The sequence below is a fragment of the Pseudomonas sp. P39-UII1 genome (assembly GCF_039672635.1).
Classification (GTDB): Bacteria; Pseudomonadota; Gammaproteobacteria; order Pseudomonadales; family Pseudomonadaceae; genus Aquipseudomonas.
The window spans coordinates 281762-336198 of record NZ_JBDFPP010000003.1; the positions used below are offsets into that span (position 1 = coordinate 281762).

57 protein-coding genes (2 of these 57 running past the window's edge) are annotated in these 54437 nt (G+C 63.0%); 31 read left to right on the forward strand and 26 right to left on the reverse strand.

The annotated features are described in order from the left end of the window. The 3 genes in view from ABEH27_RS06475 to ABEH27_RS06485 are tightly spaced (at most 38 nt apart) and all read left to right on the forward strand, a layout consistent with a single transcriptional unit that may run on beyond the window. Nucleotides 1-335: the final stretch of an MBL fold metallo-hydrolase gene (locus ABEH27_RS06475; RefSeq protein ID WP_346612751.1), read on the forward strand. Its footprint begins 550 nt before the window's first position; the window shows 335 of its 885 coding nt (coding positions 551-885); the start codon falls outside the window, past its left edge; its stop codon occupies nucleotides 333-335. A gap of 38 nt (nucleotides 336-373) precedes the next feature. Continuing rightward, entirely contained in the window at nucleotides 374-1645 is a 1272-nt protein-coding gene (locus ABEH27_RS06480; RefSeq protein WP_346612752.1) for an FAD/NAD(P)-binding oxidoreductase, read from the forward strand. After that, entirely contained in the window at nucleotides 1642-2460 is an 819-nt protein-coding gene (locus ABEH27_RS06485) for a sulfite exporter TauE/SafE family protein (RefSeq protein ID WP_346612753.1), read from the forward strand. The genes ABEH27_RS06480 and ABEH27_RS06485 overlap by 4 nt, the downstream gene beginning before the upstream one ends. Here the strand turns inward: ABEH27_RS06485 and ABEH27_RS06490 are convergent. Beyond that, nucleotides 2449-3336 (reverse strand): LysR family transcriptional regulator, encoded by an 888-nt coding sequence (locus tag ABEH27_RS06490; protein ID WP_346612754.1) that lies wholly within the window; start codon nucleotides 3334-3336, stop codon nucleotides 2449-2451. The two genes, ABEH27_RS06485 and ABEH27_RS06490, sit on opposite strands and share 12 nt — an antisense overlap. Nucleotides 3337-3462: 126 nt before the next feature. On the opposite strand from ABEH27_RS06490, the gene ABEH27_RS06495 reads away from it, so the two are divergent. Together ABEH27_RS06495 and ABEH27_RS06500 are read left to right on the forward strand one after the other, a co-directional pair. Continuing rightward, entirely contained in the window at nucleotides 3463-5109 is a 1647-nt protein-coding gene (locus ABEH27_RS06495; protein WP_346612755.1) for a GMC family oxidoreductase N-terminal domain-containing protein, read from the forward strand. A 96-nt stretch (nucleotides 5110-5205) separates the two neighbouring features. Then, on the forward strand, nucleotides 5206-6825 hold the full coding sequence (locus ABEH27_RS06500) for an MFS transporter (RefSeq protein WP_346612756.1): 1620 nt from the start codon (nucleotides 5206-5208) through the stop codon (nucleotides 6823-6825). A gap of 170 nt (nucleotides 6826-6995) precedes the next feature. On the opposite strand, the gene ABEH27_RS06505 is transcribed toward ABEH27_RS06500, so the two are convergent. The 4 genes from ABEH27_RS06505 to glyQ are packed head-to-tail and all read right to left on the reverse strand — an operon-like array spanning nucleotide 6996 to nucleotide 11354. Next, nucleotides 6996-7781, reverse strand: coding sequence for a lysophospholipid acyltransferase family protein (locus ABEH27_RS06505; RefSeq protein WP_346612757.1), 786 nt, complete (start codon nucleotides 7779-7781; stop codon nucleotides 6996-6998). A gap of 46 nt (nucleotides 7782-7827) precedes the next feature. Next, nucleotides 7828-8355, reverse strand: coding sequence for a D-glycero-beta-D-manno-heptose 1,7-bisphosphate 7-phosphatase (gene gmhB, locus ABEH27_RS06510; protein ID WP_346612758.1), 528 nt, complete (start codon nucleotides 8353-8355; stop codon nucleotides 7828-7830). Nucleotides 8356-8358: 3 nt separating this feature from the next. Then, nucleotides 8359-10410, reverse strand: coding sequence for a glycine--tRNA ligase subunit beta (gene glyS / locus ABEH27_RS06515; protein WP_346612759.1), 2052 nt, complete (start codon nucleotides 10408-10410; stop codon nucleotides 8359-8361). Next, nucleotides 10407-11354, reverse strand: a complete 948-nt coding sequence (gene glyQ / locus ABEH27_RS06520) for a glycine--tRNA ligase subunit alpha (protein ID WP_012312032.1) — start codon at nucleotides 11352-11354, stop codon at nucleotides 10407-10409. The genes glyS and glyQ overlap by 4 nt, the downstream gene beginning before the upstream one ends. A gap of 83 nt (nucleotides 11355-11437) precedes the next feature. Here glyQ and ABEH27_RS06525 point away from each other — a divergent pair, with 83 nt between their 5' ends. Both ABEH27_RS06525 and ABEH27_RS06530 read left to right on the forward strand, forming a co-directional pair. Continuing rightward, nucleotides 11438-11989 (forward strand): DNA-3-methyladenine glycosylase I, encoded by a 552-nt coding sequence (locus ABEH27_RS06525; protein ID WP_346612760.1) that lies wholly within the window; start codon nucleotides 11438-11440, stop codon nucleotides 11987-11989. A 41-nt stretch (nucleotides 11990-12030) separates the two neighbouring features. Beyond that, a complete protein-coding gene (locus tag ABEH27_RS06530; protein WP_346612761.1) occupies nucleotides 12031-12918 on the forward strand; it encodes a lysophospholipid acyltransferase in 888 nt (295 codons plus the stop codon). A gap of 179 nt (nucleotides 12919-13097) precedes the next feature. Here ABEH27_RS06530 and ABEH27_RS06535 read toward each other — a convergent pair whose 3' ends face one another. From ABEH27_RS06535 to def, 5 genes are read right to left on the reverse strand one after another with little or no spacing between them, the layout of a single operon-like run. Beyond that, complete coding sequence (locus tag ABEH27_RS06535) at nucleotides 13098-13406, reverse strand: tetratricopeptide repeat protein (protein WP_346612762.1); 309 nt, start codon at nucleotides 13404-13406, stop codon at nucleotides 13098-13100. Between the two features lie 11 nt (nucleotides 13407-13417). Next, nucleotides 13418-14791, reverse strand: a complete 1374-nt coding sequence (gene trkA, locus ABEH27_RS06540) for a Trk system potassium transporter TrkA (RefSeq protein ID WP_346612763.1) — start codon at nucleotides 14789-14791, stop codon at nucleotides 13418-13420. A gap of 23 nt (nucleotides 14792-14814) precedes the next feature. Next, nucleotides 14815-16125, reverse strand: a complete 1311-nt coding sequence (gene rsmB, locus ABEH27_RS06545; protein WP_346612764.1) for a 16S rRNA (cytosine(967)-C(5))-methyltransferase RsmB — start codon at nucleotides 16123-16125, stop codon at nucleotides 14815-14817. Beyond that, entirely contained in the window at nucleotides 16122-17054 is a 933-nt protein-coding gene (fmt, locus tag ABEH27_RS06550; protein WP_346612765.1) for a methionyl-tRNA formyltransferase, read from the reverse strand. The genes rsmB and fmt overlap by 4 nt, the downstream gene beginning before the upstream one ends. 60 nt (nucleotides 17055-17114) lie before the next feature. Then, nucleotides 17115-17621: a peptide deformylase gene (gene def, locus ABEH27_RS06555; protein WP_346612766.1), complete on the reverse strand. Its 507-nt coding sequence runs from the start codon at nucleotides 17619-17621 to the stop codon at nucleotides 17115-17117. Between the two features lie 206 nt (nucleotides 17622-17827). Here def and dprA point away from each other — a divergent pair, with 206 nt between their 5' ends. The 3 genes from dprA to ABEH27_RS06570 all read left to right on the forward strand — a co-directional run bounded on the left by dprA (nucleotide 17828) and on the right by ABEH27_RS06570 (nucleotide 20270). Beyond that, nucleotides 17828-18925, forward strand: coding sequence for a DNA-processing protein DprA (gene dprA / locus ABEH27_RS06560; RefSeq protein ID WP_346612767.1), 1098 nt, complete (start codon nucleotides 17828-17830; stop codon nucleotides 18923-18925). A 37-nt stretch (nucleotides 18926-18962) separates the two neighbouring features. Then, the gene (locus ABEH27_RS06565) at nucleotides 18963-19520 is read left to right on the forward strand and encodes an L-threonylcarbamoyladenylate synthase (RefSeq protein WP_346612768.1); all 558 of its coding nucleotides are present in this window, start codon (nucleotides 18963-18965) and stop codon (nucleotides 19518-19520) included. Nucleotides 19521-19952: 432 nt separating this feature from the next. Then, entirely contained in the window at nucleotides 19953-20270 is a 318-nt protein-coding gene (locus ABEH27_RS06570; protein WP_346612769.1) for a DUF3077 domain-containing protein, read from the forward strand. 127 nt (nucleotides 20271-20397) lie between these two features. Here the strand turns inward: ABEH27_RS06570 and ABEH27_RS06575 are convergent, their stop codons facing one another. Continuing rightward, on the reverse strand, nucleotides 20398-21375 hold the full coding sequence (locus tag ABEH27_RS06575; RefSeq protein WP_346612770.1) for an NADPH:quinone reductase: 978 nt from the start codon (nucleotides 21373-21375) through the stop codon (nucleotides 20398-20400). A 134-nt stretch (nucleotides 21376-21509) separates the two neighbouring features. On the opposite strand from ABEH27_RS06575, the gene hemF reads away from it, so the two are divergent. Together hemF and aroE are read left to right on the forward strand one after the other, a co-directional pair. Next, a complete protein-coding gene (hemF, locus tag ABEH27_RS06580; RefSeq protein WP_346612771.1) occupies nucleotides 21510-22421 on the forward strand; it encodes an oxygen-dependent coproporphyrinogen oxidase in 912 nt (303 codons plus the stop codon). A 25-nt stretch (nucleotides 22422-22446) separates the two neighbouring features. Next, the gene (gene aroE, locus ABEH27_RS06585; protein WP_346612772.1) at nucleotides 22447-23271 is read left to right on the forward strand and encodes a shikimate dehydrogenase; all 825 of its coding nucleotides are present in this window, start codon (nucleotides 22447-22449) and stop codon (nucleotides 23269-23271) included. A 130-nt stretch (nucleotides 23272-23401) separates the two neighbouring features. On the opposite strand, the gene ABEH27_RS06590 is transcribed toward aroE, so the two are convergent. From ABEH27_RS06590 to betC, 3 genes are read right to left on the reverse strand one after another with little or no spacing between them, the layout of a single operon-like run. Beyond that, nucleotides 23402-24967: a SulP family inorganic anion transporter gene (locus ABEH27_RS06590; RefSeq protein ID WP_346612773.1), complete on the reverse strand. Its 1566-nt coding sequence runs from the start codon at nucleotides 24965-24967 to the stop codon at nucleotides 23402-23404. Between the two features lie 19 nt (nucleotides 24968-24986). Beyond that, a complete protein-coding gene (gene choX, locus ABEH27_RS06595; RefSeq protein ID WP_346612774.1) occupies nucleotides 24987-25910 on the reverse strand; it encodes a choline ABC transporter substrate-binding protein in 924 nt (307 codons plus the stop codon). Between the two features lie 15 nt (nucleotides 25911-25925). Next, nucleotides 25926-27446, reverse strand: a complete 1521-nt coding sequence (gene betC, locus ABEH27_RS06600; RefSeq protein ID WP_346612861.1) for a choline-sulfatase — start codon at nucleotides 27444-27446, stop codon at nucleotides 25926-25928. 106 nt (nucleotides 27447-27552) lie between these two features. Here betC and ABEH27_RS06605 point away from each other — a divergent pair, with 106 nt between their 5' ends. Continuing rightward, complete coding sequence (locus tag ABEH27_RS06605; RefSeq protein ID WP_346612775.1) at nucleotides 27553-28452, forward strand: LysR family transcriptional regulator; 900 nt, start codon at nucleotides 27553-27555, stop codon at nucleotides 28450-28452. Nucleotides 28453-28578: 126 nt separating this feature from the next. Here ABEH27_RS06605 and ABEH27_RS06610 read toward each other — a convergent pair whose 3' ends face one another. Continuing rightward, nucleotides 28579-29127 (reverse strand): NAD(P)H-binding protein, encoded by a 549-nt coding sequence (locus ABEH27_RS06610; RefSeq protein ID WP_346612776.1) that lies wholly within the window; start codon nucleotides 29125-29127, stop codon nucleotides 28579-28581. 53 nt (nucleotides 29128-29180) lie between these two features. Here ABEH27_RS06610 and ABEH27_RS06615 point away from each other — a divergent pair, with 53 nt between their 5' ends. Next, complete coding sequence (locus ABEH27_RS06615; RefSeq protein ID WP_346612777.1) at nucleotides 29181-29513, forward strand: DOPA 4,5-dioxygenase family protein; 333 nt, start codon at nucleotides 29181-29183, stop codon at nucleotides 29511-29513. A 51-nt stretch (nucleotides 29514-29564) separates the two neighbouring features. On the opposite strand, the gene trpA is transcribed toward ABEH27_RS06615, so the two are convergent. Beyond that, nucleotides 29565-30374, reverse strand: a complete 810-nt coding sequence (trpA, locus tag ABEH27_RS06620; RefSeq protein WP_346612778.1) for a tryptophan synthase subunit alpha — start codon at nucleotides 30372-30374, stop codon at nucleotides 29565-29567. Continuing rightward, nucleotides 30371-31588, reverse strand: a complete 1218-nt coding sequence (gene trpB / locus ABEH27_RS06625; protein WP_346612779.1) for a tryptophan synthase subunit beta — start codon at nucleotides 31586-31588, stop codon at nucleotides 30371-30373. Before trpB ends, trpA begins: the two co-directional genes overlap by 4 nt. 110 nt (nucleotides 31589-31698) lie before the next feature. Between trpB and ABEH27_RS06630 the strand changes: the two genes are divergently transcribed. Further along, complete coding sequence (locus ABEH27_RS06630) at nucleotides 31699-32595, forward strand: LysR family transcriptional regulator (RefSeq protein WP_346612780.1); 897 nt, start codon at nucleotides 31699-31701, stop codon at nucleotides 32593-32595. On the opposite strand, the gene ABEH27_RS06635 is transcribed toward ABEH27_RS06630, so the two are convergent. Beyond that, the gene (locus tag ABEH27_RS06635; RefSeq protein WP_346612781.1) at nucleotides 32592-32915 is read right to left on the reverse strand and encodes a DUF883 family protein; all 324 of its coding nucleotides are present in this window, start codon (nucleotides 32913-32915) and stop codon (nucleotides 32592-32594) included. The two genes, ABEH27_RS06630 and ABEH27_RS06635, sit on opposite strands and share 4 nt — an antisense overlap. 150 nt (nucleotides 32916-33065) lie before the next feature. On the opposite strand from ABEH27_RS06635, the gene ABEH27_RS06640 reads away from it, so the two are divergent. Together ABEH27_RS06640 and ABEH27_RS06645 are read left to right on the forward strand one after the other, a co-directional pair. Beyond that, the gene (locus ABEH27_RS06640) at nucleotides 33066-33281 is read left to right on the forward strand and encodes a dodecin (RefSeq protein WP_346612782.1); all 216 of its coding nucleotides are present in this window, start codon (nucleotides 33066-33068) and stop codon (nucleotides 33279-33281) included. Nucleotides 33282-33383: 102 nt separating this feature from the next. Beyond that, nucleotides 33384-33605 carry a DUF1161 domain-containing protein gene (locus tag ABEH27_RS06645; RefSeq protein WP_346612783.1) on the forward strand — a complete coding sequence of 74 codons (222 nt, stop codon included), beginning with the start codon at nucleotides 33384-33386 and terminating at the stop codon, nucleotides 33603-33605. Nucleotides 33606-33668: 63 nt separating this feature from the next. Here ABEH27_RS06645 and ABEH27_RS06650 read toward each other — a convergent pair whose 3' ends face one another. Further along, nucleotides 33669-34673, reverse strand: a complete 1005-nt coding sequence (locus ABEH27_RS06650) for an LLM class flavin-dependent oxidoreductase (RefSeq protein ID WP_346612784.1) — start codon at nucleotides 34671-34673, stop codon at nucleotides 33669-33671. Nucleotides 34674-34827: 154 nt separating this feature from the next. Here ABEH27_RS06650 and ABEH27_RS06655 point away from each other — a divergent pair, with 154 nt between their 5' ends. Both ABEH27_RS06655 and ABEH27_RS06660 read left to right on the forward strand, forming a co-directional pair. Next, complete coding sequence (locus ABEH27_RS06655) at nucleotides 34828-35253, forward strand: OsmC family protein (protein WP_346612785.1); 426 nt, start codon at nucleotides 34828-34830, stop codon at nucleotides 35251-35253. Between the two features lie 73 nt (nucleotides 35254-35326). Next, on the forward strand, nucleotides 35327-35560 hold the full coding sequence (locus ABEH27_RS06660; RefSeq protein WP_346612786.1) for a DUF1161 domain-containing protein: 234 nt from the start codon (nucleotides 35327-35329) through the stop codon (nucleotides 35558-35560). A gap of 31 nt (nucleotides 35561-35591) precedes the next feature. Here the strand turns inward: ABEH27_RS06660 and ABEH27_RS06665 are convergent, their stop codons facing one another. Together ABEH27_RS06665 and ABEH27_RS06670 are read right to left on the reverse strand one after the other, a co-directional pair. After that, nucleotides 35592-36005, reverse strand: a complete 414-nt coding sequence (locus ABEH27_RS06665) for a hypothetical protein (protein ID WP_346612787.1) — start codon at nucleotides 36003-36005, stop codon at nucleotides 35592-35594. A gap of 55 nt (nucleotides 36006-36060) precedes the next feature. Then, nucleotides 36061-36474 (reverse strand): hypothetical protein, encoded by a 414-nt coding sequence (locus ABEH27_RS06670; protein WP_346612788.1) that lies wholly within the window; start codon nucleotides 36472-36474, stop codon nucleotides 36061-36063. An 85-nt stretch (nucleotides 36475-36559) separates the two neighbouring features. On the opposite strand from ABEH27_RS06670, the gene ABEH27_RS06675 reads away from it, so the two are divergent. Continuing rightward, complete coding sequence (locus tag ABEH27_RS06675; protein ID WP_346612789.1) at nucleotides 36560-37633, forward strand: aminopeptidase; 1074 nt, start codon at nucleotides 36560-36562, stop codon at nucleotides 37631-37633. A gap of 63 nt (nucleotides 37634-37696) precedes the next feature. On the opposite strand, the gene ABEH27_RS06680 is transcribed toward ABEH27_RS06675, so the two are convergent. Continuing rightward, on the reverse strand, nucleotides 37697-38347 hold the full coding sequence (locus tag ABEH27_RS06680) for an HAD family hydrolase (RefSeq protein ID WP_346612862.1): 651 nt from the start codon (nucleotides 38345-38347) through the stop codon (nucleotides 37697-37699). A gap of 20 nt (nucleotides 38348-38367) precedes the next feature. Further along, nucleotides 38368-38916: a gamma carbonic anhydrase family protein gene (locus ABEH27_RS06685; protein ID WP_346612790.1), complete on the reverse strand. Its 549-nt coding sequence runs from the start codon at nucleotides 38914-38916 to the stop codon at nucleotides 38368-38370. A 66-nt stretch (nucleotides 38917-38982) separates the two neighbouring features. Here ABEH27_RS06685 and prlC point away from each other — a divergent pair, with 66 nt between their 5' ends. The 6 genes from prlC (at nucleotide 38983) to ABEH27_RS06715 (ending at nucleotide 47312) form a co-directional block, all read left to right on the forward strand. Further along, a complete protein-coding gene (prlC, locus tag ABEH27_RS06690) occupies nucleotides 38983-41070 on the forward strand; it encodes an oligopeptidase A (protein WP_346612791.1) in 2088 nt (695 codons plus the stop codon). Then, entirely contained in the window at nucleotides 41067-41348 is a 282-nt protein-coding gene (locus ABEH27_RS06695) for a YheV family putative zinc ribbon protein (RefSeq protein WP_046786820.1), read from the forward strand. Before prlC ends, ABEH27_RS06695 begins: the two co-directional genes overlap by 4 nt. A 137-nt stretch (nucleotides 41349-41485) precedes the next feature. Next, a complete protein-coding gene (locus ABEH27_RS06700) occupies nucleotides 41486-43480 on the forward strand; it encodes a M3 family metallopeptidase (RefSeq protein WP_346612792.1) in 1995 nt (664 codons plus the stop codon). 65 nt (nucleotides 43481-43545) lie between these two features. Then, on the forward strand, nucleotides 43546-44604 hold the full coding sequence (locus ABEH27_RS06705) for a PA0069 family radical SAM protein (protein WP_346612793.1): 1059 nt from the start codon (nucleotides 43546-43548) through the stop codon (nucleotides 44602-44604). 271 nt (nucleotides 44605-44875) lie between these two features. Further along, nucleotides 44876-45595: a carbonic anhydrase gene (locus ABEH27_RS06710; RefSeq protein ID WP_346612794.1), complete on the forward strand. Its 720-nt coding sequence runs from the start codon at nucleotides 44876-44878 to the stop codon at nucleotides 45593-45595. 190 nt (nucleotides 45596-45785) lie between these two features. Then, the gene (locus ABEH27_RS06715) at nucleotides 45786-47312 is read left to right on the forward strand and encodes a SulP family inorganic anion transporter (protein WP_346612795.1); all 1527 of its coding nucleotides are present in this window, start codon (nucleotides 45786-45788) and stop codon (nucleotides 47310-47312) included. Here ABEH27_RS06715 and ABEH27_RS06720 read toward each other — a convergent pair. Together ABEH27_RS06720 and ABEH27_RS06725 are read right to left on the reverse strand one after the other, a co-directional pair. Further along, nucleotides 47309-48403, reverse strand: coding sequence for a hypothetical protein (locus tag ABEH27_RS06720; RefSeq protein ID WP_346612796.1), 1095 nt, complete (start codon nucleotides 48401-48403; stop codon nucleotides 47309-47311). The genes ABEH27_RS06715 and ABEH27_RS06720 overlap by 4 nt on opposite strands. A gap of 116 nt (nucleotides 48404-48519) precedes the next feature. Further along, nucleotides 48520-49161, reverse strand: coding sequence for a hypothetical protein (locus ABEH27_RS06725; RefSeq protein ID WP_346612797.1), 642 nt, complete (start codon nucleotides 49159-49161; stop codon nucleotides 48520-48522). A gap of 369 nt (nucleotides 49162-49530) precedes the next feature. Here ABEH27_RS06725 and coxB point away from each other — a divergent pair, with 369 nt between their 5' ends. From coxB to ABEH27_RS06745, 4 genes are read left to right on the forward strand one after another with little or no spacing between them, the layout of a single operon-like run. Then, entirely contained in the window at nucleotides 49531-50658 is a 1128-nt protein-coding gene (gene coxB, locus ABEH27_RS06730; protein ID WP_274097810.1) for a cytochrome c oxidase subunit II, read from the forward strand. Between the two features lie 43 nt (nucleotides 50659-50701). After that, entirely contained in the window at nucleotides 50702-52291 is a 1590-nt protein-coding gene (ctaD, locus tag ABEH27_RS06735) for a cytochrome c oxidase subunit I (protein WP_346612798.1), read from the forward strand. 10 nt (nucleotides 52292-52301) lie between these two features. After that, a complete protein-coding gene (locus ABEH27_RS06740; RefSeq protein WP_346612799.1) occupies nucleotides 52302-52868 on the forward strand; it encodes a cytochrome c oxidase assembly protein in 567 nt (188 codons plus the stop codon). Between the two features lie 16 nt (nucleotides 52869-52884). After that, nucleotides 52885-53772 (forward strand): cytochrome c oxidase subunit 3, encoded by an 888-nt coding sequence (locus ABEH27_RS06745; protein WP_346612800.1) that lies wholly within the window; start codon nucleotides 52885-52887, stop codon nucleotides 53770-53772. 85 nt (nucleotides 53773-53857) lie between these two features. Here ABEH27_RS06745 and ABEH27_RS06750 read toward each other — a convergent pair whose 3' ends face one another. Beyond that, on the reverse strand, nucleotides 53858-54061 hold the full coding sequence (locus ABEH27_RS06750) for a twin transmembrane helix small protein (protein WP_346612801.1): 204 nt from the start codon (nucleotides 54059-54061) through the stop codon (nucleotides 53858-53860). Nucleotides 54062-54112: 51 nt separating this feature from the next. On the opposite strand from ABEH27_RS06750, the gene ABEH27_RS06755 reads away from it, so the two are divergent. Then, a protein-coding gene (locus tag ABEH27_RS06755) for an SURF1 family protein (RefSeq protein ID WP_346612802.1) crosses the window boundary here: on the forward strand, nucleotides 54113-54437 show its 5' portion. 416 nt of this gene lie beyond the right edge of the window; only the first 325 of its 741 coding nucleotides appear in the window; its start codon is at nucleotides 54113-54115; its stop codon lies beyond the right edge, outside the window.

Here is a 54437-nt window from a genome sequence, read left to right on the forward strand (position 1 = left end):
TCCCGGGTGCCGACGCGCGTACCTTGTACAAGTCGATCCGGCGCCTGCTGGCCTTCCCGGACCAGACCAAGCTGTTCATGTGCCACGACTACCTGCCAGGCGGGCGCGACATGCAGTACGTCACCACTGTGGCTGAGCAGCGCGCCAACAATATCCACATCCATCAGGGGATCGACGAGGACAGCTTCGTGACCATGCGTGAAGCCCGCGACAAGACCCTGGAGATGCCGGTACTGATTCTGCCGTCGGTACAGGTCAACATGCGCAGCGGTCATTTCCCTGAGCCTGAAGACAACGGGGTGAGCTACCTGAAGATTCCGCTGAACAAGCTCTGAATGCCCTGCCCATAACCAGATTTCCAGGATTTACCGCCATGCCTGCCTTGTTGTCCCCTGCCACTTCCGACCACCACAAGGTGGTGATCGTTGGTGCCGGCGCTGCCGGAATCGCCACGGCTTCCAGCCTCATCAACCGCGACCCCTCACTGGACATTGCAGTGATCGACCCCGCGGACGTGCATTACTACCAACCTGGCTGGACCATGGTCGGCGCTGGCGTGTTCAACGCGCCAAGCACTGCTCGTACCATGGCTTCGACCATTCCCCGGGGTGTGCACTGGGTCAAGGCGCACGTTCAAGGTTTCGACCCATTGCGCCAGTTGGTCCTGCTGGATGACGGCCGTTCCATCAGTTACGAACAATTAGTGGTTTGCCCTGGCCTTACGCTCGATTGGGCAGCCATCGACGGGCTCAGCGAAACCCTTGGCCGTAACGGCGTGACCTCCAATTACCGCTACGACCTGGCACCTTATACCTGGGAGCTGGTGCAAAACCTCAAGCAAGGCCGCGCCCTGTTCACCCAGCCGCCCATGCCGATCAAATGCGCGGGTGCGCCGCAGAAGGCGTTGTACCTGTCCTGCGACCATTGGTTGCGCCACGGTCAGCTGGGCGATGTAAAAGCCAGCTTCTTCAATGCCGGCACCGTGCTGTTCGGTGTGCCCGACTATGTGCCTGCGCTGATGGCCTACATCGACAAGTACGGCGTCGACCTCAACTACAGCCAGCGCCTTGTGGCGGTAGATGGCCCCAACAAACGCGCCACGTTCGTGCGTACCCTGGCCGATGGCAGCAGCGAAAGCCGCACCGAGGCCTTCGACATGTTGCACGTGGTACCGCCGCAGGTTGCCCCGGACTTCATCCGCCAGAGCCTGTTGGCCGATGCTGCCGGCTGGGTCGATGTGGACCCGCATACCCTGCGCCATCGTCAATTCGCCAATATCCATGCCTTGGGTGATGTGGCCAGCACCAGCAATGCCAAGACCGCCGCCGCCGCGCGCAAGCAAGCGCCGGTGGTGGCCAACAACGTGCTGGTGGCGCTGGGTCGGCTGCCTACGCTCGCCCAGTACGATGGCTATGGCTCCTGCCCGCTGACCGTCGAGCGCGGCAAGATCGTCCTCGCCGAATTCACCTACGGTGGCAAGGTCGCGCCGAGCTTCCCTCGCTGGTTGCTCGATGGCCGCAAGCCCACGCGCCTGGCTTGGCTGCTCAAGGCGCGGGTGCTGCCACCGCTGTACTGGCAAGGCATGCTCAAGGGGCGGGAGTGGATGGCCCGGCCCCAGCCGCTGGTAGCCGAGGCGGCGCAGTGATCGATCATCAATTGCTCGGTGCCATGTTGGGCGCGATCATCGGCGCGGTGCTGGCGCTGACCGGCGCAGGCGGTGGCATCCTGGCGGTGCCGCTGCTGGTGTTCGGCCTTGGCCTGTCGATGGTCGAGGCTGCGCCGATCGGCCTGCTTGCCGTAGGCCTTGCTGCTGCTGTCGGGGCGATACTTGGTTTGCGCCAAGGGCTGGTGCGATATCGCGCGGCTGTGTTTATCGCCCTGATCGGCATAGCAGCAGCGCCACTCGGCCTGATGCTCGCCCACCGCTTGCCTGATACACCGTTGGCGCTGGTGTTCGCCGGGGTGCTGGTCAATGCCTGCCTACGCATCTGGCGCAAGGCGGCCAGGGAGCTGCGTGGCGAAACCAACGACGCACACCGCTTTATCGAACCCTGCGTGCTCAACCCGTTGCAGGGCCGGCTGCGTTGGACGCTGCCCTGCGCCAGGGCACTGGCCATGACTGGCGCAGCTTCTGGGCTGTTGTCCGGCTTGCTGGGTGTGGGCGGCGGCTTCGTGATCATCCCAGCCCTGAACCGCTACACCAACCTGCGCATGAAAAGCATCGTCTCGACCTCGCTGGCGGTGATCGCACTGGTGTCCACCGGCAGCGTGGTCAGCGCCAGCGTGGCCGGTGTGATGCACTGGCGGGTCGGTGCACCGTTTGCCGTCGGCGCAGTGCTCGGTTTGCTGCTGGCGCGGCCATTGGCAAGCAAGCTGGCCGGGCCACGCCTGCAGCAGCTGTTCGCGGTGGTTGGCGTTGGCGCTGCGCTGCTGCTGGCCGGCAAGGCATTACTCGGCTAGCAGCTCGTCCTGCTCGGCCGCGCACAGCGCCAGCAGGTAGTCCCAGACCACCCGCAGGCGCACCGACTTGTGCAACTCGCGGCGGGTGCAGATCCAGTAGCTGCGCTGGATGGTTTCGCTGGGCAGCACGCGCACCAGGCTTGGGTCGTGGCGGGCCATGTAGTTGGGCAGCACGGCGATGCCCAACCCTGCGCGGGCAGCGGTTTGCTGGGCGATCACGCTGGTGCTGCGAAAGGCCACGCTGGGTGCCCGGCAGAAGCTGTTGAGGAACAGCAGTTCCTGGCTGAACAGCAGGTCGTCGACGTAACCAATCCAGCTATGCCGGGCGAGGTCTTCACGGTTGCGCAGGGGCGGCGCGCGGTCGAGATACGCCTGGCTGGCATACAACGCCAGGCGGTAGTCGGTGAGTTTGCGGGTGATCAGCAGGTCGGCGTTGGGCCGCTCGAGGTGAATGCTGATTTCCGCCTCGCGGTTGAGGATGCTGACAAACCGAGGCACTGCCACCAGTTCCACCTCAAGGCCCGGGTAACGCTCGAACAGCGGGTTCATGCGCGGGGTGAAGAACATGATGCCGATGCCTTCGGTCACCCCCAGGCGCACTTTGCCCAGCGGCGTGATGGCCTGGGTGATTTCTTCCTGCGCCAGCAGCGCGACGTTCTCCATGGCTTCGGCGTGCTTGAGCAATGCCTGGCCCGAAGGCGTCAGTTCGTAGCCTTGGGCGTGTTGCACGAACAGGGCAGTGCCCAGGCTCTTCTCGATGCTTTCGATGTGCCGGGCGACAGTGCTGTGGGTAGTGTTGAGGCGTTTGGCGGCGCTCAGCAAGCGGCCGCTGCGCTGCAACTCGAGGAAAAACCGCAGATCATTCCAGTCGAACATGCATCCTTTCCCTGTTTGTCGCTGTGCTAAAACGCACAACGGCTGCGCGAAATCACGTGTTCCCTCAGCGAAATTAATCAATAAGATGTGGGACGACAAGAATAAAAATCAGGCGCGAGGTTGCACATGCCATCAGCCGATTCTGTCTTCGATTACGTGGTCGTCGGTGCCGGGCCCGCCGGGTGCCTGCTGGCCAATCGTTTGTCTGCCGACCCTTCCTGCCGCGTGCTGCTGCTCGAAGCGGGCGGCCGCGATAACTATCCCTGGATTCATATCCCCGTCGGTTACCTCTACTGCATCGGCAACCCCCGCACCGACTGGTGCTTCAAGACGCAAGCGCAAGCCGGCCTGGGTGGCCGTAGCCTGGGTTATCCACGGGGCAAGGTGCTCGGTGGCTGTTCTTCGATCAACGGCATGATCTACATGCGTGGCCAAGCCGCCGATTACGACGCCTGGGCCGCCCAAGGCAACGACGGTTGGGCCTGGAATGACGTGCTGCCGCTGTTCAAGGCCAGCGAAAACCACTTTGCCGGCGCCAGCGAGCATCACGGTGGCGCTGGAGAATGGCGTGTAGAGCGCCAGCGTTACAGCTGGCCGATCCTCGATGCCTTCCGGGACGCTGCCGAGCAGAGCGGTATCGGCAAGGTCGACGATTTCAACACGGGTGACAACCTGGGCTGTGGATACTTTCAGGTGAACCAGCGCAGTGGTGTGCGCTGGAACGCATCCAAGGCTTTCCTGCGGCCTGTGCATAACCGCACCAACCTGACGGTGCTGACGGGTGTGCAGGTTGACCAGGTGTTGCTGAACAATACCCGCGCCCGCGCCGTGAAAGCGTTCTGGCAAGGCGCCTGGCATGAGTTCGCGGCGCGCCGCGAGATTATCCTTTGCGCTGGCGCCGTGGGCTCGCCCGGCATCCTGCAGCGCTCCGGTATCGGCCCGCGCCCACTGCTGGAAACCTTGGGCATAGGCGTACGCCACGATATGCCAGGTGTCGGCGGCAACCTGCAGGACCACCTGCAGTTGCGCCTGATCTACCAGATCCGCAACACCCGCACCCTCAACCAGATGGCCAACAGTATGTGGGGCAAGATGGGCATGGGCCTGCGCTACCTCTACGACCGTAGCGGTCCGCTGGCCATGGCGCCGAGCCAATTGGGCGCGTTTGTGCGCTCCAGCCCGGAGCAGGCCACCGCCAACTTGCAGTATCACGTGCAACCCTTGTCGCTGGAGCGCTTCGGTGAGCCGTTGCATCGCTTCCCGGCTTTCACGGCGTCGGTGTGTAACTTGCGCCCGGTGAGCCGAGGGCGTATCGACATCTGCAGCGCGGACATGAACAGCGCACCGTCGATCGACCCCAATTACCTGAGCGACCCGCAAGACCTGCGCGTTGCCGCCGACGCCATCCGCCTCACCCGGCGGATTGTCCAGGCCCCTGCCCTTGCGGCCTTCGACCCGCAGGAATACCTGCCCGGCGCTGCCCTGCAGAGCGAAGAGGACCTGTTCGAAGCCGCCGGCAAGATCGGCACGACCATTTTCCACCCAGTGGGTACCTGCCGTATGGGCAATGGCCCGCTCGACGTTGTGGATAACCAGCTGCGCGTGCACGGCATCCCTGGCTTGCGCGTGGCGGATGCTTCGATCATGCCGCAGATCACCTCCGGCAATACCTGTTCACCCACGCTGATGATCGCCGAGAAGGCGGCACAACTCATTCTCAAGGGAGCGGCTACTCAAACCTACCTCAACGAAGACGCGCTACCGACGCCCTGACCGGGTGCGTGCAGTACCGGCAGCTTGCGGTCGAAGGCTGCCGACAGTGGAACAACAAGAATAATCACTGTGGCCTGCGGGCCGAGGACAGCAACGATGTCGGATTACATCCAAGAGCAGGGTACGACGGCGGCCAGCCCTAGCCGCCGTGAAGAACGCAAGATCATTTTCGCGTCATCCCTCGGGACAGTTTTCGAGTGGTATGACTTTTTTCTCTATGGCGCGCTGGCCGCGGTCATCAGCAAGCAGTTCTTTGCTGGCGTGAACGACACCACCGCCTTCATCTTTGCCCTGATGGCCTTTGCCGCCGGCTTTCTGGTACGGCCCTTCGGCGCGCTGGTGTTCGGCCGCCTGGGTGACATGATCGGGCGCAAGTACACCTTCCTGGTGACCATCGTGCTGATGGGCCTTTCGACCTTTGCCGTGGGCCTGCTGCCGACCTACGCCAGCATCGGCATTGCTGCGCCGATCATCCTGGTGATCCTGCGCATGCTCCAGGGCCTGGCGCTGGGTGGTGAGTACGGTGGTGCGGCCACCTATGTGGCGGAACACGCGCCGCACGGCAAGCGCGGTTTCCACACGGGCTTCATCCAGTCCACCGCCACCCTCGGCCTGCTGTTGTCGTTGCTGGTGGTACTGGGCAGCCGCTATATCAGTGGCGACCAGTTCGAGACCTGGGGCTGGCGCCTGCCCTTCCTGCTGTCGATCGTGCTGCTGGCGATTTCGACGTGGATCCGCATGAGCATGCACGAGTCGCCGGCCTTCGTGAAAATGAAGGCCCAGGGCAAGATCAGCAAGTCGCCGATCCGTGAGTCGTTCACCTCGTGGCCCAACCTCAAGGTGGTGCTCACTGCGCTGTTCAGCATCAATGCCGGCCAGGCTGTGACCTTCTATACGGCGCAGTTCTACGTGCTGTTCTTCATGACCCAGATGCTCAAGATGGACCCGGCACAGGCCAATACCCTGCTGATCATCAGCGTGGTGATCGGTGCACCGTTCTTCGTGTTCTTCGGTTGGCTGTCCGATCGTGTCGGCCGTAAACCAATCCTGATGCTCGGCCTGTTGCTGGCCACCGTCCTGTACTTCCCGCTGTTCAAGGCCCTCAGCCACTACGCCAACCCGCAGATCGACATGGCCAGCCGCCAAGCGCCGATCGTGGTCACCGCTGACCCGCAAGGCTGCACCTTCCAGTTCGACCCGGTCGGCAAGGCGCGCTTCGACAGCCCTTGCGACAAGGTAAAGACCTTCCTGGTCAAGCAGGGCCTGCCGTACAGCTCGGTGAATGTGGCCGGCAGCCAGGTGGTGGTGAACATTGGCGACAAAAGCATCAATGGCTTTGACGAAACCGCCATGCGCACGGCAATCGAGCAGGCTGGCTACCCGGCGAAGGCGGACCCGGCGCAGGTCAATCAGGTGATGGTGGTGGTGCTGATCGTAGCGATGATCCTGATCGCGACCATGACCTATGGGCCACTGGCAGCCGTCATGGTCGAGCTGTTCCCCACCCGTATCCGCTACACCTCGATGTCCCTGCCTTACCACATCGGCAATGGCTGGTTCGGCGGCTTCTTGCCCACGGTGTCGTTTGCACTGGTGGTGTACACCGGGGATATCTTCTACGGGCTGTGGTACCCGGTGCTGGTGACGGGGATCAGCCTGGTGGTGGGCATCTTCTGCCTGAAAGAAACCAAGGATGTGGATATCGACAAGGTCTGACTGAAGCCATAAAAAAACCGGCTGTAAAAGCCGGTTTTCTTATGCCTCGAAAAAACTTATGCACGTTTTTCAGAAAAATGTCATACGCAGAAATAAACAGCTAATTCATACACTTAGCGATGACTTCGGGTATTGCGTTGAAAAACTGCTAACAAGTTATCCACAGAACGTCAGGCAATCTGCTCGTGGGGTTTTTCATCCACCGGTGGCAGCGAGCCCATCGCCCGTTGGGTCGCTTCATTCCAGGCAGCCGCGCGGTCATTGAGCTCGGCAATGGCACGCGGGCCGGTGCCATTGGCGTACATCGGCGCGCCGATCACCACCTCGATGGTACCTGCGCGTTTGCCCCAACCCGTCTTCGGCCAGAACTTGCCAGCGTTGTGCGCGATCGGCAGCACCGGCAGCCCGGCGTTCACCGCCAGTGCGGTACCCCCGCGGGAGAACTTGCCCACCGTACCGAACGGCACCCGCGTACCTTCCGGGAAGATCAGCACCCATACCTTTTGCTTGAGCAGCTCATCACCCTTGCTGGCCACATGGCGCAGCGCTTCCTTGGGGTTGTCGCGGTCAATCGCGATCGGCCGCAGCATGGCCATTGCCCAGCCGAAGAACGGTACGTACAGCAGCTCGCGCTTGAGCACCTGGCTCAGCGGCGAAAAGTACTGGGAAAGGAAGAAGGTCTCCCAGGTGCTCTGGTGGTTGGACAGGATCACGCATGGCTCACTCGGCACATTCTCGGCGCCGGTGATCTTGTAATCGATGCCAAGGATGGTGCGGGTCAAAAACAGCGCGCAGCGACACCAGTACACGTTGATGAACTTGTAACGCTTGGGGAACGACAAGAATGGCGCGATAAAAAAGCTCAGCGAGCACCACAGCAGCGAACTGGTGCCCAGCAGCAGGTAAAAAAGAAAGATTCTGATCGCCTGCAGGATCGACATAGTGGCATGTACCATTGCGGGGCTCGCCCGCCTGAGAAAAATGCGCCCTGGGGCGCATCGTTTAAATTAGTTCTCTGGCGATAGCTGCCAGATCGTCGAAAATCAGTGTAGTTTCAGCGACGCCTTTTTCCAGGGTTCGCTCGCCCTTGCCGGTTTTCACCAACACGGGTTTTGCACCGACGGCCAGGGCGGCCTCCAGGTCACCTTTGCTGTCGCCGACGAACCATACGCCGTGCAGGTCGGCGTGGTAGTGGTCGGCGATTGCCCGCAGCATGCCTGGCTTGGGCTTGCGGCATTCGCAGCCCTCGTCCGGCCCATGCGGGCAATACACGATATGGCCGACTTCGCCGCCCTGCTCGGCCACTAGCGTGCGCAGGCGCGCATGCATGGCCTCGAGGGTTGCCAGCGAATAGTAGCCACGGGCAATGCCGGACTGGTTGGTGGCCACGGCCACCGTCCAGCCCGCTTTGCTCAACTGCGCGATGGCCTCGACGGAACCTGGGATCGGCACCCACTCCTCCAGCGACTTGATGTAGGCGTCGGAGTCGTGGTTGATCACCCCGTCACGATCGAGAATCAGCAGTTTCAAGGCTTACCCCAGCAGCGAAATGTCGGCCACACCCAGGAACAGCCCGCGCAGGCGGCTGAGCAGGGCATAACGGTTGGCGCGCACCTTGGCGTCCTCGGCGTTGACCATCACCGCCTCGAAGAAGGCGTCGACCGGGTCACGCAAGGCAGCCAGGCGGGCCAGCGCTTCGCTGTACTGACGCGCAGCCGCCATCGGTTGCACGGCCTGGTCGGCCTGCTGGATGGCGGAGTACAGGGAGAACTCGTTGGCGTTGTCGAAGTACTTCGGCTCGACCTGTTCGGCGATAGCGCCTTCGGCCTTGCCCAGCAGGTTCGACACGCGCTTGTTCACCGCAGCCAGGGCTTCGGCTTCGGGCAGCTTGCGGAAGCCCTGCACGGCCTGCACACGCTGGTCGAAGTCCAGCGCCGAGCCCGGCTTCAGGGCACGGACCGACAGGTAGGTGGCGACGTCGATGCCTTCGTCTTCGTAACGCGCACGCAGGCGGTCGAAGATGAACTCCAGCACCTGCTCGGCCAGGCCGGCAGCCTTGATCTTGGCGCCGAACTGCTTGACCGCGAACTCGACCGCACCGGTCAGGTCCAGGTCCAGCTGCTTCTCGATCAGGATGCGCAGCACGCCCAGGGCGGCACGGCGCAGGGCGTACGGGTCTTTGCTGCCGGTGGGCAGCATGCCGATGCCGAAGATGCCGACCAGGGTGTCGAGCTTGTCGGCGATGGCCACGGCAGCACCGGTAAGGGTCTGCGGCAGCTCGGCGCCAGCACCGCGCGGCATGTACTGCTCGTTCAGGGCCAGGGCGACGTCTTGCGGCTCGCCGTCGTTGAGCGCGTAGTAGTAACCGGCAACGCCCTGCATCTCAGGGAATTCACCGACCATCTCGGTGGCCAGGTCGCATTTGCACAGCAGGCCGGCGCGGCTGGCGCGCTGGGCGTCGCCGCCGATCAGCGGGGCAATGAAGGCTGCCAGCCTGGAAACGCGCTCGGCCTTGTCGTAGACGGTACCCAGCTGTGCCTGGAACACCACGTTCTTCAGGCGCTCGTTGAAGGTTGCCAGCGGCTGCTTCTTGTCCTGCTTGAAGAAGAACTCGGCGTCGGTCAGGCGCGGGCGCACGACCTTTTCGTTACCCTGGACGATCTGCTGCGGGTCACGGCTTTCGACGTTGGCCACGGTGATGAACCGCGGCAGCAGCTTGCCTTCGCTGTCCAGCAGGCAGAAGTACTTCTGGTTGTCCTGCATGGTGGTGATCAGGGCTTCTTGCGGCACCTCGAGGAACCGCTCCTCGAACGAGCACACCAGCGGCACTGGCCACTCGACCAGGGCAGTCACCTCGTCCAGCAGCGCCGGTGGCACGATGGCGGTGCCTTCCTGCTGCATGGCCAGTTCTGCGGTGCGCTTGGCAATCAGCTCGCGGCGCTCGGCGAAGTCGGCCAGCACGTAGGCTTTGCGCAGGTCTTCGACATAGTTGGCCGGGGTGGTGATAACCACGTTTTCGGGGTGGTGGAAACGGTGGCCACGCGATTCACGGCCGGCCTGCTGCGAGAGGATGGTGCAGTCGACAACCTGGTCGCCGAGCAGCATCACCAGCCACTGGGTCGGGCGCACGAATTCTTCACGGCTGGCGGCCCAGCGCATGCGCTTGGGGATCGGCAGGTCGTTGAGCGAGTCTTCGACGATGGTCGGCAGCAGGCTGGCGGTTTCTTTACCCGGGATGTGCTGGGAGAAACGCAGCTTGGCGCCGCTCTGGTCGATTTCCGACAGCTCTACACCGCACTTTTTGGCAAAGCCCAAGGCAGCCTGGGTCGGCTCGCCGTCTTTGAAAGCCGCCTGCAGGGGCGGGCCATCGATATTGATGCTGCGGTCAGGCTGCTGCACGTCCAGCTGGCGAATCAGCACGGCCAGGCGGCGCGGCGCGGCGTAGACCTGCTTGCCGGTGTAGTTCAGGCCAGCGGCCTGCAGGCCTTTCTCGATGCCGGCCAGGAAGGCGTCGCCGAGGGTGGCCAGGGCTTTGGGTGGCAGCTCTTCGGTGCCCAGTTCTACCAGGAAATCTTGAGCACTCATTGTGCAGCCTCCAGCTTAGCCAACACTTCGTCACGCAGTTCAGGGGTGGCCATCGGGAAGCCCAGGCGTGCGCGGGCTTGCAGATAGCTTTGCGCCACGTCCCGGGCCAGGGTACGGACACGCAGGATGTAACGCTGGCGCTCGGTCACCGAGATGGCGCGGCGGGCGTCGAGCAGGTTGAAGGTGTGCGAAGCCTTCAGCACCATTTCGTAGGTCGGCAGCGGCAGGTCCAGCTTGATCAGGCGGTTGGCTTCGCTTTCGTAGAAGTCGAACAGCTCGAACAGTTTCTCGACGTTGGCGTGCTCGAAGTTGTAGGTCGACTGCTCCACTTCGTTCTGGTGGAACACGTCGCCGTAGGTGACCTTGCCGAACGGGCCGTCGGCCCAGACCAGGTCGTACACCGAGTCGACACCCTGGATGTACATGGCCAGGCGCTCCAGGCCGTAGGTGATTTCACCGGTGACCGGGTAGCACTCGATGCCGCCCACTTGCTGGAAGTAGGTGAACTGGGTGACTTCCATGCCGTTGAGCCAGATTTCCCAGCCCAGGCCCCAGGCGCCCAGGGTTGGCGATTCCCAGTTGTCTTCGACGAAACGGATATCGTGGACCAGCGGATCCAGGCCAATGGCTTTCAGCGAGCCGAGGTACAGCTCCTGGAAGTTGGCCGGGTTGGGCTTGAGCACTACCTGGAACTGGTAGTAATGCTGCAGGCGGTTGGGGTTTTCGCCATACCGCCCGTCGGCAGGGCGACGGCTTGGCTGCACGTAGGCGGCGTTCCAGGTTTCTGGGCCGACGGCGCGCAGGAACGTGGCGGTATGGAAAGTGCCGGCGCCTACTTCCATATCGTAGGGCTGAAGCACCACACAACCTTGAGCTGCCCAGTAGTTCTGCAGGGCGAGGATCAGGTCTTGGAAGGTACGCACGGCTGGCGTAGGCTGGCTCACGAAATTCACCTGTATCTGGGGATGCGGATGTAAAGAGCGGGAGTATAACCTGATTCGCCTCGCCCTCTACTCATTGGAGCCTTATGCCACGCTGCTTTTGGTGTACCGACGATCCGTTGTACCAGGCCTACCATGACCAGGAATGGGGAACGCCGCAGCGTGATCCGGCGTTGCTGTTCGAGATGCTTTTGCTCGAAGGGTTCCAGGCAGGCCTGTCATGGATCACCGTTTTGCGTAAACGCGAGCGCTATCGCGAGGTGCTGGAGGGCTTCGACCCGGTCAAACTGGCGCAGATGAGCGATGAGCGGATCGAGGAGCTGATGCTTGATGCCGGCATCATCCGCAACCGCCTCAAGCTCAATGCCGTAAGGCGCAATGCCAAGGCCTGGCTGGCTGTGGATAACCCCGCCGAGTGGCTCTGGTCGTTCGTTGGCGGCGTGCCGAAGGTCAACCACTTCAAGGGCCGCAGCGATATCCCGGCGGTTACCGACGAGGCCAGGGCGATGAGCAAGGCCCTGCAGAAGGCCGGCTTCACCTTCGTTGGCCCGACCATCTGCTACGCCTTCATGCAGGCTACCGGCATGGTCATGGACCACACCACCGATTGTGATCGCTACGCCGCCTTGCTGCGCTGAGGGGTTACAATGCGCGCCTTGCTGAAATAAGGAATTCGCCTGTGGAAAAGTTCAAGGGCGCCCTGATGGTCGGGGTGCTGCGTCTGTTTGCCAAGCTGCCCTGGGGCGCGGTGCAGCGCGTCGGCGCCGGGATCGGCTGGCTGATGTGGAAAATCCCCAACGGTTCGCGCAACGTCGTGCGGATCAACCTGGCCAAGTGCTTCCCGGAGATGGCCCCGGCCGAGCGTGAGCAACTGGTCGGCCGCGCGCTGAGAGACATCGGCAAATCCTTTGTCGAAAGTGCCTGCGCCTGGATCTGGCCGCCCCAGCGGTCGCTGGACCTGGTCAAGGAAGTGCACGGCCTGGAAGTGCTGGAGCAGGCCCTGGCGTCTGGCAAGGGCGTGGTGGGTATCACCAGCCACCTGGGTAACTGGGAAGTGCTCAACCACTTCTACTGCAACCAGTGCAAACCGATCATCTTCTACCGCCCGCCGAAGCTCAAAGCTGTGGATGATCTGCTGCGCGAACAGCGCGTGCAGATGGGTAACCGGGTGGCGCCTTCGACCAAGGAAGGCATCCTCAGCGTGATCAAGGAAGTGCGCCGGGGTGGCCAGGTGGGCATCCCCGCAGACCCCGAGCCGGCTGAATCGGCGGGTGTGTTCGTGCCCTTCCTGGGTACCCAGGCGCTCACCAGCAAGTTCGTGCCTAACATGCTGGCGGGTGGCAAGGCGGTCGGGGTTTTCCTGCATGCGCTGCGGCTGCCCGATGGCTCGGGCTTCCGGGTGATTCTGGAAGCGGCACCAGACGCCATGTACAGCACCGATGTGACCGAATCGGCGGCGGCCATGAGCAAGGTGGTCGAGCGCTATGTGCGCGAGTACCCGAGCCAGTACATGTGGAGCATGAAGCGCTTCAAGAAGCGCCCGGCTGGCGAGCCGCGCTGGTACTGAGATTGTTGGGGGCGCTTTGCGCCCCTTTCGCTGGCAAGCCAGCTCCCACCTTGACCGTGCCGGCCCGAGCTCATGCTTTCGCCTTAGACAGCCTTTGGCTTGTACAAAGCCCATGGGCTTGCTCGGCCCCTGTGGGAGCTGGCTTGCCGGCGATGGGCTGCAAAGCAGCCCCGGCAATCTCAGACCTTGTCGAGTTTCTTCAGGAACACGGTCATCTCTTTCTCGGCCTGCTTGTCGCCATGGGCCTGTGCCGCCACGATGCCGTCTTGCCAGGCCTTGCGCGCCGCTGGCAGGTCACCCTGCAACTGATGCGCCTTGCCCAGCAGTTTCCACGCTGCAGAATACTTCGGATCCTGCTCCACACACCGTGCCAGGTGCACCGCCGCCTCAACGCCGTTGCCCTCGTCCAGCCAAGCCTTGCCCAGGCCGAACCTCAGCAGCGGGTTATCCACACCCTTGGCCAGCATTTTCTCCAGCGATTCGCGCATGCCCTCTTCCCCTAGAAGAAACTCAAGCCGACGTGGAACAGCTTCTCCACATCCCGAATATGCTTTTTATCCACAACGAACAGAATCACATGGTCGCCCGATTCGATCACCGTGTCGTCGTGGGCAATCAGCACTGCTTCGTCGCGGATGATCGCGCCGATGGTGGTGCCGGGTGGCAGGGTGATGTCTTCGATGGCCTTGCCGACCACCTTGCTCGACTTCGAGTCGCCGTGTGCAACCGCCTCGATAGCCTCGGCGGCGCCGCGGCGCAGGGAGTGGACGCTGACGATATCGCCACGGCGCACATGCGCCAGCAGGGTACCGATGGTGGCCAGCTGCGGGCTGATGGCGATATCGATGTCGCCGCCTTGCACCAGGTCGACGTAGGCCGGGTTGTTGATGATGGTCATCACCTTGCGTGCACCCAGGCGCTTGGCCAGCAGCGACGACATGATGTTGGCTTCGTCATCGTTGGTCAGGGCCAGGAAGATGTCGGCATCGGCGATGTTCTCTTCGAGCATCAGGTCCTTGTCCGAGGCACTGCCCTGCAGCACCACGGTGCTTTCCAGGGTGTCGGAGAGGTGGCGGCAGCGTGCCGGGCTCATCTCGATGATCTTCACCTGGTAACGGCTTTCGATAGCCTCGGCCAGCCGTTCGCCGATCTGCCCGCCGCCGGCGATGACCACGCGCTTGTTGGTCTCGTCGATGCGCCGCAGTTCGCCCATTACGGCGCGGATGTCTTTCTTGGCGGCGATGAAGAACACTTCGTCGTCGGCCTCGATCACGGTATCCCCGCGCGGGGTAATCGGCCGGTCACGGCGGAAGATCGCCGCCACGCGGGTATCGACGTTTGGCATATGCGCACGGATCTGGCGCAGTTGCTGGCCCACCAGTGGGCCGCCGTAGTAAGCCTTGACCGCTACCAGCTGCGCCTTGCCTTCGGCAAAGTCGATCACCTGAAGCGAACCCGGGTGTTCGATCAGGCGCTTGATGTAGTTGGTCACCACCTGCTCGGGGCTGATCAGCACGTCCACCGGGATGTGGTCGTTGTGGAACAGCTCTTCACGGGTGAGGTAGGCCGACTCACGCACCCGGGCAATCTTGGTCGGGGTGTGGAACAGCGAATAGGCCACCTGGCAGGCGACCATGTTGGTCTCGTCGCTGTTGGTCACCGCCACCAGCATGTCGGCGTCGTCGGCACCGGCTTGGCGCAGCACCGTCGGCAGCGAGCCGCGGCCCTGCACGGTACGGATATCCAGGCGGTCGCCGAGGTCGCGCAGGCGGTCGCCGTCGGTGTCGACCACGGTAATGTCATTGGCTTCGCTGGCCAGGTGCTCCGCCAGCGTACCGCCCACCTGCCCTGCGCCGAGGATGATGATCTTCATCCGCTACTCCCTACCCTGTTTATTCACCCGCGCGAGGCGGCGATCTTGATCAGCTTGGCATAGTAGAAACCGTCGTGGCCGCCTTCCTGGGCCAGCAACTGGCGGCCATGCGGCTGGCGTATGCCCGCCTCGGTGGCCAGGTCCAGCTCACGGGCACCCGGGGTGCGAGCGAGGAACGCCTCGATCACTTCGGTGTTCTCGGTCGGCAGGCTGGAACAGGTGGCGTACAGCAGCATGCCGCCCACTTCCAGGGTCGGCCACAGGGCATCGAGCAGCTCGCCCTGCAGCGTGGCCAGGGCCGGAATATCGTCGGCCTGGCGGGTCAGCTTGATGTCCGGGTGGCGGCGGATCACGCCGGTGGCCGAGCACGGGGCGTCGAGCAGGATGCGCTGGAACGGTTTGCCGTCCCACCAGCTGGCGGTGTCACGGGCGTCGCAGGCGATCAGCTCGGCGTCCAGCTGCAGGCGGTCGAGGTTCTCGCGCACACGGGTCAGGCGCTTGGCTTCGAGGTCGATGGCAACCAGGTGCGCCAGGCCGGCTTCGGCTTCGAGCAGGTGGCAGGTTTTGCCGCCCGGCGCGCAGCAGGCGTCGAGCACGCGCTGGCCGGGAGCCAGTTCGAGCAGGTCGGCCGACAGCTGCGCGGCCTCGTCCTGCACACTCACCCAGCCCTCGGCGAAGCCCGGCAGGCTGCGCACGTCACAGGCCTCGCTCAGCACGATACCGTCGCGGCTGTACTGACAGGCGCTGGCGTCGATGCCGGCCTCTGCCAGCAGCGCAAGGTAGGCATCGCGGCCGTGGTGGCGGCGGTTGACCCGCAGGATCATCGGCGGGTGCGCGTTGTTGGCGGCGCAGATGGCCTCCCACTGCTCGGGCCAGAAGGCCTTCAGCGCCTTTTGCAGCCAGCGCGGGTGCGCGGTACGGACCACGGGGTCGCGCTGCATGCCGGCGAGCAATGCTTCGCCTTCGCGCTGGGCACGGCGCAGCAAGGCATTGAGCAGGCCCTTGGCCCAAGGCTTTTTCAGCTTGTCGGCGCAACCGACGGTCTCGCCGATGGCGGCATGGGCCGGGATGCGTGTGTAGAACAGCTGATAAAGGCCGACCAGCAGCAAGGCTTGCACATCGGCATCAGCTGCCTTGAACGGCTTCTGCAGCAGTTGCGCAGCGAGCAGGTCGAGGCGCGGCTGCCAGCGGGCGGTGCCGAAGGCCAAGTCCTGAGTCAGGCCACGGTCGCGTTCATCGACTTTGTCCAGTTGTGCGGGCAGCGAGCTGTTCAGCGAGGCCTTGCCACTGAGTACAGCGGCCAAGGCACGGGCGGCGGCGAGGCGTGGGTTCATTGGCCGAGTACCTTGCCGGTGGCGAACTTCTCGCGGCGGCTGTTGAACAGGTCGCTGAAGGCCAGGGCCTTGCCGCCGGGCAATTGCAGGCGGGTCAGGCTGAGCGCCTGGTCACCGCAGGCGACCACCAGGCCGTCCTTGCTGGCCGACAGGATCTCACCCGGGGCACCTTTGCCTGTGGACAGGTTGGCGGCCAGCACCTTCACACTTTCGCCATCCAGGGTGCTGTGGCACACCGGCCAAGGGTTGAAGGCGCGGATCAGGCGCTCCAGCTCGACGGCCGGGCGGCTCCAGTCGATGCGCGCTTCGTCCTTGTTCAGCTTGTGAGCGTACGTTGCGAGGGTGTCGTCCTGCACTTCACCTTGCAGGCTGCCGTCGGCCAGGCCGGCGATGGCTTGAACCACGGCAGGCGGGCCCATTTGGGCGAGGCGGTCATGCAGGCTGCCGCCGGTGTCTTCGGCGCTGATGGGCGTCACTACCTTGAGCAGCATCGGCCCGGTGTCCAGGCCGGCTTCCATGCGCATCACGGTCACGCCGCTCTCGGCATCGCCGGCTTCCACGGCGCGCTGGATCGGCGCAGCACCGCGCCAGCGTGGCAGCAGCGAGGCGTGGCTGTTGATGCAGCCCAGGCGTGGGATGTCCAGCACCGCCTGCGGCAGGATCAGGCCATAGGCGACCACCACCATCAGGTCTGGCTTCAGTGCCGCGAGTTCGGCCTGGGCATCTGCGTTGCGCAGGGTTGGCGGCTGGAACACCGGGATGTCATGGGCCACGGCCAGCGCCTTGACCGCGCTTGGCATCAGCTTCTGGCCACGCCCCGCGGGGCGGTCGGGCTGGGTGTAGACCGCGACGATCTGGTAAGGGCTGTCGAGCAGGGCCTTGAGGTGTTCGGCGGCAAACTCTGGAGTGCCTGCAAAGACGATGCGCATGGAGTTCTCGCTTCAAAAAAGAAAAAGGCTTGCCGGAGCAAGCCTTCTGGAAGGTGGGGATCAGGCTTGCTGGCGGTGCTGCTTTTCCAGCTTCTTCTTGATCCGGTCGCGTTTGAGCTGCGACAGGTAGTCGACGAACAGCTTGCCGTTGAGGTGATCGAATTCGTGCTGCACGCACACGGCCAGCAGGCCTTCGGCTTCCAGTTCGTAGTGCTTGCCGTCACGGTCCTGGGCCTTGACGCGCACCCGCAGTGGGCGGTCGACGTTTTCGTAGAAGCCAGGTACCGACAGGCAGCCTTCCTGGTACTGGCCCATGTCGTGGGTCAGCTCTTCGACGGTCGGGTTGATGAAGACGCGCGGCTCGCTGCGGTCTTCGCTCAGGTCCATCACCACGACCTGCAGGTGGACGTTGACCTGCGTGGCAGCCAGGCCGATGCCGGGCGCTTCGTACATGGTTTCAAACATGTCGTCGATCAGCTGGCGCAGGGCGTCGTCAAACTCCGTCACCGGTTTGGCAATGGTGCGCAGGCGCGGGTCTGGGAATTCGAGAATGTTCAAGATGGCCATAAGGTCAGGCAGTCACTGTGCGTTCGGTTGAAAACTGAGCACACATAATAAAGGGAATCGGCGATTTCGGCACCTGGCAAGCTCGTCTAGGGTGTCTATGGGCTTGATAGCGTCCACTTAATGGACAGCTTTTCAAAGTGTTACCCACAAGGTTATCCACAGGTTGTGCCACGTAAATGGCCCTGTTTCGATCAAGGACGATCACCATGCCGACCCACCATTCGTCGCTCTGCCCGCCTGCCGAACTGGAGGCCCGATTACGCCTGCACCGCCTTCCCGAGACAGGCTTGCGTCGTTTTCACACCTTGCTGGAAGCCTTTGGCAGCGCCTCTTCGGCGCTCAGTGCTCCCGCCGGGGCGTGGCGTGCGCTGGGCATTGCCCAAGCCACAATCGACGCCCGCCGCAGCCCAGAAGTTCGCGATGGGGCCTTGGCTGCAATGGCCTGGCTAGAGCAGCCGGGCCAGCATTTACTGATGTGGGACAGCCCTGGCTACCCTGCGCTGCTGGCTGAAATCGACGATGCGCCGCCCCTGCTTTTCGTCGCAGGCGACCCCACGTTGCTCGACCGACCGCAGCTTGCGATCGTGGGCAGCAGGCGTGCTTCACCACCGGCAATCGACACGGCCCGCGCCTTTTCTCGTTACTTGGCCCAAGCCGGTTTCACCATCACCAGCGGGCTTGCCCTGGGCATCGACGGTGCCGCCCATCGGGCTGCTTTGCAAGCTGGAGGCGGCACCATTGGCGTGCTCGGCACGGGGTTGCAAAAACTTTATCCACAACGCCACCGGGAGCTTGCCAAGTCGATAATCGACAGCGGCAGCGCGCTGGTTTCCGAGTACCCGCTGGACGCCGGGCCGCTGCCCGGTAACTTCCCACGGCGCAACCGCATCATCAGCGGCCTGTCGCTGGGTGTGCTGGTGGTCGAGGCTAGCCTGGCCAGCGGTTCTTTGATAACAGCGCGCCTGGCTGCGGGACAGGGGCGGGAGGTTTATGCCGTCCCAGGCTCCATTCACCACCCCGGTGCCAAGGGTTGCCACCAGCTGATCCGTGACGGCGCGCTGTTGGTGGAAAGCGTGCAACAGATTCTAGAGAGCCTGCAGGGTTGGCAGAACCTGCCGCCCGCTGTGGCGGATAAACCCAACCACCCGTTGCTGGCCTTGCTGCATGCCGCACCGCAGACCAGCGAGGCGCTGGCGCTGTGCAGCGAGCAGCCTCTGGCGCAGGTATTGGCACAACTGACCGAACTGGAGCTCGAAGGCCGAGTAACGAATGAAGCTGGACGTTGGTTTGCCCGCGTGGGCTAAGTAAACTGCGCCCATGGCTTAAATGCGGAGAATACAAATGGTGAGCAGTTGGCGTGTGCAACAAGCCGCACGTGAGATCCGGGCTGGCGCAGTGATCGCCTACCCGACGGAAGCGGTCTGGGGCCTGGGCTGCGACCCGTGGAACGAGGACGCGGTGTATCGCCTGCTGGCGCTGAAGTCACGGCCTGTGGATAAAGGGCTGATTCTGGTCGCCGACAACATCCGCCAGTTCGACTTCCTGTTCGAGGATTTCCCCGAAGACTGGATCGACCGCATGGGCAGTACCTGGCCGGGCCCGAACACCTGGCTGGTGCCGCACCAGGACCTGTTGCCCGAGTGGGTGACCGGGGTGCATGACACGGTGGCGCTGCGGGTCAGTGACCACCCGGTGGTGCGTGAACTGTGCGCGCTGGTGGGGCCGCTGATTTCCACCTCGTGCAACCCCGGCGGGCGCCCGGCGGCGAAGACCCGGTTGCGGGTTGAGCAGTACTTCCACGGCCAGCTGGACCTGGTGCTTGGCGGGGCGCTGGGGGGCCGGAAAAACCCGAGTGTGATTCGCAACCTGGCAACCGGCGAGGTTGTGCGCCCGGGCTGATACCGCTGGCGAGGGCTTCGCCCTCGATCGCCGGCAAGCCAGCTCCTACAGGTACTGCACATGGCTCGAAGCCGGTGCGGTCGGTGTAGGAGCTGGCTTGCCGGCGATTGGGCCGCAAACCCCTGCAGATTTTTCTGATTCTGTCTCGAATGGTTGTCCGGTTTGAGGATTGGAGAATATCCTACGAGCCGCGTCCCCTGCCATCACCTGTTCAGTAGGAACCAGTGCCTTTAGGCTCAATCCGTCGCCGAATACCTTGGCGATCGGGTGTGGTAGCCCGGATGCATTTTTTCCATGACAGTCTATGGCGGCTGTGCGTGGGAGGCTTTCGAGCCTGCCTGGATTGGAAAATGCCCGGGTCTACCACCTCGCGTACAGTCGCCACCCATTCACGTGGTAGTGATGGTTGGCGGCCTTGACGAGCATTTTCCAATGATGAAGAAAATAGTCCCCGATCCACCCCTACCCTGCACCTCCACCCGCCCCTTCGGCCGCTGCGACGCCGGCCACGACCCTCTCTTCACCGTCAACCCGAACATTCCCGCCGAGGACGCTCTGGTCCACGTAGCCCTGTACCTGCGCAGTGCCTACGAAACCGGCTACAAAGCCCTGGACTACATGCGCGAAGAAGGCCGTGGCATGTTCTGGTCGAACCTCCATGCGATTGAAATGGCAGAGGGTGTGATTGAGGCGATACTCGATGGCATTGAGTCGACCCGTCCACCGACAAACCGGCCCTCACAGGCATAGCGCAGCCATCGAAGCCGACGCAATACCTGTAGGAGCGGGCTTGCCCGCGAACACCGGCAGAGCCGGTGCCATCCACCGAGGTGGCTTCTTCACGGGTAAACCCGCGCCCACACGGAACGTGTGTGGCTCACGGAGTGAGTACAGTCGACCCTACAGTCCGCCGCGCCGACAGCTGCGCCTGTGCCTTGGCCGCTTCACTCAACGGATACCGCTGCTGGATATCCACAACCAGCTTGCCACTCGCAATCATCGCAAACAGGTCATCGGCCATGGCCTGGGTGTTCTCGGCATTATTCGCATAGGTCGCCAAGGTTGGCCGGGTGACGTACAGCGACCCCTTCTGCGCCAGGATCCCCAGGTTCACCCCGCTGACCGCGCCGGACGCATTGCCAAAGCTCACCATCAACCCGCGTGGCTGCAGGCAGTCCAGCGAGGTCAGCCAGGTATCGGCGCCTACCCCGTCATACACCACCGGGCATTTTTTGCCGTCGGTCAGCTCCAGTACACGCTTGGCCACGTCTTCGTGGCTGTAGTCGATGGTCGCCCAAGCCCCCAGCGCCTTGGCCCGTTCCGCCTTCTCGGCAGAACTCACGGTGCCGATCAGCTTGGCGCCCAGCGCCTTGGCCCACTGGCAGGCCAGCGAGCCCACACCGCCGGCTGCAGCATGGAACAGAATCACATCGCCCGCCTTCACCTCATAGGTCTGCTTCAGCAGGTACTGAACGGTCAAACCCTTGAGCATCACCGCAGCCGCCTGCTCGAAGCTGATGTTGTCGGGCAGCTTGACCAGGTTGGCCTCCGGCAACGTGTGCAGCTCGCTGTAGGCACCCAGCGGGCCGCCGCCATAGGCCACGCGGTCGCCCACTTTCAGGCGGGTGACGCCCTCACCCACCGCATCGACCACGCCGGCGCCCTCGGTGCCCAGGCCCGACGGCAGCGCAGGCGGGGCATACAGCCCGCTGCGGAAATAGGTGTCGATGAAGTTCAAGCCGATCGCATGATTACGTACGCGCACTTGCTGCGGCCCCGGCGGTGCCGGGTCGAACTCTACAAGCTGCAGCACTTCGGGGCCGCCATGCTGGCTGAACTGGATACGCTTGGCCATCTCGCACTCCTGTTGTCGGGATCGGAAAAGGCCTTCTATCGGACGCCTTTGCTTGATCGCCGTCAACTGCGGCGCGCAGGTTTGCGGTGGTATGCTACGCGGCGAATTCTTCCCTGCCCGTTCCTGGTGACCCGATGACTAGCCGCACCGAGGCCGTGAAAGCCTACCTGCTCGACCTGCAAGACCGCATCTGTTCTGCCCTCGAAACCGAGGACGGTGGCGCCCGCTTCGTCGAGGATGCCTGGGTGCGCGAAGCCGGTGGCGGGGGCCGCACGCGAGTGATTGGCGACGGCAAGGTGATCGAAAAAGGCGGGGTCAACTTCTCCCATGTGTTCGGCTCTGGCCTGCCACCGTCGGCCAGTGCACACCGGCCCGAGCTGGCGGGCCGAGGGTTCGAGGCATTGGGCGTTTCGCTGGTGATTCACCCGCACAACCCGCACGTGCCGACGTCCCACGCCAACGTGCGCTTCTTCATTGCCGAGAAAGAAGGCGAAGAGGCGGTGTGGTGGTTCGGCGGCGGTTTCGACCTGACCCCGTACTACGGCAACGAAGAAGACTGCATTCACTGGCACCGCGTGGCCGAGCAGGCCTGTGCGCCCTTTGGCGCAGACGTATACCCCCGCTACAAAGCCTGGTGCGATCGCTATTTCCACATCAAGCACCGTGGCGAGCCACGAGGCATCGGCGGGCTGTTCTTCGATGACTTGAACGAGTGGGATTTCGATACCTGCTTCGCGTTCATTCGCGCCATCGGCGATGCTTTCGTCGACGCCTACCTGCCGATCGTCCAGCGCCGCAAGGGCATGCCTTACACCGCCGAGCAGCGCGAATTCCAGGAGTTCCGCCGCGGCCGCTACGTGGAGTTCAACCTGGTCTACGACCGGGGCACCCTGTTCGGGCTGCAGTCCGGCGGCCGCACCGAGTCCATCCTGATGTCGCTGCCACCGCAAGTGCGCTGGGGTTACGATTGGAAGGCCGTGCCCGGCAGCGAAGAAGCCCGCCTGACCGAGTACTACTTGCAGGACCGCGACTGGCTCGGCCAGTAAGCTTGTGGATAACCGAGGAGCCCCCATGGACCAGTACGTCGTGTTTGGTAACCCCATCGGCCACAGCAAGTCGCCGCTGATTCACCGGCTGTTCGCCGAACAGACCGGACAGGATCTGGAATACAGCACGCTGCTGGCGCCGCTGGACGAATTCAGCGACTGCGCCCGCGGCTTCTTCAAGCAAGGTAGCGGCGCCAACGTGACCGTGCCATTCAAGGAAGAGGCCTACCGCCTGTGCGACAGCCTCACCCCACGGGCCCAGCGCGCGGGTGCGGTGAACACTTTGAGCAGGCTGGCCGACGGCACGTTGCGGGGTGATAACACCGATGGTGCTGGCTTGGTGCGTGACCTGACGGTGAATGCCGGGGTGGTGCTGGCCGGCAAGCGCATTCTCATCCTGGGCGCCGGTGGCGCGGTGCGTGGCGTGCTGGAGCCGATCCTGGCACACGACCCGCAGTCACTGGTGATTGCCAACCGCACCCTGGAAAAGGCCGAGCAGCTGGCACGTGAGTTCGATGAGATGGGGCCTGTCGTTGCCAGCGGTTTTGCCTGGCTGCAGGAGCCGGTGGATGTGATCATCAACGCCACGTCGGCCAGCCTGTCCGGCGAGCTGCCGCCGATTGCCGACAGCCTGGTCGAGGCTGGGCGGACCGTGTGCTACGACATGATGTATGGCAAGCAGCCCACGCCGTTCTGCCAGTGGGCCAGCAAGCTGGGCGCGGCAAAGGTGCTGGATGGGCTGGGCATGCTGGCTGAGCAGGCGGCTGAAGCGTTCTTCATCTGGCGTGGGGTGCGGCCGGATACGGCGCCGGTGTTGGCAGAGTTGCGCCGGCAGCTGGCGCGGGGCTGAGATTGCTGGGGCCGCTTTGCGGCCCATCGCCGGCAAGCCAGCTCCTACACCTACAGCGCCGGCCTTAGGCCTTGTGATACCTCTGTGGGAGCCGGCTTGCCGGCGATGGGCTGCAAAGCAGCCCCAATGCTCATTCCGCAAATTGGATCGGGCAAAGCTCCACCCCTTCCAGCTTCTGCAATTCTTCGACCACCTGCGGCCTGGCGCGCAGCAAGGTCAAACTCCCGCCCGCCCGCCGCAACCGCCGCGCTTCGCGGTGCAACATATCCACACCCGAATAATCGATGAAGTTCACCTGCCGCGCGTCGATTACCACATCCGGCCCTTGGCAGCGTTGCAAGCGCACCTGCAGGTAATGCGCTGCGCCGAAGAAGATCGACCCACCCACCCGCAGTACATCGGCCTGCCCTTCGCGGCTGTGCTGCACCCGTGGTCGTGAAGTGCGCTTTAGGTAGAAGAACAACGAAGCCAGCACGCCGGCGTAAATCGCGGTCTGCAGTTCCAGCAGCAAGGTTGCGGCGGCGGTCAGGGCCATGACCAGAAATTCCGAGCGGCTGACCCGGAACAGTGCCCGTATGGCCCGGTGGTCCACCAACCCCCAACAGATCAGCAAAATGCTGCCCGCCATGGCCGGGATCGGCAAGTGGGCGATCAAGCCCGCGCCTGCGACCGCAAACAGCGCGACCCACAGCGCCGAGAACACCCCCGCCATAGGGGAGCGGGCGCCTGCGTCGTAGCTCAGGCCCGAGCGGGTGAATGAGCCGGATGACAGGTAACCGGAGAACCATGCGCCGACGATGTTCGACAGGCCCTGGGCGCGGATCTCCTGGTCGGCGTCGATCAGCTGTTCGGAGCGCGAAGACAGCGACCTGGCGATCGACAGGCTGGTCACCAGGCCGAGCATGCCCACGGCTACCGCCGTCGGCAGCAGCCGCAACATCAGCTCAAGGTCCAGCAGCGGCAGGGGGCTCAGGGGCGGCAACTGGCCGGTGAAGGCCGGTACCCTCGGCACGTGGCCAAACAACCCTGGCAGCAACCAGGCCAGCAGGCTGACCAGGATCAGGCTGATCAACAGGCTCGGCCAGCGCGGCCGCCAGAGTTTGAAGCCCACGCCGACCAGCACTGTGGCCAGGCCCAGCATCAGCGAGGGCACGTCGACCTCACCGGCGTGGCTGGCCAGGTCCTGGACGGTTTTCAAGGCCGTGGCCTGGCTCGGCAGGTCCATGCCCAGCAGGTTGGGCAATTGCCCGAGGGCGATGACGATGGCGGCGCCCAGGGTGAAGCCGAGCACCACCGAGTGGGAAACAAAATTGACCAGCGCACCGAACCGCAGCAGCCCGAGCACCAGCTGAAAGATGCCAGCAATGAACGTCAGCAGCAGGACCAGGGTGACGTAGTCGGCGCTGCCGGGCACCGCCAGGGGGCTGACGCTGGCGTACAGGACGATGGAGATGGCCGCAGTCGGGCCGCAGATCAGGTGCCAGGACGAGCCCCACAGGCAGGCGATAAGCACCGGAACAATGGCGGCGAACAGGCCGTATTCTGCGGGCAGGCCGGCAATCAGGGCGTAGGCGATGGATTGCGGCAAGGCCAGGATTGCACCGCTCAGGCCTACCAGCAGGTCCTGACGCAGGCTGCGGCCCGATTGATGGGGCAGCCAGGCGAGGAAGGGCAGCAGGTGGCTCAGGCGGTGCATGGGCTGTTTTGAACTCCGATTAAAGTTTCGCTTTGACGGCCTCTTTGGCATCGCCACCGTCTTTGCTGGTGACGCCTGCCAACCAACCCTCCAAGAGCTCCGGATGCGCCTTGACCCAAGCCTTGGCAGCTTGATCGAAGGTGGTCTTCTTATCCACAACCTCGGCCATGATGCTGTTCTCCATATCGAGCGAGAACTTCAGGTTGCTCAGCAGTTTCGCCGCATTCGGGCAAGCCTGTGGATATCCTTTGCGGGTCAGCGTATAGACATCACCTTTGCTGCCAAACCACTTCTCCCCGCCCGTCAGGTAGTGCATCTTCAACTTCACGTTCATCGGGTGCGGCGTCCAGCCGAGGAAGGTGATGAACTGGTTTTTCTTCACCGCCCGGTCCACCTGCGCCAGCATTGCCTGCTCACTCGATTCGACCAGCTTCCACTGGCCGAGGTCGAATTCGTTCTTGTCGATGATCTCCTTCAGCGATAGGTTGGCGGGCGCGCCAGAGCCAATCCCGTACAGTTTCTTGTCGAACTGGTCGGCGTGCTTCTGCAGGTCGGCAAAGTCCTTCACGCCGGCATTCCACACATAATCGGGGACCGCCAGGGTGAACTCGGTGCCTTCCAGGTTGCGCGCCAGCTGCTGCACGTCGCCATTGGCGATGAACTTGTCATGAAAGCCCTGCTGCGCGGGCATCCAGTTGCCGAGGAAAGCATCGACTTTGCCGTCCTTGAGGCCGCCATAGATGATCGGCACCGCCAGGCTGTCGATCTTCACCTGGTAGCCCAGGCTTTCCAGAAGCAGGCGGGCGATGGCGTTGGTAGTTGCGATGTCGCTCCAGCCGGGGTCGGCCATTTTCACGGTGCTGCATTGCGCGTCGTCGGCTTGGGCTGTGGCGGCGCCCAGGCTCAGGGCTACTGCGAACACGGCGGTGGAGAACTTCTGCATGGCGGCCTCTCTGTCTCAATCCATGGGGGCGGGCTGTGGATAACGTGCCTTGCGCTCGAGGTCGTCGAGATCGATGTGGTTACGCATGTACTGTTGGCTGGCGTCCACCAGCGGTTGGTGGTCCCAGCTTTTCAGCTTGCCGATGGCCAGTGCCTCGGCCACCAGGCGGCGGCGCCGCTGGCTGGCCAGTACCTGTTGCCGCAGGCTGGGGATATCCCAACGCTGGCGTGCTTCATCGACAAATGCCTGCAGCAGCGCCTGATGGTCCGGGCTGCTGGTGAGGTTCTCCCGCTCGTGCGGGTCGCGGCTCAAGTCATAGAGTAAACAGGGGTCGTCCTCGCTGTACACGAACTTGTACGCGCCACGGCGGATCATCATCAACGGGCCGACCGTGCCTTCGGCCATGTATTCGCCAATCACTTCGTCGTGGCCGCCCTGCCCTTGCAAGTGGCCGAGCAGCGATTTGCCATCCAGGGCCAGGCTTTTATCCACAGCCCCGCCGGCCAAGTCCACCAAGGTCGGCAGCAAGTCGCAGGTCGATACCGAGGCGCCGACTCGCCCTGCGCTAAAGCGCTGGGGCGCGTGAACCAGCAGCGGCACCCGCGCCGACATCTCGAACCAGTGCATTTTGTACCAGAGCCCGCGCTCGCCAAGCATGTCGCCGTGGTCGCCAGAAAACACGATCACGGTGTCCTCGGCCAGGTTGCATTCTTCGAGGGTTTGCAGCAGCTGGCCGATGTTGTCATCGATATAGCTGCAGGCACCGAAGTAGGCGCGGCGGGCGTCGCGAATCTTTTCCACAGGCAAGGGCTTGTCCCACAGGTCGTAGACCTTGAGCAGGCGCTGCGAATGCGGGTCCAGCTCATGCTGGCTGAACTCGGCACGTGGCATGGGGATATCCACACCCTCGTAGCGGTCCCAGTAGCGTTTCGCAATGGTGTACGGGTCATGGGGGTGGGTCATCGATACGGTCAGGCAAAACGGCCGGCCATCGTTCTCGCGCACATGGTCATAGAGGTACTGGCGGGCCTTGAACACCACTTCGTCGTCGAAATCCAGCTGGTTGGTACGCACACAGGGGCCTGCCTGCAGGACGGACGACATGTTGTGGTACCAGCTCGGGCGCTCGTCGGGGGCATCCCAGTTCACTGCCCAGCCGTAATCGGCGGGGTAGATATCGCTGGTCAGGCGTTCTTCGTAACCGTGCAACTGGTCCGGGCCGCAGAAATGCATCTTGCCCGACAAGGCCGTGCGGTAGCCGAGCCGGCGCAGGTAGTGGGCGTAGGTCGGCACGTCGGCAGGCAAGTCGGCGGCGTTATCAAAGGCGCCGATGCGGCTGGGTAGCTGGCCGCTGACCAGGGTGAAGCGCGACGGTGCGCACAGGGGGCTGTTGCAGTAGGCCGAATCGAAAACCACCGCCTGTTCGGCCAGGCGGCTCAGGTGCGGCATCTGGATTGGCGAAGGGCCGTAGATCGGCAGCAAGGGTGCGGCCATCTGGTCGGCCATGATGAACAGGATATTCGGGCGCGTCATGATCGGCTTCCATCGTTCAAGGTTATGCGAACTGCTTGCCTACCAAGATGCGACTGTGAGTAACATGGGTAAAGCCCATGGCGGGCAATGACTGGGATTAGCTGAGCTTATGTTTGACCACCTCGCCGAGTTGTCGCTCGATGCCCTGCGTGTGTTCGAGGCCGCTGCGCGCTTGCGCGGCTTCACTGCCGCAGCGCTGGAGCTGGGCACCACCCAGCCGGCGGTGAGCCAGCAGGTCAAACGGCTGGAAGCCCAGCTGGGCACGCGGCTGTTCGATCGCATCTATCGCGGTATCGCGCTGACCGATGCTGGCCAGCTGTTGTTCGCGCAGGTCCATCAGGGCCTGCAGGCCATGGATGATGGCATCGCCCAAGCCAGCGGGCGCGGCCAGCGCGAGGTGCTGCAGGTGGCTACCGACTTTGCCTTTGCAGCGTTCTGGCTGATGCCGCGGCTGCAGCGTTTTCACGAGGCTTATCCACAGGTGGACGTGAGCCTGGTGACAGGTGAGCGCAGCCAGGCAATGCTGCGGCCGGATATCGATGTGGCGGTGCTGTTTGGCGATGGGCGGTTTCATCAGGGGGAAAGCCGCTGGTTGTTCGATGAAGAGGTTTTCCCGGTTTGCAGCCCTCGGTTGATTCATGGCAAACCCATGTCAGCCGTGGCTTTGCAACGATTGCCCCTGCTTCATTTGCGCGGCGAACAGGCCAGCGGATGGTTCGACTGGGCGGGTGTGTTTCGTGGTTTTGGCGTCGCCACCCCGCCGCCGCCTGGTCAGTTGCGTTTTGATAACTACACCTTGCTGATACAGGCGGCGATTGCCGGGCAAGGGGTGGCGATCGGCTGGGGGCATCTGGTCGATGGGCTGGTCGAGCAAGGGTTGTTGTGCCGGCCGCTGGAGGGGAGTTTGCGCTCGGCGCGTGGGTATTACGTGGTGCTGCCGCCGCGCAAGCGGCGCGGGGCGTTGATCGAGCGGTTCGTGGATTGGCTGGAGGATGAGCGTAGTCAGTGATTGCGGCTGCTGTGCAGCCGATCGCCGGCAAGCCGGCTCCCACAGGTTCACCGCAGGTCGCGGGCCTGGCGCAATCCCTGTAGGAGCTGGCTTGCCGGCGATGGGCCGCAAAGCGGCCCCGGCATCTTAAACCACGAAGTTGAGGTGCTCGCCCCGGTGCAAATTCAGGTCGAGCATGTCGGCCATCCCCGCCGCCACTCTATCCAGGTCTGCCAACGCCTGCGGCGCATTGATCAAGGTCCAGTGCAATGCACTGCGCTGCAGCGAATTGACAACGCGGTCCACGCATCCGCGCTCCTCGTCGGTGTATTTACCCGGTGCATCCAGCACATCGAAATCGCCCACCAGCAACACCCGGCGTATAGTCGTGCGGGAAAGCCCGGCCACCAGCGCTTCGCTCATGCGCCCTTGCGCTGCCAGGTCACCCGGCGCCAGCGCGGACAACAGCGCAATCACCGCCGAACCACCCGCCGCGCCTTGCTCCGCCTGGTCGGCATCGCTCAACCCGCCTATCTTGAAATGCAGGCCGGGGCGCGGCGCATGGCGGTTCAGGTCGTCCACCACGGCCGTGACCTCGTGCTGGCGTGACAGCAACTCGACCATCAGGGCACTGCCCAGGCTGCTTTCAGCCCCGAACAGCACCAGTTTGAACACTGGGGTTTCGGCATTTTTCACCGCATCACTCCCTTTGCAGGTGGGTGATGGTTGGACCGCTATCAGGAGATATCGTGCAGAGGATCAAGGGTTATCACGCCCACGTTTACTACGACGCGAGCACCATCGAACAAGCGCGTGAGCTGTGCGAGGAGGCGGCAAGGCTGTTCCCCGTGACCATGGGGCGCATGCACCAGAAACCCGTTGGGCCGCACCCGGACTGGAGCTGCCAGCTGGCATTCGAGCCAGAGGTGGTGGGGGTGGTGTTGCCGTGGTTGGCGTTGTATCGCAAGGGGCTGGTGGTGTTCTTGCACCCGCTCACTGGGGATGAGTTGGCCGATCACCGGGACCATGCGATCTGGATGGGGGCGGTGCGCCCTTTGAAGTTATCGTTGTTCGGGGGATAGTGGGTGGGCCGCTTGGCGGCCCATTCGCGGGGCAAGCCCGCTCCCACTGGTTCAGCGACGAGCGCCGCGCACCCCTTCAGCCAGTGCTGAGCACAGGCCCAATACATCGGCCACAGCCTGGTCGGCATCCTTGGCCTGGGCGATCTTGTCGACCAACGCCGAGCCCACCACCACACCATCAGCCAGGCGCGCGATTGCGGCAGCCTGCTCCGGGGTGCGAATGCCGAAGCCAACGCTGATCGGCAACTGGGTATGCCGGCGCAGGCGGGCAATGGCTTCGGTCACATGTTCGGTGGTCGCCGAGCCAGCACCGGTCACACCCGCCACCGACACGTAGTAGACGAACCCGGAGCTGCGCTCCAGCACGCGCGGCAGGCGCGCATCGTCGGTGGTCGGGGTGGTCAGGCGGATGAAGTCGATACCCGCGGCCTGGGCCGGGGTGGCGAGTTCGGCGTCGTGCTCTGGCGGCAGGTCGACGATGATCAGGCCATCGACACCCGCTTCTTTGGCTTGCGCGACAAACTTCGCCACGCCAAAGCGGTGGATCGGGTTGTAGTAGCCCATCAGCACGATCGGCGTGGCCTGGTTGCCAATGCGGAATTCGCGAACCATCTGCAAGGTCTTGGCCAAGGTCTGGCCAGCCTCCAGCGCGCGCAGGGTGGCGAGCTGGATGGCAACGCCATCGGCCATGGGGTCGGTGAACGGCATGCCCAGTTCGATCACATCGGCGCCGGCCGCTGGCAGGCCCTTGAGGATCTGCAGCGAGGCGTCGTAGCCAGGGTCGCCGGCGGTGACGAAGGTGACCAGGGCGGAGCGGCCTTCGGCTTTCAGCTCGGCGAAGCGTTGTTCAAGACGGCTCATGCCTGTTTCTCCTGGGCTGCCATGTGGTTCATCACGGTTTGCATGTCTTTGTCGCCACGGCCGGACAGGCAGATCACCATCAGGTGGTCCTTGGGCAGGTTCGGCGCGCGTTTGATCGCTTCGGCCAGCGCATGCGAGCTTTCCAGTGCCGGAATGATGCCTTCCAGCCGGCAGGTGGCGTGGAACGCGTCCAGGGCTTCGTCGTCGGTGATGCTGACGTACTCCACACGCTTCACTTCGTGCAGGTAGGCATGCTCCGGGCCGATGCCCGGGTAGTCGAGGCCGGCGGAAATCGAGTGGGCGTCGGTGATCTGGCCGTCGTCGTCCTGCAGCAGGTAGGTGCGGTTGCCATGCAGCACGCCCGGTACGCCGCCGTTGAGGCTGGCGGCATGCTTGTCGGTGTGCACGCCGTGGCCCCCGGCTTCGACACCGATGATCTGCACGCTTTGGTCTTCGAGGAAGTCGTGGAACAGGCCCATGGCATTGGAGCCGCCGCCGACGCAGGCGATCAGGCTGTCGGGCAGGCGCCCTTCTTTCTCTTGCAACTGGGCGCGCGTTTCCTTGCCGATGATCGACTGGAAGTCGCGGACCATCGCCGGGTACGGGTGCGGGCCGGCGACGGTGCCGATCAGGTAGAAGGTGTCGTCGACGTTGGTGACCCAGTCGCGCAGGGCTTCGTTCATGGCGTCCTTCAGCGTGCCGGTGCCAGCGGTGACCGGGACGATTTCGGCGCCCAGCAGCTTCATGCGGAACACGTTGGCCTGCTGGCGCTCGATGTCGGTGGCGCCCATGTAGATCACACAAGGCAGGCCAAAGCGCGCGGCGACGGTGGCGGTGGCCACGCCGTGCATGCCAGCGCCGGTTTCGGCGATCAGGCGTTTCTTGCCCATGCGCTTGGCCAGCAGCACCTGGCCGATGCAGTTGTTCACCTTGTGGGCACCGGTGTGGTTCAGCTCTTCACGCTTGAAGAAAATCTTCGCACCACCGCAATGTTCGGTCAGGCGCTCGGCGAAATACAGCGGGTTCGGGCGGCCGATGTAGTCGCGCTGGAAGTAGGCCAGTTCTTCGAGGAACTTGGGGTCGGCCTTGGCCGCTTCGTACTCGCGGGCCAGGTCCAGCACCAGTGGCATCAGGGTTTCGGCCACGTAGCGGCCGCCGAACGAGCCGAACAGGCCGTTGGCATCGGGGCCGGCGCGGTATTGGGACTGGGTCATGGGTCGCTCCAGGGCGTATTGAATGAGTGATGGGCTTTACTCTACCCACGGCAAGCCCGGCTGAAAACCGATAAGATTGCGCAAACCTGTCAGGAAAACTCACAAGTCATATGGCCCAGGATCTCCCACCCCTAAACGCCCTGCGCGCCTTCGAGGCGACTGCCCGGCTCAACAGTGTCAGCCAGGCTGCGGAAGCCTTGCATGTCACGCATGGGGCCGTCAGCCGGCAGATCAAGGTACTTGAGGAACACTTGGGCGTGGCGCTGTTCGTCAAGGACGGGCGTGGCATCAAACTCACAGATGCCGGCACCCGGTTGCGAGATGCCAGTGGCGAAGCCTTCGACAGGTTGCGCAGCGTGTGCAGCGAGTTGAGCCGCGATGTCAGCGAGGCGCCTTTCGTCCTGGGCTGTTCAGGGAGCCTGCTGGCGCGGTGGTTCATCCCCAGGCTGGGGCGCCTGAAGGCCGACCTGCCGGAGTTGCGCCTGCACCTTTCGGCAGGCGAAGGTGACCTCGACCCGCGTCGGCCAGGGCTGGATGCGCTGCTGGTGTACGCGCAACCCCCTTGGCCTGCGGACATGCAGGTGCACGTGTTGGCCGAGGAGCGGATCGGGCCGGTGCTCAGCCCGCATTACGTGGGCTTTGAGCGGCTGCGCGATGCCCCCGCGAGCGCCCTGCTGGACGAAGCAGTGCTGCACACCACGTCGCGGCCGCAAGCCTGGCCGACCTGGGTTGACGAACAGGGGTTGGACCCCGCCGCGTTGAAGTACGGGCAGGCCTTTGAGCATTTGTATTACTTGCTGGAGGCAGCGGTTGCGGGCCTTGGCGTGGCCATCGCGCCTCAGCCGCTGGTGGCTGACGACTTGCGAGCCGGACGCCTCAGCGCACCGTGGGGCTTTTCCCCTACCCCGGCAGCGCTGGCGTTGTGGGTGCCCCGGCGCGCCGCGGATGGGCGCGCCGAGCAGTTGGCGCAGTGGCTGCGCCGTGAGCTGGAACGGCAGGCGGGTTAGTTGCGGCGGTACAGCAGGTAAGCGGCCAGCAGGCCGAGGGCGCCAATCGCCACACCTGCGGTGGTTACCGGGTGTTCCTGGGCATAGTCACGGGTAGCGATGCCGGTCTGGCGGGTGCGTGTCTTCACTTCCTCATAGGCATCGCTAAGCAGGCTGCGCGAGTGTTTAAGCGCGCTTTCGGCGTTGCTGCGAATGGCCTTCACCGATTTCTGGGATTCCTCCGAGGCATCATGTTTGAGGCTCTCCAAGCTTTTCAGCAAGCTCTCGATCTCCGCTTCCATGCTTTCCAGGGATGTTTTACGCAGCGTATTGCGGTGCATGTTGACTCTCCTTTGCAGTATGGGCTCTAAGGATTGCGACTACGCGCTGCGGGGAAAGTGCGATCGAACTTTCCCAAGGGATGACGGCTCGCAGGTAAACCAGGCCTGCGCTGCTAGGCTCATTGTCACCGTCATCCAAGGAGAGCGCTCATGACTGATCATCACACCTACAAGAAGATCGAACTGGTAGGTTCTTCAGCCACCAGCATCGAAGAAGCGATCAACAATGCGCTGGCCGAAGCGGCCAAGAGCATCAAGCATCTGGAATGGTTTGAAGTGGTCGATACCCGCGGCCATATCGAAGGCAACAAGGCCGCGCACTTTCAGGTCACGCTCAAGGTGGGCTTCCGCATCGCCAACAGCTGAAACATTGTCGGGCTGGCTAAGCCCGGCGTGATGGCGTTATACAGACAAGGGCGCCTTTGCCGGCGCCCTTTTCCATTTTCATCTGCACAAGGAACGCGAGTGATGAGGAAACTGATTCTGGCGGTGGGCCTGATGACGCTGGCGGGAGGCGCGCTGGCGGCGGGCAAGCCTTGCGAAGAACTGAAGGCTGAGATTGCGGCGAAGCTGGATGCCAAAGGTGTAAAGGGCTACACGCTGGAGGTCGTCAAGAAGGGCGACCCGGCTGGCAAGGTGGTCGGTAGCTGTGAGGGTGGCAGCAAGGAAATTGTCTACCGGCGTGGTTGAGCGGTGGCCGCTTCCACAGGTCTTCATAGGCCCCTGTGGGAGCGGGTTCGCCCGCGAAGAGTCTCACTCGGATTTCAAGGCCTGCGCCATCAACTCATAGGACTTCACCCTGTCTGCATGCTCATACAGGTCGCAGGTAAAGATCAGTTCGTCCGCCCCGGTCTGTTCCAGCAGCACTTGCACCTTGGCCCGTACCTTCTGCGGGCTGCCGATCATCGCCAGGCCCAGGAAATTACCCACCGAATCCCGTTCATGCGGTAGCCACAGGCCATCCATGCTGGCCACCGGTGGCCGCTGCATCAGGCTCTGCCCGCGTAAAAGGGCCAGAATCCGCTGGTAGACCGACGTGGCCAGATACTCAGCATGTTCGTCGGTTTCGGCCACCACCATTGGAACGCCGAGCATTACGTAGGGCTTATCCAGCGTCGTCGACGGCTTGAAGTGGTTGCGGTAGACGCGGATTGCCTCATGCATGTAGTGCGGGGCGAAGTGCGAGGCGAAGGCGTAAGGCATGCCGCGCATGCCGGCCAGCTGGGCGCTGAACAGGCTGGAGCCGAGCAGCCACATCGGCACCTCGGTGTCATGGCCCGGCACGGCGATCACTTTTTGATCATCGGTGCGGGGGCCCAGGTAGCGCGACAGCTCCTCGACATCGTCCGGGAAGTCATCGGCGCTGCCCGAACGCTCGCGGCGCAGGGCATAGGCGGTCATCTGGTCGGAGCCGGGCGCACGGCCCAGGCCCAGGTCGATGCGGCCCGGATACAAGCTGGCCAAGGTGCCGAACTGCTCGGCGATTACCAGCGGCGCGTGGTTGGGCAGCATGACGCCGCCCGACCCGACCCGGATGGTCGAGGTGCCGCCGGCCAGGTAGCCGATCAGTACCGAGGTCGCAGAACTGGCGATGCCATCCATGTTGTGGTGTTCGGCGACCCAGAAGCGGTTGTAGCCAAAACGCTCGACGTGCTGGGCCAGGTCCAGTGAATTGCGCAGCGATTGCGCGGGGCCTGCGTCAGCGCGCACGGGCACCAGGTCGAGGGTGGAAATTTTCAGGTCACGCAGCTGCGTCATTGGAGCCTCCGCAAGAATGTTTGGCCGAAGGCCTTTTCATCTCTGTATGGGCACATTCGGAGTATTCAATGTTTGCTGTGCGATTGCTCTGAACTTGCCGCAGGCGGGTGACCTCTGAAGCCATAGGTATGTAACCGAGTGACCAGGAGGCAATATGAAAAAGACAGCATCGGCGATCTGGCAAGGTGGCTTGAAGGATGGCAAGGGCCTCCTCTCGACCGAAAGTGGTGCGCTCAAGCAGAACCCTTATGGCTTCAACACCCGTTTCGAGGGCTCACCCGGGACCAACCCAGAGGAACTGATCGGCGCGGCACATGCCGGTTGTTTTTCGATGGCGCTGTCGATGATGCTCGGCGAGGCGGGGCTGACCGCTGACCGCATCGATACCATTGCCGAGGTGACCCTGGACAAGCAGCCCGACGGCTTCGCCATCACTGCCGTGCACCTGATCCTCAAGGCCAAGGTACCGGGGGCCAGCGAAGCGCAGTTCCTCGAGATCGCCAACAAGGCCAAGGCCGGCTGCCCGGTGTCCAAGGTACTGAACGCGACCATCAGCCTGGATGCCACACTGGTGGGCTAGGCGGCGCAACAGGGGCGCTTTGCTGTAGTCTAAACAGCGTCGGCAGCGCTGCTGCCCTTTCAGGAGCCGTTCCATGATCCGCGTAGCAATCGCCGTGCTGGCTTCTCTGCTGGCCACTTCTGCACTGGCGGCGGTCAAACCGTGCGAGGAACTGAAGGCCGAGATCGAAGCCAAGATCCAGGCCCAGGGGGTGCAGTCCTACACCCTGGAGATCGTGCCCAACAGCGACGTCAAGGATCAGAACATGGTCGTTGGCAGCTGTGATGGCGGGACCAAAAAGATCATTTACCAGAAGAATGATCGCTAGCACCTGAGGGCTGCACTGCAGCCCTCAGGTTTCAAGGAATGCAGAACACGTTACTGGGCTCGTTGACCAGCACCTTGCGGCTGGCGTCGTACAGCAGCACCTGCGGCTCCATCACCGGCGCCCGGGCCTCCAGGCGATAGCGCTCGCCCGCTTTGAAATTATCGAAGCGCACGGTCAGGTAACAGGTTCGGTCCCTGGGCTGGCTCATCATGCCCCCGGAATAGATTTCGTAATCGAAACGCACCACCAGTTCGTGCTTGCCAGGCGTCACCTGGAAATAACGGCCATCTTCAAGGCGCTGGCCATCGAGCTTGTCGGCCATGATCACGCGGCCGGGGGTGATGGTGTAGAGGTCGACCCATGCCTGCTTGGGGTCGACGGGCGGCAAGGGGCTGGCGCAAGCCCCCAGTGCACTGAGGGCGATCAGCATCATGGGCTGGCGCATGGCAAAACTCCCACTTGCGATTCACAAGTTACAAGCATAGCGCCGTTTGTGCGCTTCAGGTGCGTTGGCAGCCCGCTGGCAGGCCCTGCCCGACCAGCTTCTGCTGGTGGTCATAAAGTTTGATCCACGGCCGAAAGCCAATGCTGCCCGCCTGCAACTGGTAACGCTGGCCGGCATTGAAGTCCTTGAAGGTCAGGTTGAGCTGGCAATCGCGCCACAGCGGCTCGTCGACCGGGCCGATATTGCTGGGCGTAACGGGGAATTGATAGCGCACCGTCAGTTCGTGGCTACCGGGCTGAACCTCGAAGTAGCGGGTGTCGGCCCAGTCGCGTTCGTCCACCTGCACCGCGTGCAGCGAGGTGTCGTCGTGGGGAGTCAATTCGACCCAGGCTTGGTTCGGGTCCGGGTCGGGCAAGGTCGAACAGGCGGATACGAGTAACAGTGAGCCGGCGACGAACAGTGCACGCATGGCGAAACTCCCCCTTGGCGAGATAGTCTTGGAGCGCATCGGCCGTGAGCGAGTTGGATTGCCCAAGATGGTATGGTTTTTTCTTTTGAAGCGCTCAGGCCCTGGGCCACTCGACCGTGTTTTCAGAGGTTTGGTTCCCGTGCTGGGCGCCTTTCTGCTGAACGGTTGCAGCAGCCTGGGCTATTACGGCCAGCTGGCCGAGGGGCAGTGGCAGTTGCTGCGCGCGCGCCAGCCGGTGCAGCAGGTGCTTGCCGACCCCGCCAGCACACCGCAGTTACGGGCCCGGTTGCAGCACGCAGAGCAGGCGCGGGTGTTTGCCAGCGAGCAGCTGAAGCTGCCGGACAATCGCAGTTATCGGGTGTACGCCGACCTGGGGCGGCCCTATGTGGTGTGGAATGTGTTCGCAACGCCCGAGCTGTCGCTGCAGCCCGTGACGCACTGCTTCCCCATCGCCGGCTGCGTTGCCTACCGCGGCTATTACCGCCAGGGCGCCGCGCGTGGCGCTGCAGCGCTGATGCGCCAGGAGGGCATGGATGTCTATGTGGGAGGTGTCGAGGCCTACTCCACGTTGGGCTGGTTCGATGACCCTATTCTGTCCTCGATGGTCGGCTGGGGCGATGAGCGCCTGGCGACACTGATCTTCCATGAGCTGGCGCACCAGCGCGTCTATGTGCAGGACGACACCGAATTCAACGAGTCCTTTGCCACCTTCGTCGAGCAGGAGGGAACGCGGCAATGGCGCGTGGCGCGTGGGCTTGCAGCAAATCAGGGTGATCAGGGGCTGCAGCGTGAGCAGTTCATCCGGTTGGTGTTGGCCAGCCGCGAGCGGCTGCAGGCGATCTATGCCGGGCCTCTGGATGATGCCCAAAAACGCGCGGCCAAGCAGGCGGAGTTCGAGCGGTTGCGGCGTGAGTATCGTCAGGTTCGTGACACCCAGTGGGCAGGGGACAAGCGCTATGACGCCTGGATGTATGCGCCGATGAGCAATGCCAAGTTGTTGCCGTTCGGGCTTTATGACCAGTGGGTGCCGGCGTTTGCTGCGGTGTTTCGGGAAGCCCGGGGTGACTGGGCGCGGTTCTACCAGGACGTAGAAGCGTTGGGGCGGTTGCCGGCTGAACAGCGTAAGGCGGCGTTGGCGCGGTTGTCTGTGGGGCAGTGAGCATTTGGGGCCGCTTTGCGGCCCATCGCCGGCAAGCCAGCTCCTACAGGAACCGCGCAAACTTCAGGTTCGAATGAACGCCTGATGCAGCTCGGCCAAGGTGGCGAAGTGGAATTCCGGGGTGTGCGCCTTCAACTCTTCATCGCTACCAAACCCGTACCCCACCGCCACCGCCTGCAACCCGTTACTGCGCGCACCGATCAGGTCGTGCTTGCGGTCGCCGATCATCAGCGTCTGTGCCGGGTCCAGCCCTTCTTCATCCAGCAGGTGACGGATCAGCTCGACCTTGTTGGTGCGGGTGCCATCCAGTTCGCTGCCGTAGATCACTTTGAAGTGATGATCGAAGGCGAAATGCCGGGCGATTTCGCGGGCGAACTCCCAAGGTTTGGAGGTCGCGATGTACAAGGTGCGGCCCTGGCCGTTCAAGGCCTCGAGCAGCTCCGGCACGCCTTCGAACACCAGGTTTTCATACAGACCGGTGACGCGGAAGCGCTCGCGGTAGTAGTTCACCGCGTCCCACGCCTTGGCTTCATCGAAGCTGTAGAACTGCATGAATGCCTGCAGCAGGGGTGGGCCGATGAAGTGCTCGAGGCGCGTCAGGTCCGGTTCGTCGATGCCCAGCTTGGCCAAGGCGTACTGGATCGAGCGGGTGATGCCCAGGCGCGGGTCGGTCAGGGTGCCGTCGAGGTCGAAAAGGATGTTCTGCTGGTGCATGGTCGTCTCGGTAGTCAGGTTCATTCCGGGCGGTCGTAGCCTTCGGCCAGGTGCTGGTCCTTGAGCTTCACGTAGTTGCCGGCGCTGTAGGGGAAGAAAGCGCGCTCCTTGTCGGTCAGTGGCCGGGCCTGTTTCACCGGGCTGCCGACGTACAGGTAGCCACTCGCCAGGCGCTTGCCGGGTGGCACCAGGCTGCCAGCGCCGATGATCACTTCGTCTTCGACGATGGCACCGTCCATGATCGTGCTGCCCATGCCGACCAGGATGCGGTTGCCCAGGGTACAGCCATGCAGCATGACTTTGTGACCGATGGTCACCTCATCGCCGATGATCAGCGGGAAGCCGTCAGGGTTGAAAGGGCCGGCGTGGGTGATGTGCAGCACACTGGCGTCCTGCACGCTGGTGCGGGCGCCTATGCGGATGCGGTGCATGTCGCCGCGGATCACCGTCAACGGCCAGACCGAGCTGTCTTCGCCGATCTCCACGTCGCCCAGAACCACCGCCGAACGGTCGACGAAGGCCCGCAGTCCAACTTTCGGAGTGTGTTGCTGGAAGCTTCGGATGGCCATGATAGGGTCTCTCATCTGTGCCGATAGGCAGGCTGCCTGCTGCGGTCGGCGTCGATTGTAATTAAGATGGGGAAGTGTTTCTTCTGCCAAGGTAGCCAAACCGTGAGTGCGAACAACCCACTTCTGCAGTCCTATGATCTGCCACCCTTCTCGGCGATCCGTGCCGAACACGTGCTGCCGGCGATCGAAGAGATCCTCGCCGACAATCGTAAAGCCATTGACGAGATCCTCGAAAAGCAAGGCAAGAACCCCACCTGGGCTGGCCTGGTGCTGGCCATGGACGAACTCAATGACCGCCTGGGCGCGGCCTGGAGCCCGGTCAGCCACCTCAATGCGGTGTGCAACAGCAAAGCGCTGCGCGAGGCCTATGAGTCCTGCCTGCCGGCGCTGAGTGCCTACTCTACCGAACTGGGCCAGAACCGTGCGCTGTTCGAAGCCTACGAGGCATTGATCAACAGCCCGGAAGCCGCCAGCTTCGACGTGGCGCAGAAGACCATCCTCGAGCACGCTCTGCGTGACTTCCGCCTGTCGGGTATCGACCTGCCTGCCGAACAGCAGGAACGCTATGCCGAAGTGCAGAGCAAGCTCAGCGAGCTGGGCAGCCGCTTCTCCAACCAGCTGCTCGACGCCACCCAGGCCTGGACCAAGCATGTCACCGACGAAGCCGCGCTGGCCGGCCTGACCGATTCGGCCAAGGCTCAGATGGCCGCAGCCGCCCAGGCCAAAGGCCTCGAAGGCTGGCTGATTACCCTGGAATTCCCCAGCTACTATGCGGTGATGACTTACGCCAGCGACCGCGCCCTGCGTGAAGAGCTGTATGCCGCCTACTGCACCCGTGCCTCGGACCAGGGCCCGAATGCCGGCCAGTTCGACAATGGCCCGGTGATGCGCGAGATCCTCGACCTGCGCCAGGAGCTGGCGACCCTGCTGGGCTACCCGAACTACGCAGAACTCAGCCTGGCGACCAAGATGGCCGAGTCCAGCGACCAGGTGCTGAGCTTCCTGCGCGACCTGGCCAAGCGCTCCAAGCCATTCGCCGCCCAGGACCTGGAACAGCTCAAGGCTTATGCTGCCGAGCAGGGCTGCGCCGAGTTGGCCAGCTGGGACGCCGGTTACTTCGGCGAGAAGCTGCGCGAACAGCGCTATAGCGTGTCGCAGGAAACCCTGCGCGCCTACTTCCCGATCGACAAGGTGCTGTCTGGCCTGTTCAGCATCGTTCAGCGCCTGTACGGCATCGAAATCGCCGAACTCAAGGGCTTCGACAGCTGGCACCCGGATGTCCGCCTGTTCGAGATCAAGGAGCACGGCCAGCACGTGGGCCGTTTCTTCTTCGACCTCTACGCCCGCGCCAACAAGCGTGGCGGTGCCTGGATGGACGGCGCCCGTGACCGTCGCCGTACCGCAGTCGGCGAGTTGCAGAGCCCGGTGGCCAACCTGGTGTGCAACTTCACCCCGGCTGCGCCCGGCAAGCCTGCGCTGCTGACCCACGATGAAGTCACCACCCTGTTCCACGAGTTCGGCCACGGCCTGCACCACCTGCTGACCCGCATCGAGCATGCCGGCGTGTCGGGGATCAATGGCGTGGCCTGGGATGCGGTCGAGCTGCCGAGCCAGTTCATGGAGAACTGGTGCTGGGAGCCGGAAGGCCTGGCGCTGATCTCCGGCCATTACGAAACCGGTGCTGCCCTGCCCCAGGACCTGCTGGACAAGATGCTCGCTGCGAAGAATTTCCAGTCCGGCATGATGATGGTGCGCCAGCTGGAGTTCTCGCTGTTCGACTTCGAACTGCACGCAAGCCACGGCGATGGCCGCAGCGTGCTGCAGGTGCTCGAGGGCGTGCGCGACGAGGTGTCGGTGATGCGCCCTCCGGCGTACAACCGCTTCCCCAACAGCTTCGCGCACATCTTTGCTGGCGGTTATGCGGCGGGCTACTACAGCTATAAGTGGGCCGAAGTGCTGTCGGCCGACGCTTTCTCGCGGTTCGAGGAAGAAGGCGTGCTGAATGCCGAGACCGGTCGCGCCTTCCGCGAGGCGATCCTGGCCCGGGGCGGCTCGCGTGAGCCGATGGTGCTGTTCGTCGACTTCCGTGGCCGTGAGCCATCCATCGATGCATTGCTGCGCCACTGCGGGCTGAGCGAAGGCGCAGCGGCATGAGCGAGGTAGCTGTGAACAAGACCAAGAAGCGCTTCATCGCCGGGGCGGTCTGCCCGGCGTGCAGCGAGCCGGACAAGCTGATGATGTGGAGCGAAGACGACGTGCCGCACCGTGAGTGCGTGGCCTGCGGATTCACTGACACCCTCAATGAACAGGGCTTGTCGGTACCCAAGGAGCTCGGCACCCGGGTCAACCACCTGGCGCCCAAGGCGGCGCCGGCCAAGGTGCAGACCGTGCAGTTCTTCCCCAATCCGAAGCTGAAGAAACCGGCCGAGTAAGGCCATCGTGCAGCCCGGGCGCAATGCCCGGGCAGGCATGTCCCTGCCTGTCCCCTGGGGTGGTAGATAGTCAGGCCGTCCCCTGCTCGCTCGCCGTGCATGCTCGCCAGCTCTTCAACTCGAGCCAGGCGCTGCCCATGGACAATCCCCTTCTGCAAAACAGCAGTACCCCCATCGATTACCCATCAATTACCCTGGAAAACATGGCCGTTGCGTTCGACCATGTGCTGCAGGCCCACGCGCAAGGTATCGCGCGCATCATCGAACAGCAGCAGGCACTCCCCACCTGGGATGACCTGGTGCTGGCGGTGGATGGGCTGGATGCGCAGTTGCTGGGCGTGCTTTATGCGGTTGTCCCACTGGTGGGCAAGCATCCGACCTGGGCTGAGGCAATTGACGGTTTCTACGTCCGGACCCTTGCGCGTTTCGACCAGAAGTTCACCAATGGTAGGTTGCTGGCGTTGTACCAGCGCCTGGCGACCAGCGCTATCGGCTTGAATCTGGACACAGAGCAACGCACCACTTTGCGCTGGCACCTGGACAAGTTTGCCGCCAGTGGCGCTTTACTCGACGCAAGCGACAAAGCTCGCCTGGCTGAATTACGGGCGCAGATCACTGCCCTGCGTGGGGCGTTCCGCCATAGCATCAACCGGCCTGGGCTTCTGGTCGAAGACGCCAGTGAACTGCGAGGCCTTTGCCAGAGGCTGCGCGACGAGTTGGCTGCGCGGGCCAGTGAGGCCGGCGCGGATGGCTGGCTGATCGCCTGCGAAATTGCGCCCACCGAAGCCGTGCTACGGCAAGCCGAGCATCGCCCGTTGCGCGAAAAACTCTACCGCGCCTACCACACCCGCGGGGCCAGTAGCGATCCGCTGGATGATAATGGCACGCGCCTGCAGCGCCTGGCCGAATTGCTGGATGAAGAAGCACGCTTGCTTGGTTTTGCCAGCCACCCCGAACGGAGCCTGAAGGCCAAGAGTGCAGGCACGTTCAGCGATGTACTCGAGTTTCTCCAGGGCCTGGCAATGGCGGTAAACCCCGGCATGCTTCAATGGCGATCGGGCCTGGAGCAGAGGGCGCTGGCGCAGGGCCTGGAGCGTGTGGAACCTTGGGACATCCTCTACCTGCAAGGTGGCGCGGATGACGCGCAACCGCCCGAGGCATTTCGCGAACATTTCCCGTTGAGCACAGTGGTCACGGCGCTGACCGACCTGGCGCAACGGCTGTTTGCCCTCGAGTTGCGGCCCGGGCAACTGCCGAGTTGGGACAACAGCGTGCAGGCGTTCGAGGTGTGGCAGGACCATGCACACATCGGCCTCCTCTACCTGGATGCCGTGCAACACCCTGGCAAACAGGCCGATGCCGTATTTACCACCTATGTGCGCAACCGGCGGGTGGATGCCGAAGGTATCTACCAGCTGGCGGTCGTGGTGGTTAACAGCGATATCCCTGCAGCGCTGGCCGGTGGCGAGCCGCTGCTGGACCATTTGTCACTGCGCAAGCTCTATCACGAGTTCGGCCATGCCCTGCACCATCTGCTGGTGCGCACCGGCAACCACGTCATGTCGAATGTCCCGGAGTTGGGTACCGACGGCGTAGAGCTGTTCGGCAAGCTGCTGGAGCGCTGGGTGTGGGATGCTGGCTATCTGGCGGGTATTGCCGTGCCGAACACGGAAGGCAGCGTGCTGGACCAGGCTCAGGCTGAAAGCTATTTGAGCCAGCTCCGTCAGGAGGGCATCGAGGAAATTGGCCGCGACCTTAGCCTTGCGCTGTTCGACCTGGACCTGCACGGCACACCCGGGGATGGCAGAACGATCATGCAGCGCCTGGAAAATGCGCGTGAGCGTTGCGGCTACTGGCCATTGGCGGGCTTCGAGCGCCCTGTGCAAGCGTTCGACCATCTGGTCGATGGGTACGATGCCGGCTACTACGCTTACCTGTGGGCGGATGTTCACGCGTTCGACTTGTTCACCCGCTTCGATGCACAGGGCCTGCTCGACCGCGAAACGGGTCGGGCACTACAGGAGGTGTTATTCGAGCCTGGGGCCTCACGGCCACTGCGTGAGGGCACCGAAGCGTTCCTCGGGCGCAGGCCCAGCCAGGCAGCCTACCTGCGTTGGCATGGGCTGGCCTGACCGGAGGTGCTGGCAAGATGTGCATTACCCCGATACTGTATATGAATACAGTATCGGGGTTAGCCATGAATCCTTCAGCACCGCAAAAAGGCCGTGGTACGGCGCACAACCCGCATAATCGCTTCGCTGCAAACCATTCAGTTGCGCAGGATGACGGCTGGTACCAAGAGGTTCCACCCACCCAAGGTACAGAGGTGCGGGTCGAGATCGCCAAGACGGTCATCAGCCGGAACACATCGCCTGACTTGCCGTTCGACCGCTCCATCAACCCCTACCGTGGCTGTGAACATGGCTGCATCTACTGCTATGCCCGGCCTTCGCACGCCTATTGGGACCTATCCCCTGGCCTGGATTTCGAGACCAAGCTGATCGCCAAGACCAATGCAGCCGAGGTGCTTGCGCAACAATTGAGCAAGCCGGGTTACGTTTGCGCCCCGATCAACCTGGGGGCCAACACCGACCCTTATCAACCGATCGAGCGCGAGCAGCGGTTGACCCGGCAATTGCTCGAGGTGCTGCTTCGTTTTCGCCACCCCGTGACCATCGTCACCAAAGGCTCTCTGGTACTGCGTGACCTGGACTTGCTGGCGGAGATGGCCAGCCAGCGGCTGGCGCGGGTGATGATCAGCCTGACCACGCTGGACGATGACCTCAAGCGGGTGCTCGAACCCCGTGCGGCGTCGCCCAAGGCTCGGCTGCGCGCCATCCGGGTGCTGCGCGAGGCAGGCGTACCGGTGGGGGTGCTGTGTTCGCCGATGATCCCGATGATCAACGACTGTGAGCTGGAGCAGTTGCTGGAGGCCGCCAAGGAGGCCGGTGCGCAGAGTGCGGCTTACATGATGTTACGCCTGCCGCTGGAAGTGGCACCGCTGTTCGAGCAGTGGCTGCAGGACCATTACCCGCAGCGGGCCAGCCATGTGCTCAGCCTGATCCGGCAAAGCCGAGGCGGGGAGCTTTATGACAGCCGCTTCGGTGCGCGGATGCGTGGTGAGGGCGTGTTTGCCGAGCTGTTGGCGCAACGCTTCGCGAGGGCGATGCGGCGTTTGGGCTTTGAGGGGCGCGAAGCCCAGGCACTGGATTGCTCGGCATTCTGCCCCCCGGGCGGGCAGATGGCGTTGTTTTGATCCCCAGTACAACTAATCAAAGCACACAACCCTATTACAGGCTCTTGGCATTTGATGGTTTTTTGCTATTATCTTATTCCCGCCTTTTGTATCTGGAACACCCGTTCTAGAGCCTCCGAATTAAGTTTCAGTTAAGTTTTCCCCGCTAGCGTAGGAAACCAGTCCACGAAGACTGTGATCTATGGCCTGTGCGTGTCATCTAATTCCTCGCATAGCCAGAATCTTTCACCGGTAAAATGGATTTACCTACACACCGTCAAGAGGATGAATCATGCCCGTCAAGGACCCATCCAAGGTCGTTCCGCAGGCCCCCGCGGAGAGCGCCGATGCCGCCCTTAAGCACATCGTCGACGGCTTCCTGCGTTTCCACCATGACGTCTTCCCCGAGCAGCAAGAGCTGTTCAAGAAGCTCGCCACCGCGCAAACGCCGCGCGCCATGTTCATCACCTGCGCCGACTCGCGGATCGTCCCCGAGCTGATCACCCAGAGCTCGCCTGGCGACCTGTTCGTGACCCGTAACGTCGGCAACGTGGTGCCGCCGTATGGCCAGATGAACGGCGGCGTTTCCAGCGCCATCGAGTACGCCGTGTCGGCGTTGGGCGTGCACCACATCATTATTTGTGGCCACTCCGACTGCGGCGCCATGCGTGCGGTGCTCAACCCGCAATCACTGGCCAAGATGCCGACTGTTTCCGCCTGGTTGCGGCACGCTGAAGTGGCGCGCACCGTGGTCGAGAACAACTGCTCTTGCGGCAGCGAGCACGAAACCATGCAGGTGCTGACACGTGAAAACGTCATCGCCCAGTTGCACCACTTGCGTACCCACCCGTCGGTGGCCTCGCGTTTGGCGGCCGGCGAGCTGTATATCCACGGTTGGGTCTACGACATCGAGACCAGCAAGATCGAAGCTTACGACGCCGCCAGCGACAGCTTCATGCCCCTGGCCGCGGGTGAACCGGTCCCCTGCGCCACTCCGAGAGGCCGCTACTAAGCGACCCATCCACAGCTAGAACCTTGATAGCCGGCTGCACCCAGCGGGGTGTGGCGCGGCTTTCGGCTGCCCTGAATTCCCTGACTGCCCTGCCGGCATGCTCGCTGGCGGCCCGCGCCTGCGCGTTCGTCAGGGGCCAACGTGCCCACGACCAGAGGAATGGCCGTGTGACAGAGAAAGGAGAAACACGGTGAACATTACACAGTTGAAAGCGGCGCTGCCGCGAGAGTTGTTGGCATCGGTGGTGGTGTTCCTGGTGGCCCTGCCCTTGTGCATGGGCATCGCGATCGCTTCGGGTATGCCACCGGCCAAAGGCCTGATCACTGGGATCATCGGTGGTGTGGTGGTGGGCTTCCTGGCGGGCTCGCCACTTCAGGTCAGTGGCCCTGCGGCAGGTTTGGCGGTGCTGGTGTTCGAGCTGGTGCGCCAGCACGGCGTGGCCATGCTCGGGCCGATCCTGTTGTTGGCGGGCCTGTTGCAGTTGCTGGCCGGGCGCCTGCGCCTGGGGTGCTGGTTCCGCGTGACGGCTCCGGCCGTGGTGTATGGGATGCTGGCCGGTATTGGTGTGCTGATTGTGTTGTCGCAGGTGCACGTGATGTTCGACACAGCACCGCAGCCTTCGGGCATGCAGAACCTGCTGGAGTTTCCGGCGACCCTGGCCTCTGCCCTGCCGCTGGAAAGCGCAGGTTCCGGCTGGCAAGCCGGTGCCCTAGGCTTGGGGACCATCGCCATCATGTGGGCCTGGGAGCGCTTGCGGCCGCAAAAGCTGCGCTTTATTCCTGGTGCCTTGCTTGGCGTGGCGACAATGACGCTGATCAGCATGTGGCTTGCGCTGCCGGTGAACCGTGTGGAGGTCCCAGCGGACCTTTCCCAGGCCATTGACTGGATCCGCCCGGATGACCTGATGAAGCTCGCGGACCCTACCCTACTGGTCGCCGCCTTCGCCCTGGCCTTCATCGCCAGTGCCGAAACCTTGCTGTCTGCCGCCGCCGTCGACCGCATGCACAGCGGCCAGCGTTCGGACTTCGACCGCGAGCTGTCGGCTCAGGGCATCGGCAACATGCTGTGCGGCGTACTCGGCGCCTTGCCGATGACCGGGGTGATCGTGCGCAGCTCGGCCAACGTTCAGGCAGGCGCGCAGACCCGTGCCTCGGCCATTCTGCATGGTTTGTGGCTGCTGGCGTTCGTCGTGGTGTTGAGCAGCGTGCTGCAGCAGATCCCTGTGGCAAGCCTGGCGGGTGTGTTGGTGTACACCGGCATCAAGCTGGTGGACTTCAAGGCGTTTCGCGGCCTGGGCCGGTACGGCCGGATGCCGATGTTCACCTACGCGGCCACCGCGCTGGCGATCATTTTCACCGACCTGCTGACCGGTGTATTGCTGGGCTTCGCGCTCACTTTGCTGAAGTTGGCACTCCAGGCGGCGCGCTTGAAGATCAACCTGGTCAGCCTGGACAAGCCGCGGCACATGGAGTTGCGGCTCAGTGGCGCGGCGACCTTCCTCAAGGTGCCTGCACTGACCCAGGTGCTGGACAAGGTGCCTGCGGGCACGCAGCTGCACGTGCCGCTGGCCAACCTGCACTATATCGACCATTCGGTACTGGAGATGCTTGAGGACTGGGGGCGCGCCCAACGCAGTGCCGGCTCGCGCCTGATCATCGAGCAGCGCGGCTTCAAGCGTCGCATCGAGGGGCGTGTGCGTACTGCTGCAGAGTGCTAAGGCTGGTCTTCTTCGACGACGCTGATGGAGGGCGAGCCGGGCCAGGTACCGTACAGGTTGATGGTCCGGCTGCCGCCCAGCCACTGGCTCAGAGGCGTAGCCCAATGCTTGGTGATCACCTGGTTATTGCCGAGGTTGACGAACTCGGCCTTGAACTCGAGGTTTCTGGCACCCAGTGGAATGTCGAAGCTATTGGAAAGACCGCCGGAGATTGCGAGCGGACCTTCCGTTTTGCGAGGCTGGCCAGGCAGGTCGTAGGCAATAGACACCTTGGTGATATAGGTGGTGGCGGAGGTGGCTTTGCTGTCCACGGCCAGCCGCAGGCTGCCGATTTTTCGCACCCAGATCGGAATGATCAGTTTGTCAGGGCCGAAGGATGCAAAACTGTAGGCCACAGGCAGTGGCGTGGTTGCTACCTGGCCGTCTTGCGCGGGCAGTGTGTGTGTCTCGACCGAAGTGGTATCGCGAGTGGAGATGAATGTTGCCCCACCTTGGCCGGTAGTGCCGTTTTCACCCAACAAGCTATTAAGGCCACTGGCCGAGCCTGAAAGGGAAAACCTGGCATTTTTGCTCTTCGCTCCCGCATTCACGCCGCTGTCGGCAAGGATGACACTGGTCACCACGCCGAACCCTTCGGCAATCCTGCCATCGCTCGCCATGCCGACCTTCTGGGCCTGGGCGTACAGCCAGTCGTATTGATCATGAATCACGGCCATGTCGCTCAATCGCTGTTCACCATTGAGTGCAAACTCTGAAGCAATCGACTCTTCTTTGCAGAAGTTCCACTCGAGGGTCAGCTCTGGCTTTACCTGGATGCCGGTGGCTGGGTCCAACACTGTACCAGCCACATTGGCTTTGGTTTCCTTGCGGGAAACGTCCTTTGAGCTGATAGCCCAGCGGCGCCCTTGCTGAATGTTGGTAATGTCCACATTCGGCAGCGCTTCGCTGACAAGGGTGAAATCGCCGGAGGACGGGTCGATGATGCCGACTGCGCCCGGCTTGATGACCGGATTGAGCGCCCAGTTGCCCCAGAGGGTCGAGCGGCTGCCGCGTAACAGGTCGGTATAGAGCCTGTTCCATTTGATGCTCATTGATTCTTCCTCGCCTGATAAGGGAAATGCCTACCCAAAGGCAGGCGGGAAGAGTCTATCCGTGCACGCTTCAGCCGATCAGCGGGAGCCGATTCCCATGGGGCTACTGGCGGACATCAGGCCGGCTGGCCCAACTCGACGCCCAGTTGCCGCGACAGGCAAGGCCAGCGCTTCCATGCTGCGCCGGTTTCGGGGCTGCTCAAGGTGTCGCGATAGGCCTCTACCGATTCAGCAGCGAAGCTTTCGTCATTGAGCATTTCATCCACCGAGTGGTGCACCACCTCGTCCAGCTGGTTGGCGAAGTCCTCGCCGATCAGCTGATGGGCGATCAGGTTGGCCATGGTGGTATCGAAGGGTATCAGCGGTTGCTGGAAATGACGGATATACAGGTCGTTCACTTCCTCCACCAGGCGATGCGCGAGGTAGGCCTCATCCAGCAGGCAGTCCACGCCGACATGCCCATCCATCACATGGGGCGGCTGCAGGAAGTAGGCTTCGGCAATCTTCAGTACAGGTTTGATCTGCGATTCGATACCGGCTTCGAGTGCCACCGCGTGGGCAGCCTCCAGCAATTCCGGAACCTGGTCGATGTAGGCGCTGACGAAGCGCGCCAAAGTACCCTGGGCGTCCTGCTCAGGCAGTTGGATCGAGGGGTGCAGGTGGGGCAGTTGGGCCTCGAGACGCTCTTTCAGTTGGCCAGTACGGCGTTCGTGATCGTGGGCTTGGCTGATTTGCTCGCGTACAGCAGCGATGTTCATGACAACTCCAGGGACAAGACGTTTCAAACGGAAGACACTAAATTAGCTCGGTATACAGAATACCTAAGACGCATTTGTTATAAATCCCGCAAACGTGTGCGCTCTTGGCTATATGTTGGCGCCACTATTATGCCATGCCCTATCTAGAATGGGCCTTGCGGGGTATTTGGGTATTTCGTGAAGTTCATTTCATGCTCGCCGTTGCGTGCCATTGGTCGCTGTCTATACTCGGGTTGAACGTGATTCGTTGATGAGGCCCGACTGCATTTCGCAGGGGCTCGGTCGTCGAAGCCAGGCAGTCTTGACCGCCGTTCCCTCTTGCCGCAGGCCACGCCTCCGGGACAACAAGAATTAGAAGGGGAACCCGCAATGATGCGACATCCACATGTCTGGATGGGCCTCCTGTTGTGGACGGTTTTCGGTCAGGCCAACGCCGCCTGGACCGTGAACATGGCACCTGGGGCGACGGAAGTCTCCAACGCTGTGTTCGACCTGCACATGACCATTTTCTGGATCTGCGTGATCATCGGCATCGTGGTGTTCGGTGCGATGTTCTGGTCCATGGTCGTCCACCGGCGCTCCACCGGCCAGCAGGCTGCGCATTTCCACGAGCACACCTGGGTGGAGATCATGTGGACCGTGGTCCCCTTCCTCATTCTGGTGGCCATGGCCATACCGGCCACCAAGACCCTGATCGACATCTACGACGCCAGCGAGTCGGACATCGATATCCAGGTCACCGGATACCAGTGGAAGTGGCATTACAAATACCTGGGCCAGGACGTGGAGTTCTTCAGCAACCTGGCCACCCCTGCCGACCAGATTCACAACAAGGCGCCCAAGGACGAGCACTACCTGCTCGAAGTCGACCAGCCGCTGGTGTTGCCGGTGGGCGCCAAGGTGCGCTTCCTGGTCACCGCTGCCGACGTGATCCATTCCTGGTGGGTACCCGCGTTCGCGGTCAAGCGTGACGCCATCCCGGGCTTCGTCAACGAAGCCTGGACGCGTATCGAGAAGCCCGGCATCTACCGCGGCCAGTGCACCGAGCTGTGCGGCAAGGACCACGGGTTCATGCCGGTGGTGGTGGAGGTCAAGTCCAAGGCCGACTACGACACCTGGCTGGGCGAGCGCAAAGCCGAAGCGGCCAAGCTCAAGGAGCTGACCAGCAAGGAATGGACCCTCGAAGAGCTGGTGGAGCGCGGCGACAAGGTCTACCACACCACCTGCGTGGCCTGTCACCAGGCCGAGGGCCAGGGGTTGCCGCCGATGTTCCCGGCCCTCAAGGGCTCGAAGATCGCCACCGGGCCGAAGGAAGGCCACCTGGGCATCGTCTTCCACGGCAAGCCTGGCACCGCCATGGCCGCGTTCGGCAAGCAGCTCTCGGAAGTCGATATCGCCGCGGTGGTCACCTACGAGCGCAACGCCTGGGGCAACAACAAGGGTGACATGGTCACGCCGAAGGACGTGCTGGCGCTCAAGCAGGCAGAAGCGCAATGAACCGGGTTACTCGCGGCAGTCAGCAGATTGCAGGAGACAGGACATGAGTGCAGTGATCGACGACCACGCCCACGGCCATGAGCACGCGCACGGCCCAGCGAAGGGCCTGATGCGCTGGGTGCTGACCACCAACCACAAGGACATCGGCACGATGTACCTGTGGTTCAGCTTCATGATGTTCCTGCTCGGCGGCTCGTTCGCCATGGTGATCCGCGCCGAACTGTTCCAGCCCGGGCTGCAGATCGTCGAGCCAGCGTTCTTCAACCAGATGACCACCATGCACGGCCTGATCATGGTGTTCGGTGCGGTGATGCCGGCCTTCGTCGGCCTGGCCAACTGGATGATCCCGCTGATGATCGGCGCGCCGGACATGGCCCTGCCGCGGATGAACAACTTCAGCTTCTGGTTGCTGCCGGCTGCCTTCCTGTTGCTGGTCTCGACCCTGTTCAGCCCAGGCGGCGGGCCCAACTTCGGCTGGACCTTCTACGCGCCGCTGTCGACCACCTACGCGCCGGCCAGCGTGACCTTCTTCATCTTTGCCATCCACCTGATGGGCATCAGCTCGATCATGGGCGCGATCAACGTCATCGCCACCATCCTCAACCTGCGTGCGCCCGGCATGACCCTGATGAAAATGCCGCTGTTCGTCTGGACCTGGCTGATCACCGCCTTCCTGCTGATCGCGGTAATGCCGGTGCTGGCGGGGGTGGTGACGATGATGCTGATGGACATCCACTTCGGCACCAGCTTCTTCAGCGCGGCCGGTGGCGGTGACCCGGTGTTGTTCCAGCATGTGTTCTGGTTCTTCGGCCACCCCGAGGTGTACATCATGATCCTGCCGGCGTTCGGCGCGGTCAGCTCGATCATCCCGGCGTTCTCGCGCAAGCCACTGTTCGGCTACACCTCGATGGTCTACGCCACCGGTGCGATCGCCTTTCTATCGTTCATCGTCTGGGCGCACCACATGTTCGTGGTCGGCATCCCGGTGGTGGGCGAGCTGTTCTTCATGTATGCCACCATGCTGATCGCCGTGCCCACCGGGGTGAAGGTGTTCAACTGGGTGAGCACCATGTGGGAAGGTTCGCTGACCTTCGAGACGCCGATGCTGTTCGCCATCGCCTTCGTCATCCTGTTCACCATCGGCGGGTTCTCCGGCCTGATGCTGGCGATTGCACCGGCGGACTTCCAATACCACGACACCTACTTCGTGGTGGCGCACTTCCACTATGTGCTGGTGCCCGGGGCAATCTTCGGCATCTTCGCCTCGGCGTACTACTGGCTACCGAAATGGACCGGCCACATGTACGACGAAACCCTTGGCAAGCTGCACTTCTGGCTGTCGTTCATCGGCATGAACATGGCCTTCTTCCCCATGCACTTCGTAGGCCTGGCCGGCATGCCGCGGCGGATTCCCGATTACAACCTGCAATTCGCCGACTTCAATATGGTGTCGTCGATCGGTGCCTTCATGTTCGGCGCCACACAGATCTTCTTCCTGTTCATCGTCATCAAGTGCATCCGCGGTGGCGCGCCGGCCCCGGCCAAACCCTGGGATGGCGCCGAAGGGCTGGAGTGGTCGGTTCCGTCGCCGGCGCCCTATCACACCTTCCAGACACCGCCGGAAGTGAAATAGGACGCCGCCCATGACCGGCCAACCGCTCAAACGCCTGGTACTGCGCCTGCTGATGCTGACGGTGGTGATGTTCGCGTTCGGCTTTGCCTTGGTGCCGATCTACGACGTGATGTGCAGAGCCTTCGGCATCAATGGCAAGACCGGCGGGCAGTACGAAGGCAGCCAGGTCAGCGACCCCACGCGGTCGGTGCGGGTGCAGTTCATGTCGACCAATGCCAGCGACATGGTCTGGGATTTCTACTCCACCGCCGACCAGCTCGAGGTCAACCCGGGGGCCGTCAACCAGATGATCTTCGTCGCCCACAACCCGACCGACCGGCCGATGAGCGCCCAGGCCATACCGAGCATTACGCCGGCTGAAGCCGCGGCGTATTTCCACAAGACCGAGTGCTTCTGCTTTACCCAGCAGGTGCTGCAGCCCGGCGAACGCATCGAGATGCCGGTGCGCTTCATCGTCGACCGTGACCTGCCGGCCAGCGTGAAGCACCTGACACTGGCTTACACCTTGTTCGACATCACCGCTCGCCACCCGCCGGTCGCGCACATCGTGGCCCAGGACGTTCAGGGCGCCCGTTAAGGGAAGGAGAACAGCAATGGCAAGTCACGATCACTACTACGTCCCGGCGCAGAGCAAATGGCCGATCATCGCCACTATCGGCATGTTCATCACCGTGTTCGGCCTGGGCACCTGGTTCAACGACCTCAAGGCCGGCCACCCCGATTCCCATGGGCCGCTGATTTTCTTTGTCGGTGCGTTGTTCCTCGCCTACATGTTGTTCGGCTGGTTCGGGGCGGTGGTGAAAGAAAGCCGCGCCGGGCTGTACAGCCCGCAGCTGGACCGCTCGTTCCGGTGGGGCATGAGCTGGTTCATTTTCTCTGAAGTGATGTTTTTCATGGCGTTCTTCGGCGCGCTGTTCTATGTGCGCGTGTGGGCCGGGCCGTGGCTGGGTGGCGAGGGTGCCAAGGGTGTGGCGCACATGTTGTGGCCAAGCTTCGAATTCACCTGGCCGCTGCTGCACACCCCGGACCCCAAACTGTTCCCGCCGCCCAAGGACGTCATTGACCCCTGGCACCTGCCGCTGATCAATACCATCTTGCTGGTCAGCTCCAGCGTGACCATCACCATCGCCCACCACGCCCTGCGCCGTGGCCATCGTGGCCCGCTGAAACTGTGGATGGCATTGACCATTCTGCTGGGTATCAGCTTCATTGCCTTGCAGGCGTACGAGTACCACGAGGCCTACACCAAGCTGGGGCTGACGCTGGGGTCGGGGATCTACGGCGCGACGTTCTTCATGCTCACGGGCTTCCACGGGGCCCACGTGACCCTGGGCACGATCATCCTCATCGTCATGTTCGTGCGCATCCTGCGCGGGCACTTCAACCCCGAAAAGCACTTCGGTTTCGAGGCGGCCAGCTGGTACTGGCACTTCGTCGATGTGGTGTGGGTCGGGCTGTTCATCTTTGTGTACGTGCTTTAGGGCCCTGTCGCCGGCAAGCCGACTCCCACACAAACCCTGTGGGAGCCGGCTTGCCGGCGACAGGGCCAGTGGATCCGCTGAAGCATCAGAACGGCGCGTGAGACACCAGCTGACCACTGATCAAGCCGTAAGCCACCAGGCCGACGGTCAAGGCTGCCAGGGTGACACGCACGGTCAGCGCCTTCAGCAAGCGGGTCGAGTTTTCATCGTCCTTGACCAGAAACACAAGGCCACTGAACAGGCTGGCGATGGTGGCCAACAGCATCAGGACAATCGCGGCCTTGAGCATGGCGCTTCTCCAGGGGGATGCGGTAATGAGGATAAGTATAGCGAGGCGCCAGTGAGGCCGTTTCGGCCGGGCTGGGTACCGACCCTGGTGGTGCTTGCGCTACTGCCAGGGCTGATTGCGCTTGGTTGCTGGCAACTGAGCCGGGCCGATGAGAAGCGCGCCCTGCTGGCGACTTATGCCGAGCGCAGCGTTGATGCGCCGCTCTCCAGTGCCCAGTTGCAGCAAAGCGACGATGCCGCCTTCCGTCGCGTGCACCTGTATGGCCGTTTCGATGCCGAGCACAGCCTGCTGCTGGACAACCGCATGCGCGATGGCCAGGCCGGCGTCGAGCTGCTGCAGCCTTTCCATGACCAGCCCAGCGGCCTGTGGCTGTTGG

What these genes read in the sequence shown, in the direction of transcription:
- ABEH27_RS06480 (WP_346612752.1), top strand. Translation starts at nt 374, where the DNA reads ATGCCTGCCTTGTTGTCCCCTGCCACTTCCGACCACCACAAGGTGGTG.
- ABEH27_RS06490 (WP_346612754.1), bottom strand. Translation starts at nt 3,336, where the DNA reads ATGTTCGACTGGAATGATCTGCGGTTTTTCCTCGAGTTGCAGCGCAGC.
- ABEH27_RS06495 (WP_346612755.1), top strand. Translation starts at nt 3,463, where the DNA reads ATGCCATCAGCCGATTCTGTCTTCGATTACGTGGTCGTCGGTGCCGGG.
- ABEH27_RS06500 (WP_346612756.1), top strand. Translation starts at nt 5,206, where the DNA reads ATGTCGGATTACATCCAAGAGCAGGGTACGACGGCGGCCAGCCCTAGC.
- ABEH27_RS06505 (WP_346612757.1), bottom strand. Translation starts at nt 7,781, where the DNA reads ATGGTACATGCCACTATGTCGATCCTGCAGGCGATCAGAATCTTTCTT.
- glyS (WP_346612759.1), bottom strand. Translation starts at nt 10,410, where the DNA reads ATGAGTGCTCAAGATTTCCTGGTAGAACTGGGCACCGAAGAGCTGCCA.
- ABEH27_RS06525 (WP_346612760.1), top strand. Translation starts at nt 11,438, where the DNA reads ATGCCACGCTGCTTTTGGTGTACCGACGATCCGTTGTACCAGGCCTAC.
- ABEH27_RS06535 (WP_346612762.1), bottom strand. Translation starts at nt 13,406, where the DNA reads ATGCGCGAATCGCTGGAGAAAATGCTGGCCAAGGGTGTGGATAACCCG.
- trkA (WP_346612763.1), bottom strand. Translation starts at nt 14,791, where the DNA reads ATGAAGATCATCATCCTCGGCGCAGGGCAGGTGGGCGGTACGCTGGCG.
- rsmB (WP_346612764.1), bottom strand. Translation starts at nt 16,125, where the DNA reads ATGAACCCACGCCTCGCCGCCGCCCGTGCCTTGGCCGCTGTACTCAGT.
- fmt (WP_346612765.1), bottom strand. Translation starts at nt 17,054, where the DNA reads ATGCGCATCGTCTTTGCAGGCACTCCAGAGTTTGCCGCCGAACACCTC.
- def (WP_346612766.1), bottom strand. Translation starts at nt 17,621, where the DNA reads ATGGCCATCTTGAACATTCTCGAATTCCCAGACCCGCGCCTGCGCACC.
- dprA (WP_346612767.1), top strand. Translation starts at nt 17,828, where the DNA reads ATGCCGACCCACCATTCGTCGCTCTGCCCGCCTGCCGAACTGGAGGCC.
- ABEH27_RS06565 (WP_346612768.1), top strand. Translation starts at nt 18,963, where the DNA reads ATGGTGAGCAGTTGGCGTGTGCAACAAGCCGCACGTGAGATCCGGGCT.
- ABEH27_RS06570 (WP_346612769.1), top strand. Translation starts at nt 19,953, where the DNA reads ATGATGAAGAAAATAGTCCCCGATCCACCCCTACCCTGCACCTCCACC.
- ABEH27_RS06575 (WP_346612770.1), bottom strand. Translation starts at nt 21,375, where the DNA reads ATGGCCAAGCGTATCCAGTTCAGCCAGCATGGCGGCCCCGAAGTGCTG.
- hemF (WP_346612771.1), top strand. Translation starts at nt 21,510, where the DNA reads ATGACTAGCCGCACCGAGGCCGTGAAAGCCTACCTGCTCGACCTGCAA.
- aroE (WP_346612772.1), top strand. Translation starts at nt 22,447, where the DNA reads ATGGACCAGTACGTCGTGTTTGGTAACCCCATCGGCCACAGCAAGTCG.
- ABEH27_RS06590 (WP_346612773.1), bottom strand. Translation starts at nt 24,967, where the DNA reads ATGCACCGCCTGAGCCACCTGCTGCCCTTCCTCGCCTGGCTGCCCCAT.
- choX (WP_346612774.1), bottom strand. Translation starts at nt 25,910, where the DNA reads ATGCAGAAGTTCTCCACCGCCGTGTTCGCAGTAGCCCTGAGCCTGGGC.
- ABEH27_RS06605 (WP_346612775.1), top strand. Translation starts at nt 27,553, where the DNA reads ATGTTTGACCACCTCGCCGAGTTGTCGCTCGATGCCCTGCGTGTGTTC.
- trpA (WP_346612778.1), bottom strand. Translation starts at nt 30,374, where the DNA reads ATGAGCCGTCTTGAACAACGCTTCGCCGAGCTGAAAGCCGAAGGCCGC.
- trpB (WP_346612779.1), bottom strand. Translation starts at nt 31,588, where the DNA reads ATGACCCAGTCCCAATACCGCGCCGGCCCCGATGCCAACGGCCTGTTC.
- ABEH27_RS06630 (WP_346612780.1), top strand. Translation starts at nt 31,699, where the DNA reads ATGGCCCAGGATCTCCCACCCCTAAACGCCCTGCGCGCCTTCGAGGCG.
- ABEH27_RS06635 (WP_346612781.1), bottom strand. Translation starts at nt 32,915, where the DNA reads ATGCACCGCAATACGCTGCGTAAAACATCCCTGGAAAGCATGGAAGCG.
- ABEH27_RS06640 (WP_346612782.1), top strand. Translation starts at nt 33,066, where the DNA reads ATGACTGATCATCACACCTACAAGAAGATCGAACTGGTAGGTTCTTCA.
- ABEH27_RS06645 (WP_346612783.1), top strand. Translation starts at nt 33,384, where the DNA reads ATGAGGAAACTGATTCTGGCGGTGGGCCTGATGACGCTGGCGGGAGGC.
- ABEH27_RS06650 (WP_346612784.1), bottom strand. Translation starts at nt 34,673, where the DNA reads ATGACGCAGCTGCGTGACCTGAAAATTTCCACCCTCGACCTGGTGCCC.
- ABEH27_RS06655 (WP_346612785.1), top strand. Translation starts at nt 34,828, where the DNA reads ATGAAAAAGACAGCATCGGCGATCTGGCAAGGTGGCTTGAAGGATGGC.
- ABEH27_RS06660 (WP_346612786.1), top strand. Translation starts at nt 35,327, where the DNA reads ATGATCCGCGTAGCAATCGCCGTGCTGGCTTCTCTGCTGGCCACTTCT.
- ABEH27_RS06665 (WP_346612787.1), bottom strand. Translation starts at nt 36,005, where the DNA reads ATGCGCCAGCCCATGATGCTGATCGCCCTCAGTGCACTGGGGGCTTGC.
- ABEH27_RS06670 (WP_346612788.1), bottom strand. Translation starts at nt 36,474, where the DNA reads ATGCGTGCACTGTTCGTCGCCGGCTCACTGTTACTCGTATCCGCCTGT.
- ABEH27_RS06680 (WP_346612862.1), bottom strand. Translation starts at nt 38,347, where the DNA reads ATGCACCAGCAGAACATCCTTTTCGACCTCGACGGCACCCTGACCGAC.
- ABEH27_RS06685 (WP_346612790.1), bottom strand. Translation starts at nt 38,916, where the DNA reads ATGGCCATCCGAAGCTTCCAGCAACACACTCCGAAAGTTGGACTGCGG.
- prlC (WP_346612791.1), top strand. Translation starts at nt 38,983, where the DNA reads ATGGGGAAGTGTTTCTTCTGCCAAGGTAGCCAAACCGTGAGTGCGAAC.
- ABEH27_RS06695 (WP_046786820.1), top strand. Translation starts at nt 41,067, where the DNA reads ATGAGCGAGGTAGCTGTGAACAAGACCAAGAAGCGCTTCATCGCCGGG.
- ABEH27_RS06700 (WP_346612792.1), top strand. Translation starts at nt 41,486, where the DNA reads ATGGACAATCCCCTTCTGCAAAACAGCAGTACCCCCATCGATTACCCA.
- ABEH27_RS06705 (WP_346612793.1), top strand. Translation starts at nt 43,546, where the DNA reads ATGAATCCTTCAGCACCGCAAAAAGGCCGTGGTACGGCGCACAACCCG.
- ABEH27_RS06710 (WP_346612794.1), top strand. Translation starts at nt 44,876, where the DNA reads ATGCCCGTCAAGGACCCATCCAAGGTCGTTCCGCAGGCCCCCGCGGAG.
- ABEH27_RS06720 (WP_346612796.1), bottom strand. Translation starts at nt 48,403, where the DNA reads ATGAGCATCAAATGGAACAGGCTCTATACCGACCTGTTACGCGGCAGC.
- ABEH27_RS06725 (WP_346612797.1), bottom strand. Translation starts at nt 49,161, where the DNA reads ATGAACATCGCTGCTGTACGCGAGCAAATCAGCCAAGCCCACGATCAC.
- coxB (WP_274097810.1), top strand. Translation starts at nt 49,531, where the DNA reads ATGATGCGACATCCACATGTCTGGATGGGCCTCCTGTTGTGGACGGTT.
- ctaD (WP_346612798.1), top strand. Translation starts at nt 50,702, where the DNA reads ATGAGTGCAGTGATCGACGACCACGCCCACGGCCATGAGCACGCGCAC.
- ABEH27_RS06740 (WP_346612799.1), top strand. Translation starts at nt 52,302, where the DNA reads ATGACCGGCCAACCGCTCAAACGCCTGGTACTGCGCCTGCTGATGCTG.
- ABEH27_RS06745 (WP_346612800.1), top strand. Translation starts at nt 52,885, where the DNA reads ATGGCAAGTCACGATCACTACTACGTCCCGGCGCAGAGCAAATGGCCG.
- ABEH27_RS06750 (WP_346612801.1), bottom strand. Translation starts at nt 54,061, where the DNA reads ATGCTCAAGGCCGCGATTGTCCTGATGCTGTTGGCCACCATCGCCAGC.